This window comes from Paenibacillus sp. Root52, from assembly GCF_001426865.1.
In the GTDB taxonomy this organism is placed as follows: Bacteria; Bacillota; Bacilli; order Paenibacillales; family Paenibacillaceae; genus Paenibacillus.
The window spans coordinates 692056-749726 of sequence record NZ_LMFO01000001.1 but is presented as its reverse complement, the minus strand read 5'-3'; the positions used below and the strand labels follow the sequence as shown (position 1 = coordinate 749726).

51 protein-coding genes and 2 pseudogenes (1 of these 53 running past the window's edge) are annotated in these 57671 nt (G+C 43.1%); 36 read left to right on the top strand and 17 right to left on the bottom strand.

Annotated elements, in window-relative coordinates; genetic code table 11:
* From ASD24_RS03160 to ASD24_RS03120, 9 genes are all read left to right on the top strand, one after another.
* On the top strand, positions 1–1243 hold the 3' portion of the coding sequence (locus tag ASD24_RS03160) for a glycoside hydrolase family 52 protein (RefSeq protein WP_056691364.1). 980 nt of this gene lie to the left of the window's left edge; the window shows 1243 of its 2223 coding nt (coding positions 981–2223); its start codon lies off the left edge, out of view; its stop codon occupies positions 1241–1243.
* Positions 1240–3372 carry an alpha-glucuronidase family glycosyl hydrolase gene (locus ASD24_RS03155; protein WP_056691361.1) on the top strand — a complete coding sequence of 711 codons (2133 nt, stop codon included), beginning with the start codon at positions 1240–1242 and terminating at the stop codon, positions 3370–3372. Before ASD24_RS03160 ends, ASD24_RS03155 begins: the two co-directional genes overlap by 4 nt.
* 61 nt (positions 3373–3433) lie before the next feature.
* Positions 3434–4504 carry an NAD(P)-dependent alcohol dehydrogenase gene (locus ASD24_RS03150; protein ID WP_156395308.1) on the top strand — a complete coding sequence of 357 codons (1071 nt, stop codon included), beginning with the start codon at positions 3434–3436 and terminating at the stop codon, positions 4502–4504.
* Between the two features lie 309 nt (positions 4505–4813).
* Positions 4814–5080 carry an HPr family phosphocarrier protein gene (locus tag ASD24_RS03145; RefSeq protein ID WP_056692525.1) on the top strand — a complete coding sequence of 89 codons (267 nt, stop codon included), beginning with the start codon at positions 4814–4816 and terminating at the stop codon, positions 5078–5080.
* Between the two features lie 142 nt (positions 5081–5222).
* Complete coding sequence (locus ASD24_RS03140; RefSeq protein ID WP_056691355.1) at positions 5223–5474, top strand: type B 50S ribosomal protein L31; 252 nt, start codon at positions 5223–5225, stop codon at positions 5472–5474.
* 201 nt (positions 5475–5675) lie between these two features.
* Complete coding sequence (locus ASD24_RS03135) at positions 5676–5981, top strand: Dabb family protein (protein WP_056691352.1); 306 nt, start codon at positions 5676–5678, stop codon at positions 5979–5981.
* 61 nt (positions 5982–6042) lie between these two features.
* A complete protein-coding gene (locus ASD24_RS03130; protein WP_056691350.1) occupies positions 6043–6810 on the top strand; it encodes an SDR family NAD(P)-dependent oxidoreductase in 768 nt (255 codons plus the stop codon).
* Positions 6811–6998: 188 nt separating this feature from the next.
* On the top strand, positions 6999–8726 hold the full coding sequence (gene poxB / locus ASD24_RS03125; RefSeq protein WP_056691347.1) for a ubiquinone-dependent pyruvate dehydrogenase: 1728 nt from the start codon (positions 6999–7001) through the stop codon (positions 8724–8726).
* Positions 8727–9092: 366 nt separating this feature from the next.
* Positions 9093–9848, top strand: coding sequence for an SDR family NAD(P)-dependent oxidoreductase (locus ASD24_RS03120; RefSeq protein ID WP_056691344.1), 756 nt, complete (start codon positions 9093–9095; stop codon positions 9846–9848).
* Positions 9849–9997: 149 nt separating this feature from the next.
* On the opposite strand, the gene ASD24_RS03115 is transcribed toward ASD24_RS03120, so the two are convergent.
* The gene (locus tag ASD24_RS03115; protein ID WP_056691340.1) at positions 9998–10363 is read right to left on the bottom strand and encodes a ribosomal protein L7/L12; all 366 of its coding nucleotides are present in this window, start codon (positions 10361–10363) and stop codon (positions 9998–10000) included.
* 36 nt (positions 10364–10399) lie between these two features.
* Complete coding sequence (locus ASD24_RS03110) at positions 10400–11587, bottom strand: cytochrome P450 family protein (RefSeq protein ID WP_056691338.1); 1188 nt, start codon at positions 11585–11587, stop codon at positions 10400–10402.
* A 168-nt stretch (positions 11588–11755) separates the two neighbouring features.
* Between ASD24_RS03110 and ASD24_RS03105 the strand changes: the two genes are divergently transcribed.
* From ASD24_RS03105 to ASD24_RS03055, 11 genes are all read left to right on the top strand, one after another.
* On the top strand, positions 11756–12733 hold the full coding sequence (locus ASD24_RS03105; RefSeq protein ID WP_056691335.1) for an aldo/keto reductase: 978 nt from the start codon (positions 11756–11758) through the stop codon (positions 12731–12733).
* Between the two features lie 238 nt (positions 12734–12971).
* Positions 12972–14072, top strand: coding sequence for an ATP-binding protein (locus ASD24_RS03100; RefSeq protein ID WP_056691332.1), 1101 nt, complete (start codon positions 12972–12974; stop codon positions 14070–14072).
* Positions 14060–16468: a DUF5682 family protein gene (locus tag ASD24_RS03095; RefSeq protein WP_056691330.1), complete on the top strand. Its 2409-nt coding sequence runs from the start codon at positions 14060–14062 to the stop codon at positions 16466–16468. The genes ASD24_RS03100 and ASD24_RS03095 overlap by 13 nt, the downstream gene beginning before the upstream one ends.
* On the top strand, positions 16453–17658 hold the full coding sequence (locus ASD24_RS03090; protein WP_082560251.1) for a VWA domain-containing protein: 1206 nt from the start codon (positions 16453–16455) through the stop codon (positions 17656–17658). Before ASD24_RS03095 ends, ASD24_RS03090 begins: the two co-directional genes overlap by 16 nt.
* A gap of 82 nt (positions 17659–17740) precedes the next feature.
* Positions 17741–21292: a DUF4132 domain-containing protein gene (locus tag ASD24_RS03085; RefSeq protein WP_056691319.1), complete on the top strand. Its 3552-nt coding sequence runs from the start codon at positions 17741–17743 to the stop codon at positions 21290–21292.
* Between the two features lie 4 nt (positions 21293–21296).
* The gene (locus ASD24_RS03080; protein ID WP_056691316.1) at positions 21297–23072 is read left to right on the top strand and encodes a hypothetical protein; all 1776 of its coding nucleotides are present in this window, start codon (positions 21297–21299) and stop codon (positions 23070–23072) included.
* Positions 23059–23340 (top strand): hypothetical protein, encoded by a 282-nt coding sequence (locus ASD24_RS03075; protein WP_056691313.1) that lies wholly within the window; start codon positions 23059–23061, stop codon positions 23338–23340. The genes ASD24_RS03080 and ASD24_RS03075 overlap by 14 nt, the downstream gene beginning before the upstream one ends.
* A 240-nt stretch (positions 23341–23580) precedes the next feature.
* A complete protein-coding gene (locus ASD24_RS03070; RefSeq protein WP_056691311.1) occupies positions 23581–24123 on the top strand; it encodes a sigma-70 family RNA polymerase sigma factor in 543 nt (180 codons plus the stop codon).
* Positions 24124–24133: 10 nt separating this feature from the next.
* Positions 24134–25552 carry a DUF4179 domain-containing protein gene (locus tag ASD24_RS03065; RefSeq protein WP_162248915.1) on the top strand — a complete coding sequence of 473 codons (1419 nt, stop codon included), beginning with the start codon at positions 24134–24136 and terminating at the stop codon, positions 25550–25552.
* Between the two features lie 178 nt (positions 25553–25730).
* Entirely contained in the window at positions 25731–28235 is a 2505-nt protein-coding gene (locus tag ASD24_RS03060; RefSeq protein ID WP_056691305.1) for a WG repeat-containing protein, read from the top strand.
* A 132-nt stretch (positions 28236–28367) separates the two neighbouring features.
* Positions 28368–28907, top strand: coding sequence for a hypothetical protein (locus ASD24_RS03055; RefSeq protein ID WP_056691302.1), 540 nt, complete (start codon positions 28368–28370; stop codon positions 28905–28907).
* A 241-nt stretch (positions 28908–29148) separates the two neighbouring features.
* Here ASD24_RS03055 and ASD24_RS03050 read toward each other — a convergent pair whose 3' ends face one another.
* Together ASD24_RS03050 and ASD24_RS30885 are read right to left on the bottom strand one after the other, a co-directional pair.
* The gene (locus ASD24_RS03050) at positions 29149–29604 is read right to left on the bottom strand and encodes a CBO0543 family protein (protein ID WP_056691300.1); all 456 of its coding nucleotides are present in this window, start codon (positions 29602–29604) and stop codon (positions 29149–29151) included.
* Between the two features lie 60 nt (positions 29605–29664).
* Positions 29665–29874: a hypothetical protein gene (locus ASD24_RS30885; protein WP_082560284.1), complete on the bottom strand. Its 210-nt coding sequence runs from the start codon at positions 29872–29874 to the stop codon at positions 29665–29667.
* Positions 29875–30032: 158 nt separating this feature from the next.
* Between ASD24_RS30885 and ASD24_RS03045 the strand changes: the two genes are divergently transcribed.
* Both ASD24_RS03045 and map read left to right on the top strand, forming a co-directional pair.
* On the top strand, positions 30033–31445 hold the full coding sequence (locus ASD24_RS03045; protein WP_056691297.1) for a DKNYY domain-containing protein: 1413 nt from the start codon (positions 30033–30035) through the stop codon (positions 31443–31445).
* Between the two features lie 150 nt (positions 31446–31595).
* Positions 31596–32336 carry a type I methionyl aminopeptidase gene (gene map, locus ASD24_RS03040; RefSeq protein ID WP_056691294.1) on the top strand — a complete coding sequence of 247 codons (741 nt, stop codon included), beginning with the start codon at positions 31596–31598 and terminating at the stop codon, positions 32334–32336.
* A gap of 172 nt (positions 32337–32508) precedes the next feature.
* On the opposite strand, the gene ASD24_RS03035 is transcribed toward map, so the two are convergent.
* The gene (locus tag ASD24_RS03035; RefSeq protein WP_056691291.1) at positions 32509–33183 is read right to left on the bottom strand and encodes a DUF4097 family beta strand repeat-containing protein; all 675 of its coding nucleotides are present in this window, start codon (positions 33181–33183) and stop codon (positions 32509–32511) included.
* Positions 33184–33389: 206 nt separating this feature from the next.
* Between ASD24_RS03035 and ASD24_RS30670 the strand changes: the two genes are divergently transcribed.
* From ASD24_RS30670 to ASD24_RS03000, 7 genes and pseudogenes are all read left to right on the top strand, one after another.
* Positions 33390–33530 (top strand): hypothetical protein, encoded by a 141-nt coding sequence (locus tag ASD24_RS30670; RefSeq protein ID WP_056691288.1) that lies wholly within the window; start codon positions 33390–33392, stop codon positions 33528–33530.
* A 24-nt stretch (positions 33531–33554) separates the two neighbouring features.
* Positions 33555–34331, top strand: a complete 777-nt coding sequence (locus ASD24_RS03025; RefSeq protein WP_056691285.1) for a MerR family transcriptional regulator — start codon at positions 33555–33557, stop codon at positions 34329–34331.
* On the top strand, positions 34328–34987 hold the full coding sequence (locus ASD24_RS03020) for a GAP family protein (RefSeq protein WP_056691282.1): 660 nt from the start codon (positions 34328–34330) through the stop codon (positions 34985–34987). The genes ASD24_RS03025 and ASD24_RS03020 overlap by 4 nt, the downstream gene beginning before the upstream one ends.
* A 50-nt stretch (positions 34988–35037) precedes the next feature.
* Positions 35038–35676, top strand: a complete 639-nt coding sequence (locus tag ASD24_RS03015; RefSeq protein ID WP_260985380.1) for an NAD(P)-dependent oxidoreductase — start codon at positions 35038–35040, stop codon at positions 35674–35676.
* A gap of 24 nt (positions 35677–35700) precedes the next feature.
* On the top strand, positions 35701–35850 hold the full coding sequence (locus ASD24_RS30665) for a hypothetical protein (RefSeq protein WP_200956122.1): 150 nt from the start codon (positions 35701–35703) through the stop codon (positions 35848–35850).
* Between the two features lie 27 nt (positions 35851–35877).
* Entirely contained in the window at positions 35878–36138 is a 261-nt protein-coding gene (locus ASD24_RS30880; RefSeq protein WP_235540304.1) for an immunity 26/phosphotriesterase HocA family protein, read from the top strand.
* Positions 36139–36729: 591 nt separating this feature from the next.
* Positions 36730–37674: pseudogene (locus tag ASD24_RS03000) on the top strand (MFS transporter); the annotation flags it as partial.
* 495 nt (positions 37675–38169) lie between these two features.
* On the opposite strand, the gene ASD24_RS02995 reads toward ASD24_RS03000, so the two are convergent.
* Both ASD24_RS02995 and ASD24_RS02990 read right to left on the bottom strand, forming a co-directional pair.
* Complete coding sequence (locus tag ASD24_RS02995) at positions 38170–38886, bottom strand: class I SAM-dependent methyltransferase (RefSeq protein WP_056691271.1); 717 nt, start codon at positions 38884–38886, stop codon at positions 38170–38172.
* A gap of 99 nt (positions 38887–38985) precedes the next feature.
* Positions 38986–39387 (bottom strand): annotated as a pseudogene (locus tag ASD24_RS02990) (MerR family transcriptional regulator); the annotation flags it as partial.
* A 177-nt stretch (positions 39388–39564) separates the two neighbouring features.
* Between ASD24_RS02990 and ASD24_RS02985 the strand changes: the two are divergent.
* The 5 genes from ASD24_RS02985 (at position 39565) to ASD24_RS02965 (ending at position 43417) form a co-directional block, all read left to right on the top strand.
* The gene (locus tag ASD24_RS02985; RefSeq protein WP_056691264.1) at positions 39565–40443 is read left to right on the top strand and encodes an SDR family NAD(P)-dependent oxidoreductase; all 879 of its coding nucleotides are present in this window, start codon (positions 39565–39567) and stop codon (positions 40441–40443) included.
* Between the two features lie 315 nt (positions 40444–40758).
* Positions 40759–41595 carry an alpha/beta fold hydrolase gene (locus ASD24_RS02980; RefSeq protein ID WP_056691263.1) on the top strand — a complete coding sequence of 279 codons (837 nt, stop codon included), beginning with the start codon at positions 40759–40761 and terminating at the stop codon, positions 41593–41595.
* Positions 41596–41897: 302 nt separating this feature from the next.
* A complete protein-coding gene (locus ASD24_RS02975; RefSeq protein ID WP_056691261.1) occupies positions 41898–42359 on the top strand; it encodes a nuclear transport factor 2 family protein in 462 nt (153 codons plus the stop codon).
* Positions 42356–42916, top strand: a complete 561-nt coding sequence (locus ASD24_RS02970) for a TetR/AcrR family transcriptional regulator (RefSeq protein ID WP_056691258.1) — start codon at positions 42356–42358, stop codon at positions 42914–42916. The genes ASD24_RS02975 and ASD24_RS02970 overlap by 4 nt, the downstream gene beginning before the upstream one ends.
* A 21-nt stretch (positions 42917–42937) precedes the next feature.
* Positions 42938–43417 carry a DinB family protein gene (locus ASD24_RS02965; RefSeq protein ID WP_056691255.1) on the top strand — a complete coding sequence of 160 codons (480 nt, stop codon included), beginning with the start codon at positions 42938–42940 and terminating at the stop codon, positions 43415–43417.
* Positions 43418–43644: 227 nt separating this feature from the next.
* On the opposite strand, the gene ASD24_RS02960 is transcribed toward ASD24_RS02965, so the two are convergent.
* From ASD24_RS02960 to ASD24_RS02945, 4 genes are all read right to left on the bottom strand, one after another.
* On the bottom strand, positions 43645–44628 hold the full coding sequence (locus ASD24_RS02960; protein ID WP_056691252.1) for a glycoside hydrolase family 43 protein: 984 nt from the start codon (positions 44626–44628) through the stop codon (positions 43645–43647).
* A gap of 28 nt (positions 44629–44656) precedes the next feature.
* On the bottom strand, positions 44657–45466 hold the full coding sequence (locus tag ASD24_RS02955) for a carbohydrate ABC transporter permease (RefSeq protein WP_056692519.1): 810 nt from the start codon (positions 45464–45466) through the stop codon (positions 44657–44659).
* Positions 45467–45506: 40 nt separating this feature from the next.
* Positions 45507–46403 carry a carbohydrate ABC transporter permease gene (locus tag ASD24_RS02950; protein ID WP_056691248.1) on the bottom strand — a complete coding sequence of 299 codons (897 nt, stop codon included), beginning with the start codon at positions 46401–46403 and terminating at the stop codon, positions 45507–45509.
* Between the two features lie 84 nt (positions 46404–46487).
* A complete protein-coding gene (locus tag ASD24_RS02945) occupies positions 46488–47825 on the bottom strand; it encodes an ABC transporter substrate-binding protein (RefSeq protein ID WP_056691245.1) in 1338 nt (445 codons plus the stop codon).
* Between the two features lie 261 nt (positions 47826–48086).
* On the opposite strand from ASD24_RS02945, the gene ASD24_RS02940 reads away from it, so the two are divergent.
* Positions 48087–49151, top strand: coding sequence for a GntR family transcriptional regulator (locus tag ASD24_RS02940; RefSeq protein WP_056691241.1), 1065 nt, complete (start codon positions 48087–48089; stop codon positions 49149–49151).
* A 146-nt stretch (positions 49152–49297) separates the two neighbouring features.
* On the opposite strand, the gene ASD24_RS02935 is transcribed toward ASD24_RS02940, so the two are convergent.
* The 4 genes from ASD24_RS02935 to ASD24_RS02925 form a co-directional block, all read right to left on the bottom strand.
* Positions 49298–49774 (bottom strand): GNAT family N-acetyltransferase, encoded by a 477-nt coding sequence (locus ASD24_RS02935; RefSeq protein ID WP_056691238.1) that lies wholly within the window; start codon positions 49772–49774, stop codon positions 49298–49300.
* A 149-nt stretch (positions 49775–49923) separates the two neighbouring features.
* Positions 49924–50802: a PhzF family phenazine biosynthesis protein gene (locus ASD24_RS02930; RefSeq protein WP_056691234.1), complete on the bottom strand. Its 879-nt coding sequence runs from the start codon at positions 50800–50802 to the stop codon at positions 49924–49926.
* Positions 50803–51048: 246 nt separating this feature from the next.
* Positions 51049–51174 (bottom strand): sporulation protein YjcZ, encoded by a 126-nt coding sequence (locus tag ASD24_RS29815; RefSeq protein WP_082560250.1) that lies wholly within the window; start codon positions 51172–51174, stop codon positions 51049–51051.
* Positions 51175–51550: 376 nt separating this feature from the next.
* Positions 51551–54370: a beta-glucuronidase gene (locus tag ASD24_RS02925; protein WP_056691230.1), complete on the bottom strand. Its 2820-nt coding sequence runs from the start codon at positions 54368–54370 to the stop codon at positions 51551–51553.
* A 276-nt stretch (positions 54371–54646) separates the two neighbouring features.
* Between ASD24_RS02925 and ASD24_RS30875 the strand changes: the two genes are divergently transcribed.
* On the top strand, positions 54647–54856 hold the full coding sequence (locus tag ASD24_RS30875; protein ID WP_235540302.1) for a leucine-rich repeat domain-containing protein: 210 nt from the start codon (positions 54647–54649) through the stop codon (positions 54854–54856).
* Between the two features lie 162 nt (positions 54857–55018).
* On the opposite strand, the gene ASD24_RS02915 is transcribed toward ASD24_RS30875, so the two are convergent.
* Both ASD24_RS02915 and ASD24_RS02910 read right to left on the bottom strand, forming a co-directional pair.
* Positions 55019–56212, bottom strand: a complete 1194-nt coding sequence (locus ASD24_RS02915) for a winged helix-turn-helix domain-containing protein (RefSeq protein ID WP_056691226.1) — start codon at positions 56210–56212, stop codon at positions 55019–55021.
* 415 nt (positions 56213–56627) lie between these two features.
* Entirely contained in the window at positions 56628–57422 is a 795-nt protein-coding gene (locus tag ASD24_RS02910; protein ID WP_056691223.1) for an alpha/beta fold hydrolase, read from the bottom strand.
* Positions 57423–57671 lie beyond the last annotated feature (249 nt).

The window sequence follows — 57671 nt, the reverse complement described above, 5'->3', positions numbered from 1 at the left end:
CATGCTTGCTCATTCCATCCATAGTTATTATGCAAGCACACAGCTGCTTGACGCTGACGGTGAACCGTTCTGGATCGTTAACGAAGGGGAATATCGCATGATGAATACACTGGATCTGACGGCAGATCAGTTGTATTTCGAATTGGCTCTTAATCCGTGGACTGTGCGGAACGAGCTGGAATGGTTTGTGAAGCGTTATAGTTACACTGATCATGTTCGTTTTCCAGGTGAAGAGAAAGAATACCCAGGTGGCATTACGTTTACACATGATATTGGAGTAGCGAATGTATTTTCTAGACCCGGACATTCAGCCTACGAGCTTGTGGGCATTGACGACTGTTTCTCGCAGATGAGCCATGAGGAATTAGTGAACTGGCTCTGCTGTGCGACAGTATACATTGAGCAGACGCAGGATCACAGCTTTGTCCAAGACATGTTACCTGTTATTCAAGATTGCTTCCAAAGCATGCTTAACCGAGATCACCCAGAAGAACAGCAACGTAATGGTCTCATGGGGCTGGATAGCACTCGCACCAAAGGCGGAGCAGAGATTACAACTTATGATAGTCTGGACGTATCGCTAGGGCAGTCCCGCAACAATATCTATTTGGCAGGAAAATGCTGGGCCGTTTATGTCGCTCTGGAGAAGCTGTTTGCAACAGAGAAACTTGCGGATCTGTCCCTTCAGGCGGGACGCCAAGCTGATCTTTGCGCAGCCAGTGTGGCAGCACAGTTAACAGAGGCCGGTTACATTCCGGCGGTAATCGCGGAGAACAATGATTCTCGAATTATTCCAGCTATTGAAGGCTTAGTTTTCCCGTACTTCACAGGATGTGAAGGTGCGCTTGATGTTAATGGCCGCTTCAGCTCATATCTGCAAGCACTGAGAACGCATTTGAACACGGTTCTAGTACCAGGTACCTGTCTATTTGAGGATGGTGGATGGAAGCTTTCATCTACAAGCAATAACTCATGGCTTAGCAAAATCTATTTATCTCAATTCATTACACGAGAGCTTCTAGGAGTTGAGTGGGACGAATCCGGCAAACAAGCCGATGCAGCTCATGTGAACTGGTTATTGCATCCGGAAGAATCCTACTGGTGCTGGAGTGACCAGATCCTATCTGGCGTTGCAGTAGGAAGTAAATATTATCCGCGCGGAGTAACATCTATTTTGTGGCTTCTTGAAGGTAAGGGTCATCAATTAGGACGTATTTACGCAAGCAAGGAGGCTGTACAATGAGTCGATCTATCGTTCAGACGGACTTATCTGGTCCACAGTATGATGCATGGCTGTCTTACCGTTCAGGTTCATCTACAAGAGGGGGAGTAGCGAAACATGCTCCTTCCTGGATCCGGCACATTATTGTAAATGAAAAACATGAGGTCGTATCTACGGCTGTTGCTGAACTCATACAAGGATTAGAGAATCTATACGGTGTAAAACCAACTGTAAATCAAACTCAAGCAGCTCAAACGAACTCAGATGCAGCAGCAGGGATATGGCTGGGCACTTGGTCTGGTTCATCCAGTGTAGCTGGACAATTCAGTGAAAGTGAACGTACCTCCGTTCAGGGAGAAGGCTATGCCATTCGTTTTAATGAAGAGCTAGGTCAACTGGTTATTGGAGCTGAATCCGCACAAGGTATCCTTTATGGTACGTTTCATGTTCTGAGAGAGCTTACTCTAACCTCAGAAAGTTCGATTGATGCCGAACCTCTGGAGTCTAGATTACGTTACATTGCAGAACAACCACGTAATTCTCTACGGATGATTAATCAGTGGGATAATGTGGATGGCAGTATTGAGCGAGGTTATGCCGGCGATTCCATTTTCTATGAGAAGGGGGAATTCACTCGTGATCTTGGACGGATACGAGATTATGCACGACTTCTTGCCTCAACCGGGATCAACGCGATCTCCATCAATAATGTGAACGTACATCAACGTGAGTCATTGTTTCTGACTGAACATTTCTTAGGGGATGTGGCTCGCGTTGCAGCTGAATTCAGAGCGTATGGCATTCAACTTTTCCTAAGTGTCAATTATGCAAGTCCAATCGAGATCGGTGGGTTGAATACAGCAGATCCTCTTGATGAGCAAGTTCGTGAATGGTGGAATGTGCATACCGCTAAAGTGTATGCTGCCATACCTGACTTTGGGGGTTATTTAGTAAAAGCAGATTCTGAAAATCGACCTGGACCTTTCACCTACAATCGTGATCATGCGGATGGTGCCAATATGCTTGCAGAAGCCCTACGTCCATTCGATGGAGTTGTTATCTGGCGCTGCTTCGTCTATAACTGCAAGCAGGATTGGCGTGATCGTTCAACGGATCGCGCACGTGCAGCATATGATCATTTTACTCCGCTCGATGGCCGCTTTGCGGATAATGTCATTTTGCAAATCAAAAATGGTCCCATGGACTTCCAGGTTCGTGAAGCAGTATCTCCACTGTTTGGTGCCATGGAGCAGACGAATCAAGTGATTGAGTTTCAGATTACACAGGAATATACGGGTCAGCAGCGTCATCTGTGTTATCTGGTACCACAGTGGAAGGACGTCTTGGATTTTGATACGTATGCCAAAGGCGAAGGGTCCGAGATTAAAAATATTGTCGATGGATCGATGTTCAACAGATCTTATAGTGGCTTTGCAGCCGTTTCAAACATCGGTTCAGATGCATGCTGGACAGGACACCCACTTGCTCAGGCTAACTTATATGGATATGGAAGGCTAGCTTGGAATCCAGAGTTGTCAGCTGAAGAGATCGCTGAAGAATGGATTCGCCTAACGTTTGGACATGACGAAGAGGTGATTCATACCATCTCAGCCATGTTGCTGAGCTCACTGGACATTTATGAGAACTATACGGCACCTCTAGGGGTAGGCTGGATGGTTAACCCGAATCATCATTATGGTCCTAACGTGGATGGATATGAGTATTCCAAATGGGGAACTTACCACTTTGCCGATTGCGAAGGCATTGGTGTGGATCGAACGGTGCGTAGTGGCACGGGGTATACTTCCCAGTATCATCAGCAGAACACGGACAAGTATGAATCCCTTGAACAGTGTCCGGATGAATTGATATTATTTTTCCATCATGTACCTTATACGCATGTGCTTCACTCCGGCAAAACGGTCATTCAACACATTTATGATACTCACTTTGAAGGAGCAACGCAGGCGGAAGAGCTGGCTAATCAATGGAGAAGCCTTGAAGGCAAGATTGATGCAAGCATATACGACAAGGTTGCTTCATTGCAGGAGGAACAGGCTGAACATGCGAAAGAATGGCGAGACATGATTAATACTTACTTTTATCGTAAGAGTGGCATTGATGATGAACAGGGCAGAACGATTTATTAACGTTAGATAGAACCTATACCTTAGAGATCATTCGTGTATGGACAGAAGAAGGAGGCGCAGCATGAGACAACATTCCATTCCAGAGACAATGAAGGCAGCTGTTATGAAGGAACCAGGTCACATCCACATTGAACAGCAAGCAGTTCCCGTACCTAAGGCAGATGAAGTACTCATTCAAGTCATGGCTGTAGGTGTATGTGGGTCTGACGTACACTATTTCGAGCATGGTCGGATTGGCCGATTCGTTGTGGAAAAGCCGATCATACTAGGTCATGAATGTGCAGGAATCGTGGCAGCCGTGGGTTCTAGCGTGACTAGGCTTAAACAAGGAGACCGCGTAGCCGTCGAGCCTGGGGTGACTTGTGGCCGGTGTTCGGCTTGTAAGGAGGGGCGCTATAATTTGTGCCCGGATGTGGAATTCTTGGCGACGCCTCCTGTTGATGGAGCATTTGTTCAGTACATGACGATACGTGAAGATATGGCATTTCCGATCCCAGATCATCTTTCGTTTGAAGAAGCAGCCTTGAACGAACCATTCTCGGTGGGTATTCATGCCGCGCGTCGGAGCAAGCTTGCTCCGGGAACAACGTTAGCCATCATGGGGATGGGGCCTGTAGGTTTAATGGCTGTAGCCGCGGCGAAGTCGTTCGGAGTGGAACGAATTATTGTGACAGACTTAGAAGAAGTTCGACTTGAGGCTGCACGCCGACTCGGAGCTACGCATACGATCAATGTTCGAAATGAAGATGCACTTCCAATCATTCGTCAAGTCACGAATGGTCAAGGTGTTGATACCGCGTGGGAAACTGCGGGTAATCCCAAAGCACTACAGACAGCGCTATATTCACTACGGCGCGGAGGGAAGCTTGCCATTGTGGGTTTACCTGCACAAGACGAAATTGCGCTGAATGTTCCTTTTATTGCGGATAATGAAGTGGATATATACGGGATATTCCGCTATGCGAATACGTATAGTGCAGGAATTGAATTCTTAAGTTCTGGTCAGCATGACGTGATGACGCTGATTACGGATCGTTATAGCCTGGAGGACACGCAGCAGGCGATGGAGCGGGCTTTGCATAACAAAAGCGGAAGTCTTAAAGTGATGGTTTACCCTAATGGAATGCAGTAAAATAACCAATTCTTGATAGGTCATACGAACGAACAGCGATTCTTAGACATTCGCTGCTGTTTAAGCCCCACCCTGTGGGGCTTATTTTTTTATTTTGCAGTCATAATAAGCTATACAAGCCCATATAAAGTGGTATAATTCTTGGACGATTTTAATAATTACACGAGAGAATAGAGGACAGAAATCGCATGAAGATGCAACGCGTTCGATTGGAAGCTTTCGATACGAAAGCTACATCGGAATTTTTTCTGTCATTGGAGTAGCAAGTGTAATGTTGTTCGAGTTATAGAGCGAAAGGATATGAAGGTTGTGAGAACACATGAATTTACGATTCACACGGATTTTCACCGGGATGATCTGATGTCTGTATCTTCTCAAGCATCACGCTTTGCCTCCGATATTTCAATGTCGTTTCTGGATGCTGATTATGAACGTCGAGTTGATGTCAAAAGCTTGCTCGGGATGGCTCTTCTTCCCATAAAGCAAGGGAGCATTGTCAGATTGCAAACCAGAGGTTGGGATGAACTTGAGGCTCTAGAGTACATGTTAGATGTGCTGGAGAAAAGAAGGAAGTAGCTCTAGAAGAGGTGGAAATGACGCCGAATTGTAATTTTTTTTATGTTTGTTCAATTCCTGCTGGTGCTTCTTGCAAAAAAAGAGTATAATAAAATTTAGTTTGATTCTAGGAAGTACCCATTTTAAAGGAGTGTAAATAGATATGCCAAAAGCTGATATCCATCCAAAGACACAAATCGTAATTTTCTACGATGCAAGCGCTGATTACAAATTCCTGAGTTCTTCGACTAAATTCTCGAACGAAACAATGGAATGGGAAGATGGTAACACTTACCCAGTAATCCGTGTGGACACTAGCTCCGCATCCCACCCGTTCTTCACTGGTAAACAAAGAAACGTGGACATCGGTGGTCGTGTTGACAAGTTCAACCGTAAATACAACCTCAAAAACTAGTCTGTCCATAGATTGCATGAAAACCTTGAGAATTCGTTCTCAAGGTTTTTTTGTTTCTATTAAGAACAACATGTAGATGTTAGTCATATGTACGGTCAGACGAACTTTAGACATGATTCTGCATATTTAGGATTGCGCTTACATCACATTCAAGGGTACACTAAGAAACAGAGCAAGATCATATTGAAGGAGGACATTGACATGAGTAGCATTACACATATGGTAACTTTTACACTTTACGTGGGCAAGGATACGCCAGAGGCAGAGAGCTTTTTACAAGAAAGCCAAACGGCATTAGCTGCTATCCCAGGTGTGGAGCAGTTTCAAGTGTTTCGCCAAGTGAGCGAGAAAAATGAATTCGATTACAGCTTTTCCATGGTTTTTGCGAATCAAGCGGCATATGATGCTTACAACAACCATCCGGTTCATGTCCAATATGTAGCTGAACGCTGGGAAAAAGAAGTAAGTCGTTTCCAAGAAATTGATCTGATTCAACATACAACATAAATCAAAATCATAGTTGTTCAAACGGGATTTTCGAAATCGTTTTCCATAAAGGTAGGTGTTCATGTTGAAACAGTTGGATCTCACAGGAAAGACGGCGTTGGTTACTGGAGCAACGGGTCAATTAGGAAGGGTTATTGCGCGTACTCTTGCTGATTGCGGTGCTAATATTGCCTTGCATTACATAAATAATGAGGCCAAGGCTCAGGAGCTCCAACGTGAGATTGAGAGCATGGGTAAACAAGCAATTATTGTTCAAGGTGACATCACCAGACCAGAGACGGCTCCACGGTTGCAAGAACAGATTCAATCTAGCATAGGTGGAGTAGATATCGTTGTAGCGAATGCTGTCATTCAATATGCATGGACAACGGTACTAGAACAGGCACCTGAAGATTACCTCGGACAATTCGAGTCTTGTGTGATGCAGAGCGTTTACCTAGCTAAAGCCTTTATTCCTTATATGAAAGAGGTTAAAGGTGGGCGTTTTATAGGCATCAACACCGAATGCGCCATGCAAAATTTCGAGACACAGTCTGCCTATACTGCGGGTAAACGTGGAATGGATGGCTTGTATCGTGTACTGGCAAAAGAGGTCGGTGAATATCAGATCACTGTTAATCAGGTGGCTCCTGGCTGGACGATTAGTGAACGTGATCGTTCTAGTGAACCTGGACATGATGAAGGCTATACACGTACTGTGCCATTGAAGCGAAGAGGGGAAGACCAAGAAATTGCTAATGCGGTTGCTTTTCTTGCATCTGATCTATCCTCGTTTATTACGGGAGCTTACATACCGGTTAATGGCGGCAACGTGATGCCTGCGATCTAATTAAATAGAGTATTTCGACCTGAAATCCGTTTGTCCTATGACAGACGGATTTTTCTTATTGTATTCATGTAGACTATATCCATACATACATATAAATTTGATTCGATATTCAAAACATTGGGGTATAAGAATAGGTATATTCATAACGTGGAAGCCTAACTCAAAATAAGCAATTAAAGGAGATCATCATGAAGAAAACAATCGCAGACGTTCTTGTCGAAGGTCTATTAAATGCCGGCATCAAGCGGATCTATGGCATTGTCGGTGACTCTCTTAATGCTGTCTTGGATTCGATTCGTCGTTCGGGTAAAATCGAATGGATTCATGTTCGGCATGAAGAAGTTGCCGCCTTTGCAGCCGGTGCAGATGCTGAAGTAAGCGGTAGTATTGCTGTGTGTGCAGGTAGTAGCGGCCCGGGAAACACACATCTAATCAATGGTTTATACGATTGTCATCGAAACCGCGTACCCATATTGGCTATCGCTGCCCATATTCCGAGCGACGAGATCGGGAGTGAATACTTTCAGGCTACTCATCCAGAATATCTGTTTCAAGAGTGTAGTCACTATTGTGAAGTCATTACAACAGCTAAACAGATGCCTCGTTCATTAACGATGGCCATACAGACGGCAGTAGCTCGTTCAGGTGTTTCGGTTGTTGTGTTACCTGGGGATGTTGCGGCGCTAGAAGCGGCAGATCTTCCTGTCCCTGAACATATATACCATCCAACTAATCCTGTCGTGCATCCTTCTGAGCCTGAACTTATCAAGCTTGCGGAATACCTGAATCAAGACAAAAAAATCACATTGCTGTGTGGAGCCGGTTGTGCAGGTGCTCGTGAACCTCTAATGGAGCTATGTGAACGCCTCAAATCACCGATGGTCATTGCGCTACGAGGTAAGGAATATCTTGAATATAATAATCCGTACTCTGTAGGATTAACGGGTCTAATCGGGTATTCGTCTGGCTACCATGCGATGATGGATTGTGATGTGTTAGTGATGCTGGGGACGGATTTCCCTTATCGTCAATTTTACCCTGAGGATGCAACGGTATTACAGGTCGACATTCAGGCCTCACATCTTGGGCGGCGTACGAAGCTCGACTTCGGTGTCTGTGGTGATGTGAAATCAACAATCGAAGCCTTGATGCCATATTTAACAAAAGAACATTCTGATAAACACTTGAAGAAAAGTGTTGATCGTTATGTCAAAGTACGTAAAGAACTGGACGAGCTAGCCACTGGCAAACCGGGTAAAACGCCAATCCACCCCCAATACTTAACGAAAATCATTAGCGATGCTGCTGCTGAGAACGCAATATTCACCTGTGATGTAGGCACGCCTACGGTGTGGGCTGCTCGATATATTGAAATGAGCCGTAATCGCAGGCTGCTTGGTTCATTTAACCACGGCACAATGGCTAACGCGCTTCCTCAAGCGATTGGTGCTCAAGTTGCAAATCCAGGTAGACAGGTTATCTCACTATCTGGAGATGGTGGTATTGCAATGCTCATGGGCGATCTATTAACGCTGAAGCAGCATAACCTGCCAATTAATGTGGTTGTATTCAATAACGGTGCACTAAGTTTTGTTGAACTAGAGATGAAGGCTGCTGGTTTTCTAGAATCGGGGACAGAACTTGTGAATCCTAACTTTGCTATGGTCGCTCAGGCTATGGGGTTAGAGGGCATCCGAGTGGAAGACCCAGCGGAGCTGGAGGGAGCAGTCCAGCGTGCACTTCAGCATGATGGTCCTGTCCTGATCGACGTTGTCGTGAATCGTCAGGAGCTCTCGTTGCCACCGAAGATTAATATTAAACAGGCTGAAGGATTCACGTTGTGGATGATGAAAGCTGTACTCAATGGTCGAGGCGATGAGCTGATTGAACTAGCTAAGACTAATTTGATACGGTAAGTAAGATAAACGTTCGGAGTTGAGATAATAGCCCTAGCTGAGAGCTAAACAACTGAGTTTGCTAGAAACATATTTCTTGATCCATGGCTGGAGTAAATACAGGACAGATTTGCGTGTAAACAAAGGAGTTAGCCATGCCTCGTATGAGGAGGGCACTCCTTGTTCAATCACGTTGTACATGTCCATATTATCGTGCATCATATTATTTAAAATTGTTTTTATTTTCTAAGTCCTATAAAATAAATGTAGTCAGATAGGATTATGTGTCTTTTGACATACATATGTTGCATGATGTGTTACTAGCTGCTTCATATTCATTTATTGGATCCGACGACGAGAGAATACACACACATGGAGGAGATCAGAATGAGTCATACAGGAAAAGTAGCCATTATCACTGGAGCAGGAAGTGGATTGGGACAGGCAGCCGCATTGAAGCTCGCTGAGAAGGGCGCATCTATTGTGGTAGTTGATCTAGTTGAAGCAACAGGCCAAGAAACAGTTAAACAGATTGAGGCGTTAGGTGGCAAAGCTATTTTTGTTCAAGCCGATGTAAGTAAGGCAGTAGATGTGGAAAACTACGTGAAGAAGACGGTCGAGGAATTCGGACGAATTGATATGTTCTTCAACAATGCGGGTATTTCAGGACCTGGTGTCAAATTAATCGAACATACCATTGAGCAATTTGACCAAATTATCGATATTAACCTGAGAAGTGTATTTTATGGGTTGAAATACGTGATTACTGAAATGCTCAAAACAGGCGGAGGTGCAATTCTCAACACTGCCTCTACAGCAGGAATTGTAGGCGTTCAAGCCGTTGCTCCTTATGCAGCAACGAAGCATGGTGTTGTAGGATTAACGCGTACAGCTGCAATCGAATATGGCAAAGATAACATTCGTGTTAATGCGATTGCCCCGGGTACGATTGAAACCCCTATGGTTGTTCAGTTTGGTAAGGATAATCCGGAAGTGTTCAAAGCAACCGTTGATAGTATCCCATCCGGACGTTTAGGTAAACCGGAAGAAATTGCGAACCTGGTTTCGTTCCTGCTTGGTGACGAAGCCCCGTATATTAATGGTGCTGTATATCCAATTGATGGTGCCGTAACTGCTCAGTAATATCGAATAGTAATCTTACGCGCACTAGGCTTGGTAACATAAAAAAAGGATAACACAAAAAGGCATCTGTCTAATGACAGTGCCTCTTTGTTTATCCTGCTAGCAGATATGAAACTTACGTAACTGCTTAAGAGATAGGCGATTGAATATTAACGATCCAAGGATTCTACATAATCTTTGGCTTCTTTAAGAGATAATCCTCTAGCTTCGCGAAGTCGCTTGATGGCCTTAATTTTCTGATCCCTCTGAAGCAGGGAGAGCAGCTCCTGATCTAATTCAGAAGGTGCTCCGTCTATTGTCGAAGACGAAGCGGTAAAAGACGTTGACGAAGCGTACTGCTGGGATGAGGATGAGGTTAAAGGAACCGAAGCATTGGACGGCATACGGGCGCCATTCTCCAAACGCTCGACATCTCTTTTTAATTCATTCAGCTGTCGCTGTAAGCTTGCCATCCGGACTAGCGAAATTAACATAAATAGCAAAAATACGATAAATATCATTGTGTTCATTTCCATGATGTTGGGCCTCACTTTCAGTTAAAACCAATATGATTAGAGTTGTAACGGAATCTCCTTCACACCGCGAACAATCATCCCAGGTCTCCATTCAAGCTGATGCACGTCAGCTTGAAGTTGCATATTAGGGAATCGACGTAGGAGTGTCATCACAGCGATCTCCCCCTCTAGACGGGCTAGTGGAGCTCCCAGACAGAGATGAATTCCTTTTCCAAAAGCTAAATGTGGACTCTTCTCACGAGTGATGTCGAATACGTCTGCATCTGGAAATTGTTGCTCATCCCGATTAGCAGAGTCCAAAGCAACGATAACCAATTCGCCCTGGCTAATAAGCTGATCTCGAAATTGAATATCTTCCAGTGCCCAGCGAGATGTGCTAAATTCAACAGGTCCGTTGTAACGGAGCATCTCTTCAATGGCTTGATGAATTAACTCGGATTGTTCAATGAGAAGATCTCGCTGGCTCGGGTGTTCTAATAAAGCTAAGATACCATTGCCAATGAGATTAACCGTTGTCTCGTGACCAGCAATAATTAGCAGCGCGACAACGCCTAACAGCTCGTTCTCCGTTAACTTCTCGCCAGCTTCCTCCGCAACAACAAGCTGACTGATCAGGTCATTCCCTGGTTCTTTACGAACCTTGTCAAACCAAGCATTTAGATATTCAATAAACTCTTGGGCATGTTGTTCAAACATTTCGGCGTGCTCAGAACTCGTAGCATCAATGATCGTGTTAGACCACATACGGAATTTATCCTGATCTTCTAGTGGTACACCAAGAATTTCACTAATCACGATGATGGGTAGCGGAAAAGCATAATCATCAATCAGGTTCATTTGATCCTTGGACTCTAGTTGATCCAGTAGATTGTCTGCAATAGTTTGAATATGATCTCTCATTCCTGCAATCCATTTAGGGGTGAATGCTTTCTGCACAAGTCCACGTAAACGGCGATGATCCGGTGGATCGGAGAATAACATATTATTGACAAAAATGCTCTGATTCTCAGCTCCATATCGTTTGGCTACGTCCTTACTCAACCGTGAATCTTTCAGTATCTCAACAGCATCCTCATATCGCGTAATGATCCAGCCGAATTCACCACTTGGGAACATCACTTTATAAATCGGATCGTTCTTTCTAAGATTTTCATATACAGGATAAGGGTTCTGCGTAAATTCTCTGGTAAAAAACTCTGGCTGGGAAGATTCATTCATGTTCAATGGGTAAATCTCCTTTCATCTAAGAGCTTGAAATATGATATTCTTGTTTAAGGAATTACAGGGAACTTTTGTGGGTTCATACATAAAGTTTGATTCATGTATATATTCCATATCGAAATGCTGAAACCTGTCTTCAACTATAAAAATGTAACGGAGGCGAAGTGTAATATGTCTAATCCTCAATTACCACTGCATCATCATCATATCCCTGCAAGCCCCCTTGTCCTAGGCTGTATGCGATTCGGGGGCGAGTGGAATGGACTCCCGATTACTGATGATTTAGTCTACGAGGGGCACCAGGCTGTGGAAGCTGCTCTTGAGATTGGCATTAATTATTATGATCTGGCAGATATTTATACACGAGGCAAGGCGGAGCATGTGTTTGGACGTATATTAGCGGAATCAGCAGGCTTAAGGGAACAGATCATCATTCAATCTAAATGCGGCATACGTCTTGTTGGAGATGATGATGGCCCACAACGTTATGATTCATCAGGTTCACATATCCTCGCCAGTGTGGATGGTATCCTTCAACGTTTAGGTGTCGATTATTTGGATATCTTACTGTTACACCGCCCAGACCCGCTTGCACACCCGCAAGAGATTGCGGAAGCCTTGGCTAAGCTTCATCATTCCGGTAAAGTAAGACACTTCGGTGTTTCCAATATGGGCTCAGAGCAGATTCGTCTCCTGCAGTCCTATAGCAACGTGCCTTTTATCGTGAATCAGCTTGAGATGAGCTTAGATAAAATCGGATTTGTCGAGGCTGGCGTCACCGTGAATCGTCCTCAAGCACTCCATAATGTATTCCCTTACGGAACAATGGAGTTCTGCCAATCGGAGCATATACAGCTCCAAGCTTGGGGTGCACTTGCTCAAGGACGTTTTACAGGAAGAGTCGTTGATGGCCAACGACCAGAGATCGAAGCAACAGCTCAAATCGTTGAACGTATGGCGAAGGAACGTGGCGTTACATCTGAGTCTATTGTACTTTCCTGGTTAATGAAACACCCTGCGGGTATTCAGCCTATTATCGGCTCGATCCGACCAGAGCGTATCAGAGCCTGTAAGGATGCGGTCCAAACCGAACTAACTCGCTACGAGTGGTATGAGTTATATTCGGCTTCTTGTGGACGGCGAATGTAGAACGTAGAGTGAATGATAGAGAAGTTCGTGAGCACAGGTTATTGCCTGTGCTTTTTTTTTGCGGGCTTGACGTTCATATTTACACTCTTACCCATGTCCATGGACTTATATATAAAGCCTGATATGAAGGACGTTACAACCATTTTTACCGTTTTCTACGGTGGTTTAGCGTATGCTGTGATAAAATGCCTAGTATAAGAACATACGATCTGTTTATTGGAGAGGAGAAATCTTGACGATGGAGATGCTTAAACCACCCGCCGAGACATTATATGAAACTGAATTACGCGCACTACGAGAAGAAGATACAGGGAAACGTCCCCCACATTGGTTGTTATCTCCTGTGTACGTCAGAGATTTTATTATTGGTAGGGATAAGCCTGCTATATTGAATGGTGAGGAGGTTCCAATTACACGTAAATTTTACGGTAATGACGTACTAATCGAACGAGCAGTCGTCACACTTGCCGGCAACCGAGGATTGATGTTAGTGGGTGAGCCCGGTACAGCAAAGACCATGCTCAGCGAGTTGCTCTCCGCAGCGATCTCAGGCACCAGCTTGAATACGATTCAGGGCACAGCAGGCACTACAGAAGATATGATTAAGTATTCGTGGAATTATGCCATGCTGCTCGATAAAGGACCTTCAGAAGCTGCTCTTGTACCTTCCCCTCTATATAATGGGATGAAAAAAGGCATTATTACACGTTTTGAAGAGATTACCCGTTGTCCAGCAGAGGCACAAGATAGCTTGATCAGTATTCTTAGTGACAAGGTGATGAGTATCCCCGAGCTGGATGGTGGCGTTTTGTTTGCGCAACCAGGATTCAACGTTATTGCTACCGCCAACATACGGGACAAAGGTGTCAATGAGATGAGCGGTGCATTGAAGCGTCGTTTCAATTTTGAAACGATCAAACCAATCAGCAATGTCAAAATGGAAGCCAAAATTATTGAGTCACAGGCTCGGAGCCTATTATTACATAGTGGTATCGATATTGATATCAATACAGATGTGGTTGAACTGTTAGCCACAACCTTTATGGAGCTTCGTACAGGATTAACGCGAGAAGGATTCAAGCTCGATACACCACAAGCAACGATGAGTACGGCTGAAGCTGTATCGGTCTATGTTCAGAGTGCGATGACATCCTATTATTACGAAGACAAAGATATCGCATTAGATCGGCTTGTTCAGAACATGCTTGGAACGATTGCTAAAGAAAATGAGAAAGATCTTTCGATTCTCAAATCCTATTTCTCTAAGATTGTGAAGGAACGAGCCAGGGAAGAAGGAATCTGGAAGGATTATTATGAGGAGAAAAAATGGATCGGTTAGAAGAAGCTCGGCAGCGAGAGCTTGAACATGTCGAGACGTTATTTGATTCTCAGGTGTACAACCTGAACAATGACACGATCTATTTTCCTATACGCCATCATAGTCCAGCGTGTTCTTATCATTTGCTACGGTTAATAGAGGAGTACAAGCCAGATACCATTCTCATTGAAGGGCCGGAGAGCGGTAATCCTTATCTGGATGTATTAAGTGATGAAGCTACCATTCCACCCATCAGCCTGTATTACACCTATGAGACGGATCAAACGAGAGAAGCATGTTATTATCCCATGCTGCGATATTCACCCGAATATGTAGCTATTAAAGAAGCCTCACGGCTTGGCATACCAGCTCAATTCATTGATCTGGATTATCATCATTTCTCGAAGCCGAGAGAGCAAGAGCAACAACACGTATCCGTTCAAGATGAGACATTGCTCGCAGGGTCTGACTTTATTCAACGGTTGTGCCACAAAACGAATTGCCGCAGCTTCGATGAGTTGTGGGAAAAAGTATTTGAGATTGCAGGGCTTGAGAAGACCACGCAAGCATTTGTGCAGGAGGTATTTACCTATTGCACGTTATCTCGTATGTGTTATACAGATGAGCAACTGCAACGTACAGGGGATCTCGCAAGAGAGACTCACATGAGACAACGTATACAAGAAGCTAAGCAGGTATTTGACCGCGCACTGGTGATTACAGGAGGATTCCATACCTTTGGGCTTGTTATGCCAGATTCGAGTTCAACCAGCTCCGAAAACACTAATTTATCACATCCTTCTCAAGAGCCGGAGCTAGAACCCGTGCGGAAGCAAATGTATCCGATGGTGTACACATTCGCTGAAGCAGATCGATTAAATGGATATGCAAGCGGGATGCCTTATGTCAATTATTACGAACAGATCTGGAATCACATCCTACGTCATAACCAGTCACCCTATCATGCAACCGCTGTGGAGGTTCTATCTAAACTTACACGCAAGCTACGTGAGAATCATGAGTATGTTTCTACAAGCGATGCGATTGAAGCTTATAGCATGATTCAGGGACTCGCCTCACTGCGTGGCAAGAGAGAAGGCGGAGTTTACGAGTTAATGGATGGTGCGTTATCCGCCTTTGTAAAAGGTGAGCTTACACTAGCTACAGATAAACCACTACAAGAGCTTCAGCATGTATTGACCGGGGATGTTATCGGTACAGTCGCACCAAACCGCTACAGTATTCCAATTGTTGAAGACTTCAAGAAGCGCTGCGATGAGGCCAAGCTTCAGCTGCGAACAACAGGCCAACACAAGAAAGTCTTAGACCTGTATGCGAAGCCTGAACATCGCAAGCTCAGTCAACTATTTGAATGTACGACGTATCTTGTTCCGGACTTTGCCAAACGGCAATCAGGGCCGGATTGGGTTGCACAGCGTGATATGAATTTAGTCCGGGAGACGTGGGTGTATGCATATTCCTCCAGAGTTGAAGCACGCTTGATCGAAAACTCGCTATATGGTGGAACGATTCAGGAAGCAGCAACACGGAAGATGGAAGAAGCGATGAACAGCATCCCAGATCATCATAGCGGAGAGCTTGCCAAGGCGATGCTGCAAGCCATGCTGATGGGACTACAAGGCACCTCGAAACAATTGGTTGAGAGGGTTCGAAGTGCGCTGAGAACAGATGGTAACTTCCTATCCTTGTGTGCCAGTCTTCGAATACTACACCGCATTCATCAGCATCGCAGACTTCTTGGTCTATTTGAAGATCAGCAAATGCCCGATATGGTGCTCGAAGCATATAACAACGCCGTGGACAAGCTGCTGCATCTCTCTAGAACGAACGCTGATGAGCATGAAGCAATCATTCAAGGGTTGAAGCTGCTTGCCATGCTGGCAGAATCCTCTGAGGAACGTTATCTCGATGACACATTCAGAATACATTTGAATGAACTATTAACGGATCATCAGCTTCCTGCTCAATTGGAAGGCGTATGTATTGCCATTTCCTCAGGACTTGGTGATCGCCCAAGACAGGAGATCGCAGAACGAGCACGTGGATACATCCATGGGGCTCCGGAGCAGATGCGCCAGACTGCACTATATTTGCAAGGTGTATTTGCCGTAGCTCGTGATGCTTTCTTATATGAAGACGAACTGCTGTATGAACTAAATCTTCTTATTGAGCAGCTCCCATTGGATGAATTTATGAGTATGGTACCTGAACTGAGGTTTGCATTCACCTATTTCACACCGATGGAGACGGGTCTCATCGCTGACAGAGTCGCAAGTCTGCACCAGGTTCACTCCGAGGAATTAGGACGAGCACCAGTAGATGAACAGCTACTCCAAGCAGCTAGATCATGGGATGAAGCGATGCGAAAGGAGTTTGACGCATGGAAGCTGACCTGAATAACGAGGTTCCGACAAGTGATCATCTGGATAATGTTAGCGACGAATCTACGGAGGTACGTAACACAGCCGAGACCATTAATCGCTGGCGACTCATTCTCGGTGATTCAGCAGAGGACGGATTGTCTAACAACGCAGCATTTGATTCCGAGAATTTTCAATATCAAGAAGTTGATGAGATTCTAGGTTATTTATATAACCGTGAGTACGGCGAGGAACAGGGATATCGCAAAAAAGGTGGACAAGGCGCTTCGGATCTGACGGTTCCTAAATGGCTTCATAAAGTTCGAGAGCTCTTTCCTAAAACGACAGTGGAGATTTTGGAAAAGCAGGCGCTTGACCGTTATGGCTTAACAGAGCTATTGACCGACAAGAAGCTGTTAGAATCCCTTGAACCAAATATGAATTTGCTCAAGAACATTATGCAGTTCAAAGGTCGTATGAAGGGCGATGTACTCCGTAGTGCCAAAGAAATCGTGCGCACCGTGGTTGAGGAGCTTCGCAGTAAGTTAGAGTCTCAGACCCGAGCCAGTATTCTAGGAAAACGCAGTCGTTACACATCTAGCTCTGTACGCTCTTTGCGTAATCTGAACTTCAAACGAACCATCACCCGAAATTTGAAAAATTATGATAAAAATAAACGAAGATTTGTGATAGATCGTCTCTACTTTGACGGTTCGACGCAGAACCATAACAAGTGGGACATTATCATTGGTGTCGATGAGAGTGGAAGTATGATGGATTCCGTGATCTATAGCTCGGTTATGGCTAGTATTTTCTATCGTCTGAATGCACTTCGTACGAAATTATTTATATTTGATACCCAGGTGGTTGATCTGAGTAACCGACTGGAAGACCCCGTGGACGTTCTCATGAATGTACAGCTTGGTGGGGGAACGCATATCGCCAAAGCGTTAAGGTACGGTGAGACGTTAATCGATAACCCTGGCAAAACGATCTATATTCTCGTCAGCGACCTGGAAGAAGGATTCCACATTAATCATATGTATCAAGCGTGTAAAGATATTATTGATGCGGGTTGCAAATTACTCGTGCTCACCGCTCTCGATTTCAATGGAGATTCGGTCTACAACAAACATGCTGCGCAGACACTCACGAATATGGGTGCGCATGTTGCAGCCATCACCCCGAATGAACTTGCAGATTGGATTGGTGAGATCATCACGTAAGGCTGTCTGGATGTTTGAAGGATAACATAGGTACCACATCACGTTTGTTGATTGTAAACTCAACCTTAAGGAGGAATAAAATATGATTACAGTTGATCGCGGAATTGAAGGTTTAGTCGAAAAGTTTGCAGTGATGTGCTCTCAGGACTATTCACTCAAAACAGACCGTAGTGACGAAATTATAGAATATGTAATGGGTCGTACAGATAAGTTTCCTGAGATGATGGGGAAATCAAGCCATTATGTCTATTATACGATTGATATGTTAACCAAGCTTGGCAAAAAGGATGACGGAGATGTGTTTTTCCGTGCAGGAGCTATTGTGATGCATTTGGAATCTAGCTATGCTAAACGCAATTCGTGGCGAACAAGTGCGTTTGAAATATGTATTAGCGCCGCGTTCTCACCGTATGGCTTAGCTGGAAGAAGCTCAAACCCTGATCGCATGGCTCAGCTAGTGCAACGACTGAACAAAATCAAGGAATTCGCCGGTGAAGAGGAAATCCATGAAGAATTGAAGGGCAGATTGAAACGTGCGCAGTGGCTCTTCAATAACAAAGAGAATCAGGGTAACTATCAGGATATCCTTCAAGCACTCATGTTATTACAACTGTACTCCAAGCTAAGTGACACTCCATCTCATGCTGCCCAGGTTCAAGAGTATAAGCAATCTCTGCCGCCATTATTGCAATATGTGATGGAAGATGATTCGGAGAAGCTGCGGGATGAACTACATACACTATTCGAGCCTGCAATTGTGCGTAATATGCAAGGAAAGCATAACAGCTCTGCCAAAGTGCTGAAGGATGAGCCTATACAGCAAAAGCGCAGTCAGCTTATAGCTGAGTATTATCCGAATACTGAACTTTCTTCCAAAGAACAAGGCTCACATAGTGAGTTTCATCAAACGATGGTGCTGCTCAGCAGTGCTGTGCTGTACCTGATTAATATTCATGGAGGCAAACAGCGCTTCCTTGATGCGAAGACGGAGACAGGGGCTGTTTTGCTAGATACCATCCAACGTTTACATGAGGTGTACCCCCTCGAAGTTCGCCAGTATTTGCTCGGCTTGGACTCCAGGCCGAAGAATGCTAATGCTCTGCTTGAAGGACTGATCTCCTTGGAGGAGCCTTACCAGTTGATTGAATTGTTACGTGATGAACTCAATGCTTACATGATATCTTGGAACACACTGCACGCTGCTATTGCGAGTCAACCAGAGCAAGCGGCACGCGCATATGAGATTCTCAAGACTCCTTTTCTCAAGGCCGTTATTCAAAAAATAATGGAAGATAACGGATTAACATTACCTAATCCGGAAGCGACTATGGAGGAAGCTCTGTTCAACGCTCTTCGTCAGCCTTTGGATGGCGGAAGACAGGGACTTGCGATTGCACGGTATTTAAATGGCGAAACGTCACTAGAAGAATATTGGGAAGATCCGAACAGTCGCGGACTGTTTAATCATCTGAATCGGGATCGAAAACGAATTAACAATCTAATCAGCGTTAGCTTTCTGCCACTTGATTCGGAAGCGATGCGCCGGTTCGCCATCTTGACGACTCATCCGGATTGGACGCTGGATATTATCTCGGATATGTATAGCTCTTATGCTTTCAGTGGCGAGAAACTACTGCAACATTATGGACAAGACCCTGAGGTGAAGCGTGAGCAATTACTTACCAGTCTATTCTCGCTTAATGGAATGACGGACTACAGCTACAAATCGATGCCACAGGATGAATATCGTCGCATCATTCAGCAGAATCTGGATTATGCTATTGCACAATACAAGAAACTGCCTACAGACACTCGTATTTTGATACTGGAAATTGCTTTTGAACAACGTGAAGAGCTTCCAAAGCAAAAGCTGGCTGAGGCGATTCGCGCGGGACTACAGGATTCTTCTAAAAAAGCAACGAGCACCGCGTTAGCTGAATTCAACCGCATACCGGATCAGGAATTATATATGTTGATATATCGCTCTGAGAAAAAAGCAGCAATCAAAGAAATGGCTTTATCTGCAATCCGAACACTAGAGAATAGCAAGTCATTATACGAGGAGCTGTTAAGTAGCGAGAAATCAGCAGACTGGAAAAACCTTATTCAGATCCTGCAAGAAACTGCAGATCAGAGTCCAGAGTTTGCACATGCTGCGCTTGCTGATCAAGCAGATACCAAAAAGCTATCTAAACTCGGCTGGTTGTCTGTGAAGGATTTACCTGCTCTCATTCGTTCTGAGGATAATCAACCGCTAGATGATCGTATTAAACAGTATGCCTTGGTACAATCGGTTGAACATACATCTGCTCCGAATGAACGACTTAATGAACTTCGCGAATATATTAGCGAGGAATCGTTGGCACGTTTTGTGGATGAGTTACTTCATGTGTGGATTCAAGATGGCGCTCCTGCCAAGGAGAAATGGGTGATGTACCTTGCAGCACTCTTTGGTGATATTCAGATTGTGAATATATTGGCTTCTCAGATCAAGGAGTGGACAGAGAATAGCCGTGGTGCCATTGCAGCAGATGCTGTAAAAGTGCTTGCATACCTTAAAGAGCCTTCTGCTCTAATGGCGATCGACAAAATTAAACGTAGTGTGAAGAATCGTCAGGTTAAAGGTGCAGCAGAAGAAGCATTGCAGCTCGCAGCAGACAATCTGGGACTCACTTCGGAGCAGCTGGAAGATCGATTGGTTACAACTCTCGGATTCGATGAGAATGGTACGTTACAGCTAAGTTATGGTGAGCGCTCATTCCTCATCAAGGTGAGCAGTGATCTGCAAGTCGTCGTGCTGAATGAAGAAACAGGCAAATCCGTGAAGAGTCTGCCTGCTCCCGCGCAAAAAGACGATGCTGAGCTCGCCGCTAAATCCAAGGCACGTTTCACACAACTGAAGAAAGAACTCAAATCCATGGTTGCTATCCAGGCACAACGACTTGAAGAGTCATTGTCCAAGCAACGTTTATGGTCTGCAGAGGACTGGAAAGACCTATTCGTTCGCAATGTCATTATGCGTAAATTCGCTGTTGGTCTCATCTGGGGAACGTATGAAGATGGGGAACTGGTAAACACCTTCCGTTACATGGAAGATGGTACGTTTAATACCGTGGACGAGGATGAGTACGAGCTTGCTTCGACTGCACGCGTTGGGCTAGTACATCCACTTGAGCTTGAGCCATCCTCATTAGAAGCTTGGAAGACACAATTAGATGATTATGAGATCAAGCAACCGTTTGAACAGCTAGAACGTGAGGCACACGTCGTTGAGGATGATGACAAAAATAAAGTTGAATATGAGCACTTGCCAGGAGCCGAATTCTCGCCAACTGCTCTGCCAAAAGCATTGGAGAAATACGGATGGATCAAAGGCCCAGCACAGGACGGTGGCTGGTATCATGAATTTTACAAGGAATATGGAGACCTCGTTGCAGAACTACAGTTCAGTGGTACGAGCATCACGTATTATGATGGGTTAGAAGAGATTACACTTGAAGGGCTACACTTCTTCAAACCGGAGAATAACAGATCGTATTATTATGGTAATAACAAAGCTATTCCGCTCGGACAAGTATCTGGACGCATATTTAGTGAAACCATCTATGATATTTTGAGAGCAACGGGGCGTTGATCAGGTGAGTTCATTTGAACAGAAGTTTCGGATATTCTCCAATTTATGTACTGAAGATTATTTGATTCGATATGCGAATAAGGGATTATACAAGCGGTCTTTAAAAGAGTTAGACAACGGCGTAACGGTAGACTACACATGGAACGAGACATCCGTCAGTTGTGAGCTAAGTGAAGGCTCCACGTGTACGTTGCAAGATACGCTAGATCAGTGGCAATGTTCATGCCCATCTGAACAGATCTGCAAGCATGTGTTAATTTCAATCCTCTATTATCAGCGGGAGCATGCATCGACAGATATTAAAAATTCGGATGAGCAAGGTGAAGCAGATGGCGTAACCGGCGTAAATCAGGCCAATGAACTTGATGAAGTTCGTATAGATCAAGCCTCATCGTCTATAGTCACAGCGTCCCGATTCCGCTGGATGGTTGAATCCAATCTTACAACATTGATTAAATCACTGAATTCTTCAGTCATTGAAGAAGTGCTGTTCCGATTGAGATATCCTGAAGCCATAAAAGTGTTGGAAGACTCGCTTCTTACGGTACATCTTGTGAGTCAGGACATCGAAGTTTCATTCACCGAAGAGCCCAGTCTCGCTAAAGCTCTGTGCAAGGTGAAGCAGACAGCTGGAAATATCGCTAAGCTCGAAGCGTTGCTTCGTTACCGGATGCAACAAGGGATAGATGATACCGAATCTCTAAATACCAAGGCATTCGACCTGAAGTTCTCACTACAGACGGTTAGGGAATGTCGTGTTATCCTGGCTGAAATGCTCAAGACAGGCTTAGCACGCCTTCCTGGGTCCTATATGGCAGAGTTAGAAACGCTGGCGATTACAGCCCATAGTGGTAATTTACCTGATATCGAGCGTAGCTTACGTGGAATTCAGGGGGAGCTGCAGTTGTTCTTTAACCGACATGTACGCTTCTCTATGCACACTTTGCTAAGCCGAGTAAGCAAGCTGTATCTTGCACTTCACGTCCTTGAACAGGAAAAAGCGTCGGCAATTCAACAAAGCCAACTTATCGGTCGATTCCGTAGTAAATATTATACGGTGCCGGAGCTGCATTTGTATGGAATAGGAGCAGATGCATGGGAGACACGCTCAGGCTTCCGAGGCATCACGTATTATTTCTATGGGTTAGATGATCAGCAGATCTATACGTATAGCGATGTCAGAGCCACTTATTATGATGATCATGAATTCTCATATACGGAACATTATGGATCTTACATTCCATGGCTGCCCCAGGTGACGTTTCGTCAGTTTGCAGGAGAAGAAGTGCAATTTCGCGCTGTCAAAGTAAATGAAGAACACAGGCTATCTTCTGGCGAGGGAGCTAAGCTTACGATACTCCCTCGGACCGAAGTAGAGAATGTGAATGTAGAGCCGCTGGTACAGCAAGCTTCGACGATCCTGAGTCATGATTCACAGGAAGTTAGCTTGTTCTCTGCGCCTAAAGAGCGACTCGCGATATTTAAGGTCTCTCGTATATTGGAGCATCACTTCGAACCAAGCACGCAGGATCTTATGCTTACGATGTTGACAGAAGCAAGTGAAGAGCTCGTGCTGACATTACCTTATGCCTCGGATTGGGAAACGACGATTAAACGCTTGGAATCCGGCTATGGTGCGGCAGCCCTAGAGCATTTCTATGCTTTTGTCCGAGTGGAGCAGCAGCAGATTGTCCCTATCAGTTTTCTGAAAGGAAGCACTGTATTCAGTCTTAAGCTGGATCTGGGTTACGGAAGGATGAAGAGACTTGGAAGACTATAATTACCTCATGCAGAGATTCGAGAGTTGGTCGGAAGAGTTGTTATTACGAGGTTTATCTCAGTTTAGCACGAGAGATCTGGACGTACTGCAACCACTGGCGGAGGAATCATTGCAGTTGCAGATGATGTTTTTACACGAATTAGTTGACCATGTGATCCAGGAAGGTCGCCGAGTCGCTCTTGGAGAAGGCGATGAAGATGTATTGTTATTTCAGTTTTGTCGTCTGACCCAATATGTACAGCTAAGTAGTAAGCAAGACACCCCATAACATGGTAGTGAAGCTTATCTGAGCGATATAGAGTTTGGTTCATCCGAGCATGTAGCTATAATCTAATCAATGAATTTCATATGATTTAAAAATTTAGAAGATTTGCAGTTGGCTCTTACCTCTGCAAATCTTTTTTTCATCTGTGTAAGTAAAAGTCGTTTTCGCATCGAATATAGTAGGGTCAGTACATATGGATATGATGCCATCACAACAGGACGAGAGAGGAGGGAGTTTATAGTCGTGAACGAAGAACAGATTAGACATGCAATAGCAAGTGGTGATCCTGATGCGATGGAATGGGTGATGAACCATTACGCCGGTTTGTTATGGAAAGTCGCTCATTCTATTCTCTATCGGGCATCGACTGAGGAAATTGAAGAATGCGTAGCAGATACATTTTTTACGTTTTGGCAAAATCCAGATGCATTTCAATCCGGTCGAAGTAGTCTCAAAAATTATCTGGCCACGATCGCCAAACATAAAGCTATAGATCGCTATCGAAAGCTAAACCGTAGATCTGAGCTTACATATGAAGATGAGATTCATGCACAGCATGCAGAAGACTTGCTTGTTCAGCTCATTAGTAAGGAAAACGATATGGAACTTAAACAATTAATAGAGTCTTTTCCAGAGCCGGAACGAGAGATCATGAAGCGCCGCTTTTACGATGGACAACGACCCCATGAGATCTCGGAAGCATTGTCTCTGCACGTCAGGCAAATTCACAATAAGTTATATCGTTCCAGACAGCGATTGAAAGCATGGTGGATCAGTAGGAAGTAAAGGAGGCGACATGATGAAAGAATCCAACCAACCGTTGACGGAGCAGAATCTCACTAACATTAAGCAATTGTTCTATGAAAGAGTAGCGATGAATGAAGCTAAAATGGTTAAACCATCCGCTGTTTCTCAAGATTCCCCTATACCTCTAACACGAGCCAAACCTCGGAGAAAAAAGATCCGTAAAGCAATATTCATCCCTGTTACTGCTGTGCTCTCTTTATGTGTGGTGACGGGTGCTGCTGCTTCTGTGGGAATCATCGATCTATCTTCAGTTCTTCATTTTCTAAGTGGGGATCGGTTGAGTATTCTAGAGCCGGTGCATCAGGTCAGTGAAGATCAGGGCATCCGAATGGAAGTGATAGGTGCAGCTAGGGACGGAGACACAACGGAAATCTATGTTGCGCTCACTGACCTGACAGGGCATCGCATCGACGATACATTGGATATTTATGATTTCAGAGTTTCTGGAGGAAGGGCAAATAACGCACAGGTTGTACATTACGATGAATCGAAGCAAACGGCCATTGTGCGCTTTCTCATTCAAGGAAAAGTTAGCTCACAACGAATTACGGTTCGCATTAATACGATGATGTCAGGGGCAGCCCGTAATGATGAATATCGTGTGCACATGGATTGGGACAAATTGCTGCATGAGAAGAACAACCTTAGCTATGATGTCCTGGATAGGGAAACTGATTCTATCAGTGGACTCGGCGGTGAAGCTGGTAATGAGTTATGGGAGAGCGGCAAGATTCCTGTACTGCATCCAGATGTAACCCAGATTCCTATAACGGGAATGGAGTGGATGCATATTTCGAATATTGGTTTTATTGATGATAAGTTACACATTCAGATTAATCCAGACAATGAGATCGGGGAGTACAATTATGGTCACTTCTACTTTACGAATGAGCAAGGAAAAAAGCTTGATATACCTGAATATTCCATTAGCTATGGGCATTACATGAAGGATGGCGTGGGATACGGAGGAGACTATATTGAGTATGTGTATGATTTATCTGCTCAATCCTCAGCCGGTCAATTGGATCAGATAAAGCTTAAGGGGAGCTTCACTAACATCACCGAAGTCTTGAAGGGAAACTGGACAACTACGTTTGACCTCAAAATGGATGCTTCACGTAAAGTGGGAGCCACCCAGCTTACTGATCCAGATGGTTCACAAGTTCCGATCTCAATTCAGCTCTCCACCATTGGCGTTACTCTTATAGGAGACAAACTAGAAAAGGTTCCGTTAGATGATCTGCGTATGGAGATTTATCTAAAGGATGGTTCGCGACTTACTGCGGTCTCCGGTTTTATTAGCCTGGATCAGGATCTCATCAAGTGGATATCACCCTCAACGATTCCAGTGCACGATGTAAGTCATCTGCTTATCAAGGGACAGAAGGTAGCTCTGCAAGATGAATAAAGAATCTTAATGTAGAAGACTGAATAGAGAAGAATGCGTGGACATATCGCAAGATGTTCACACTTTGTATCCATTTTCTATGTAAACGTGGAAGTAAGTTATGGAAGTGAATTTCATGTCATATCCCTATAGATGACGCATACCATTAGGCGAATGCGGTCATAAGGGAGGAACCAAAATGTCTATAAGCGAGCCGCTACTTGTTCAGATTGTCCATCAACATATCCCGGCTGGTGCAACAGTCGTCACAATTGATAAACCGGTGAAGCATCCCGCCATTTATGCTGCTGATCTGACTGGAGATGGCATCCCCGAAATTGCTACAGTCTATCAGTTGAATGGTGAGTTGTACTTACTTATTCTGAAGTTCTACAACGGGCAATGGATCAAGATGTCGCTTACCAAAGGACTGGGATATCGGGTTACGTTGCTGACGGCTGCGCCAGTTACATCTACCTCTAGAAATAATCTTATTGTGGGCTGGCAGCTAGGTGCCATCTGGTCGAAACTTGCTGTATACGATTGGACGGATTCGGGTCTGAAGGATCTAACCCCGGACGATGTCGTATTTAGTCATGCAGAGATTATTGATATGCCTGGACAGCATGGACGAGATGGCAAAGTAGAAATCGCACTATGGATTCATGATACAGGCGAAGCCTACCGGGTAGATATCATTCGCTGGCAAAATGGCAAGTGGGTATCTGCGCCGGATGTCTATCCCTACTATTTCCCCAAAGTTGTGCAATATTATGAGAAGCTCACGCAGCATTATCCGGACTATATTTTCTACTGGAGTTACCTCGCAGACGCACAATATAAAGCAGGCATGTTCCCTGCTGCACTAGCTTCTGTTCAGAAGGCATTAAGCTTCTCAGACCCATATCCGTCCAAAGAAGCACTACTTGCGCTTGAGAAAAGCATTAAACAAGCTATGGAGAGTGGCAGCCATGCGCGGGAGGTCACGTGGTTATATCCCGTTTCCGTTAGAACCGTGCAAGGGACTCGGTGGGGGTATATGGATGAACAAGGGCATGTTCGACTGGAGCCCGTACTAGACGATGCGCGTGATTTCCAGTCAAACGGTCTTGCCGTTGTCGTGCAGAATGGGAAGGCCGGCGTCATTAATTTGAATGGACAATTTGTCGTTCAGCCGATATACGATAGCATTAATTCGTATGTGGAAGGTCGAGCCATCGTTATTGATTCCCAAGGATTCAAAATGATTAATGAGCAAGGTCATGTCTTGACCCGACGTGCTTATCCATTTATTGCAGATTTGTCTGAGGGAAGAGCTTTATTTTACGATACGGACAGCAGTTCAGGTGGTGGAACCAGCAAATATGGTTATCTAGATCATTCAGGTCAAGAGGTCATTAAGGCACAGTTCCAGTCAGCTTACGATTTTCAGCAAGGGAAAGCCGTAGTGCAGATTAAGGATAACGAGTATGCGTTAATTGATCTCAACGGAAATAGACTCGCGACCTATCCTTATCCGTATGTAGGCCCACTAGGAGACGGACTGCTTGCATTTCAGAAGGAGACAGCAGGTAAATATGGTTACATCGATGAACGCGGCAACATTATTATTCAGCCTCAGTTCAGCACAGCACTTCCATTTCATAATGGTCTTGCGATCGTTAACACCTCTGAGGACTACAAATCAAGTTATGGTGTGATTAATCCGCAAGGACAGTTCGTCATTCAGCCCACTTATAACGATATACGGGAGCTTGGAGAGCAGCAGTTTGCACTTGGTCAAGCGATTGATCCAGCACAGCCTTACATTGGTTCCTTGTATGCTATTGCAGATGAAGGTGGAAAGTTACTTTCTCCATTCACATATCGGGAAGTGGGACAGTTTAAACAAGGGTTACTTTCTGCGTCAGATGGCAAACGCACTTATTTACTCGATCGCAGCGGTCAGCCTGCTCCAGGATATCCTCAGGTGGAAGGCTCAGGAACATTAGAGGTCGTAGCACCGAATCTGATCAAAGCGTATGTCGATCAACGTCTATCTTATGTGAAGCGAAGCGGACAGGTGGTATGGAAACAAAATACGATCGTCCCGCTCCATCCACCGTATCGTGTGCGTGAGGAAAAGTATAAGCCTAACGTAGACTACTTGGTATATTATCCGCAAGTTGAAGGGATGGCAGATCAAGCCGCGCAGCTGGGGGTTAATGCCAAACTAAAAGCTTTATCGCAGGTTAAGCCTATTCCTACAGATCAGAAGTTAGATTATTCCTATACGGGTGACTTTGAGATCAGCTTCTATAAGCAGCAGTTGCTTCAATTACAGCTTACAGGGTACAACTATCCGTTTGGTGCAGCACATGGCATGCCTACGATGATTTATGCCATTATTAATCTAACGAATGGGCATATGTATGAGCTCAAAGACTTATTTAAGCCAAACAGTGATTATGTCAAAGTTCTAAGTCGAATTGTGGCTGATCAGATTAAGACTGATCCACAATATTCGTATGTGTTTCCGGATACGTATGAGGGGATTAGCCCAGATCAGCCGTTCTTTGTGACAGCAGATGCGCTGCATCTGTATTTTGCTCCATATGAGATTGCACCTTATGCCGCTGGATTCCCAACCTTCACCATTCCGTTTATCCAGATCAAGGATATCATCAATACAGAGGGCGAGTTCTGGAAAGCTTTTCATATGTAAATGCATCGACTTGTAGGATACACAAATGAGAATATGTAGAGTAGGAACAAACACCGATGTCCCATTCGCACAGGCAAGTCGTCCACCCAACGCGTAAACTGAAGTAAGTTCAGTGGAGCGAGGTGAAAATGCATGGCTAAACCAAATACAATACGCTTAAAGGCAGAGCGATATAAAGATCGTCCTGTATGTGTGACTCTCCATAATGGTGAAACGTATATCGGCTACATTAAGGATGTGAAACATGAAGGCGTGGTGATTGCCGGGGGAGGCAAGATATCGAACACGGAATCATCCGGTGGGAAGCCCCATTCCTCTAAACGCAGCAAGGGTAATCGCAGTCATGGTACGGGCGTTCGTTCTAACAACCGCCGCAAACGGGTTAACGGCACACGTAAAACGTCCAACTATACGCGTACTGCTTCGCACGCGCAGGTCTCATCCTTCATGCCAATGATGGGTTCACTATTAGGCGGGTTAGGAGGAGCGACTTCGGCTGGCGGTATGCTGGGCGGAGGTATGCGGCTGTTCGGTATGATTCAACGTTTCGTGCCTGTCGTGAAAATGGGCTACGGCATGATCAAGTCTATTCAGCCATTTATGGGTGCAGTGCAAGGTCTAATGGCGCCACAGCAGCCTAGTGCACCTGAAGCTGAGACGGAAGAAGAATAACTCAATATTTAAAAGCCCCAAGGAGGAAAACGTAGCCTGAGGGGCTCTCTTCTTTTTAGATATGAATCAACCGGTTCCATCGTCGTCTGCGTTTCCTAAACGATTAGATCTTTATACATTTATCTAAATATCTAGTTATGTCACGTTCGTCATTTCGGATGCCTGTAATAATCATAGCCTGGTTCGCATTAGGAGCAGGTTTGATAAGAGCGTCATTAAATAGTTCATCGCATTCGTATGGCTAAGTTCTTTCAGGATACAACAGATGTGCAAACATCCTACAATAGCCATATGCGAGTACAAACGGTAGAAAATATGAGCAGAACGTCCAGAAGATATTCCATCCATTAAAATAAACAACGTGTCCCATGGTCTTCGCGATCCATTCAATTAGAGTTAGAGTAGATGCTGCAACAAGGATCGACGGCCAAGGCTTTTTCTTATGCACAACAATAGCATATATCATCAGACAACCTGCCATCGGATAGATGCCTAAGTCCATCGGAAGTGCAGCATAGGATTGGTTCCTCGTGTTGGGTAGAATGTTCCAGAAAAAATTAAACCCCACGCTGTTAATGCATGCTGAAGTTGCGATCCCTAGCGGATAATAAATGAGCAATATTTTTAACTGTCGCCTTAATATCCATCCACCTATAATGACAGGAATAACAAATCCCACGATAATGTTCCCTAGCATGCGTATCCTCCCCTATAATCTATGAAACTTTTTAATGATTCCATCTGAAGTAATGATTGCTTAATGCCGTTTAAGTTCCTCTAATAGACGATCTACCTTATCCGTAATATGCTTTAATTTTTTGTCGTAGTGTTTATACGTGTAGTAACCAATGATGGCTTTAACTACAAAGAAGAGTACTGCGGCGATTACAATTAAAACATAGTTGTGTGCTAGCTGTTTGAGCCAATCATTGATCGCATTGATGGGGTTCGCCTCCCTTGAGAACATGGATGATTTGGTTAAGATGTCCAAAGTTAATTTAAGTCATACATTTCCAAGACATATCGCTTCGGTTCGTTTACTTACCTAACCTATACTGTTTGCCGTACAATGACTTACAGGTATAAAATGAGAGTATTAACCAGTTTCTTCATGGGAGGTTGAAAATGACGAGCTTGTTTGTAATTGAAGCGAACCGTGTCTTGTTGAACCAAGCAGAGGGGGAGCCTAAGCAGATTAAAGGCGGGATCACCGGTGACAGCTTCTCTGTTATACATAGCTTCTATCGCGGATGGATTCCATTTGGCTATCTACGAGATGTCCAGGGCGTGTGGTGGTTTGATGGCCGTAAGAACAAAGTGACTTTAGTAAGTCGGAGTGCGGATGAATTCCGGGTACTGGACGATGATTACGGGTTGGACACGATGCATGTTTATCTGGAGGACAAGCTAATCCCTGAATCGGATGCGGCTAGCTTCGAATTACTGCCAGGCTCGCCTTATTTCGCTAAGGACAAGCAACGACTGTATGTGAAGAACGGAGATCGGTTTCATACGTGGGATGATATTGATGTCGAGACCGCTGTGGCTCGGATGGATTACTGTACCGATAAGGATCATGTGCTGCATCTATATCAATCGTTATCCTACGCTAATGGTAGTAAAGATGAATTGCTTGGTTGGTTACAGGAAGCTCATCCTCATGTTCAAGGGTGGTGGCAACCTGACTATAACGAATCAGAACATGGAGCAGAGCAGATACAAGGCTATTGGTACAGGACAGATCGAGCGGTCTATTATTGTGAGGAAATTGGTGGTTCCGGGAGGAAGGGGACGCGGCTAGTATATAATCTGGTAAGAGGTGCTGATCCTGCATCGTTTGAAGTGTTCAATGATCAATATGCTCGAGATGCAGAAGGAGTCTATTGTACTTGGCGAAAAGCTACGAGAGCTGATTCGCAGACTTTCGAAGCGCTAGGTGGTTTGTTCGGGAGAGATGCGCAGAATATTTTCTATAATGGATATGCTGTTGTAGGAGCCGATCGTGACACATTTCAATGTTTGTTAACCTCAGGGTCATTGGGGCTTTCGAAAGACAACAATCACGTCTACCATGCACAGTTTGTGCGAACAAGCAGACCGTTTGGTCATCCTGATTATGTGCTCGAACAATTACCTGGCGCTGACGCGGAGAGCTTCACGATCTTGTCAGACAACGGAAGCTGGGCAGTTGATCAAGATCATGTATATCAGTGGGGAGCCTTAGCTAAGAAGCTTGATCGTGCTAGCTTTACTTTTTTGTTCGATCAAGGGGTAGAGAGCTGGGCTTACGACAAGCATGGGCTATACAATGCTAATGGCCGGCGTACAGTGAAGGGGATCGATGGTCAGACTTTTCAAGCGTTCAATCGTTATTGGGGAAAGGATGAGCACAACGTATTTTGCTTCGTCACAGGTGGCATACAGCGGGCGGCAGATGCAGCGACGTTCCGAGTGACGGACGAAACTGGGGGAGCAGAGGATGCTTATTTTACCTATGTAATCACAGACGAAGGAACCATTAAAAAGTCAAAAAAATAGCCTCTAATAACACATAACCTTTATAAAAAAGTTGCGAAGCAGTGCCCCTTTAGATATGATGGTTTAATGCGGTGTTTGGGTGACATTACCTGAGTTAAGCCAATAACATATAATGATGAAATGATGATAAAAGATAGTGAGGTCTGAATAATGATTGCAAAAACAGAAGAAGATTTTAATGGCTTGAAGGAAATTGGTAAGATCGTAGCGATGATTCGTGATGAATTAGTCCAAAAAACGGTTCCTGGCATTACAACGAAAGAGCTTGATGATCTTGCTGGTGAGCTATTTGAGAAAGAAGGCGCAGTTTCTGCTCCAAAAAGCGAATATGATTTCCCTGGATTTACGTGTATCAGCGTTAATGAAGAAGTAGCCCACGGCATTCCAGGAGAACGTGTAATTCAAGAAGGAGATCTCGTGAACATTGATGTATCTGGCTCGAAAAATGGTTATTTTGCAGATACAGGGATTTCTTTTGTCGTAGGTGAAGGTGATGAAGTACGGACTAAGGTCTGTGAAGTGGCTAAACTGGCATTCGAAGCTGGTCTTAAAAAAGCAAAACCGGGTTCCAAAAAAAGTGGAATCGGCAAAGCTGTATTCCAAACGGCAAGACAACATGACCTGACGGTGATCAAAAACCTTACAGGACACGGTATTGGACGTACAATTCATGAAGCTCCAGACCATATTTATAACTATAATGATACTTCTGATGATGAGCTGTTAAAAGAAGGCATGGTTATTGCATTTGAACCATTTGTCTCTACCTTGGAAGAAGAAGTATTCCAAAAGCAAGATGGTTGGACATTTGCAACAGAGAAAAGTCATGTGGCTCAGATGGAGCATACCATTATCCTCACAAAACAAGGTCCAATTATCATTACACTTTAATATCGTCAATAGCATATGTATGTTCGATGATGTATTGGTCGATTCCATTCAGGAATCGGCTTTTTGCTGTTTGTTGTTTGGCTGATATAAAGCGATTGTTAGCGTATAAATAAGCCCGAATGCTGTAGTGATGAACTCTGATCATTCGGGCTTACGCGTCATTCTTTTACTCCTAGTCAATACGGATATTGCCTGATGAGGTTGAAATGTCTACTATGAATGATCCCTTGCCTGTCTGCCCTGAAGTTTTTTTTCTCGTAGAGCTATGTTGATCTAACGTAAAAGCAACCGAACGCTTGCCACTGTTGGATTGAAGTAGCCAGTTCGCATCTGCATCTTTGTTTCTCACGTTCAAGTTCACATTCCCACTGGAGACTGAAATTTTAATATTGGTTTTGATATCGAGAAGATCCATGGATACATTCCCGCTTTTCCCTCTAATATCAAGTTCTATGACCTCGAGATCCGTTACATTAACTCGGCCAGATGAACCATCCACTACGACTTTGCCCTCATATCCGGAGGGAATATACACATTTAGTGTGGGCATTGCTCCGATATTTAATAAACGTCTTATATCGCTCTTCATAGATAGTTTAAGCTGATTCTTGGTTGTGTCGATATTGACTCCTGACCCGTTGTCGTTGGAAACAAAGGAAGTCTGCAATTCATCTGTATCACCAGAATGGAGGTGCACTGTGGTGCTGCCATGATTGATATAGATGGTTTCGATTCCTTTTAGTGAGCTATGTCTGTTTTCCTCTGTTTCATATGTACTACAGGCACTTATTAAGCTTATCAAACTTAGTATGAACAATAAGACAAGCCATGGCTTCTTCTGTTTCATGATTCCACCTCATTTCATAATTACTGCTGATTGTATTGCATTACGTAACGTCACTTGCAAGCCCTAAACTAAATCAATGGATAAACACATTTTAATCATTAAAAATATACAATACCCCTTGAAAGTGACGTAACGTCATCTAGTATAATTTGCAATATTCGTAGTCAGCTTATCATAATGACATCGCTATAAAGGGGAGAGAAAACATGAAAAAAGAAGATATGATCATATATGGATGTGTTATCGTAGGTGGGGGAATCGGTCTGATGATTGATAATCCACTACCTATGGTAGTTATAGGGTTGGGAGCAGGATATCTGATCAAATTTGCAACAACTAAAAAATAAAATGAGAAGAGGAAGGGAGAACAAATGATACATATTAAAGAATTGGCGGAACAGACGAACATTACGGTTAGAACACTAAGATATTACGAGCAAATTGAACTGCTGATCTCTTCATCGAAAACGGTGGGAGGACATCGATTATATACGGAAGAAGATCTCCAGAAACTACAGGAAATCCAGTTTTACAAAAGCTTGGGCTATAGCCTCTCGGATATCAAAATGATGTTGACCGATTCGGAGTGGAACTGGACTGCGGGGTTAGTTAAACAGCTAACGTATATTACAAACGAAAGATCAAGATTAAAGGAAATGGAGCAACTACTACGTACTGCTATAAGCGGCCTAGCCTTAGAGAAGGGTAATCAAGAACAAGTCATTCAGAATCTAATCAAGTTAACTATGCAGGATAAGCGCAATTACGAGCGATTTAAAGAACAGACGTTTAATGAAGCAGAACTGCATCTATGGGGGAAACTTCCAAAAATGAATGCTGATAATCCCGAGTCTATGGAATGGATTGGTCTGATTGGCATGATTACCAAATATCATAGAACCCAAGTATCGCCATCCTCTGATAGTGTGCAAAACGTAATTCGTAGAATGTTAGAGAAACAGAAAGACGAGTACCAAGGAGAAGATGCTTTCTTAGACAAACTATGGGAGATGCGCAAATCTCCAACAGAATCAGAACAGCTTGGATTATATCCTATAGATGTAGAAGTCCTCGAATACATGGAGCAGGCGTATAACATCTCCATGAAGTCTCAACAATCAAGTATTGATACAGGAGGGGATGCATGAGTACTGAACTATTATGGTTTATCGGCGGGTTATCGTTGCTAGATACCTTAAGTCCAGCGACGTTAGGCGTGACTGTGTATTTAATTCTGACGGAAAAGAAAAAATTAGGATCTAGATTAATGATCTATTTATTCACGATCGTTGGATGTTATTTTGGAGCAGGTGTTGCGATTAAATTAGGATTTGGCTTTCTCTTTGATATGTTCTCATCGTTTATACAGAACCGTGTTGTTAGTTGGATTATTTTTAGTATAGGGGGCATTTTGTTTGTCTGGAGCTTCTATGTTCCAAAGAAAAAGCAAACATCCGGTGTACTCATGAAGAAAGGCAGAACCAATTCATCCATGGTTATGCTTGGAGTGACGACAACTATTGTGGAAATAGGTACCGCTTTACCATATTTTACTGCAATCGCGCTAATGACGAATTCAGCGTTAGTTTGGTACGAGTGGATTCCAGTCTTACTGGCATACAATATCATTATGATCTTACTTCCAATCCTACTATATGCTTTATATATCTGGGTTGGATCTGGGATGCAAAAACCTTTAGAATACCTTCAGCAGTACTTTTCTCAAAATACTAGTTCCGTAACATCCTGGGTCATGTGTATTGTAGGATTGGTTTTAATCTTCTACAGTGTTGATTATTTATAAGTTGCCCCATAGAATCAATAATAGTTGTTTTGCATCAGCATCTAGTCAGAATTCAGGAGGTTTATGTTATGCGCATTGTAATTATAGGAGCTACTGGACGAGTAGGAAGCCATATCGTTGAACTAGCGCTCAAGGATAGACACCATGTCACTGCATTGGTTCGTAATCCAGATAATTTGCAAGTTGAGGATCGTAATCTTACTGTCGTTGTAGGTAATGCATTAAATCAAGAAAATCTAGCGCATGCTATAAAAGGAGCAGATGTTGTAATTAGTGCCTTAAATACAGATGGAACTACAACGTTGTCGGAGAGTATGCCATTGCTCATTGAGAGCATGTACAACGAAGGTATACAACGAATCATTACGATTGGAACCGCCGGCATTCTGCAAAGTAGTATCTCTCCAGAGCTTCTCCGTTATCAATCTAGCGAGTCTAAACGGAAGTCAACACGTGCAGCAGAAGAGCATCATCGAGTATATACATTGCTTCAACAATCTACGCTGGATTGGACGATCGTGTGTCCTACGTATTTGCCAGACGGAGAACGTATTGGCACGTATCGGGTAGAGCGCGATGTATTGCCTGAAGGGGGCGTTGAAATATCGGTTATGGATACAGCAGAATTCGCTTACAAGCAGATCAAAGATCAATCTTATATTAGGTCTCGGGTGGGTATTTCTTATTGATGCTTCAGAAAGGAAGAAAGAAAGATGGATAGTATAAAACGTAAGAGAACAAAACTTGGAGATGTATATGCCATTGATCTGCCTAACGGCAAAGTTGCTTTTGGCAGAAGGTTCAAGGATGGATGTATAGCTATTTATAGTTACATTGGGGGTTCCTATGAAGATACTCCTTAGGAAGAGAATTATCAATTTGTAGTAGGTGTGTATGATGATGTATTAAAGTCAGGACTGTGGCCTGTCGTTGACCACCGTCCATTTATGAACGAAGAAGAAGCCTGGCCACCGCCAATGTGTGTAATTGACCGATTGTCAGGTGGATATTCGTTGTACCATAAAGGTGAAATGCGACATTCGAGTCAGCAGGAGTGTGAAGGTTTAGAGATCGCTGCTGTGTGGGAAGCATATCACATTGTGGATAGAATAATGGGCAATGATAAGTGGCATAAAAATCCTTTAAGTTAAGATAGTTGCGTAGAAGGGAGGTTGCAAATTACTATATAAGAAAGTTGAATAAATACGTATAACATAAGGTGAAATAGAAGAAAGTATATGTATGGAATATAGAATGCCGTTAGCATATTTAACCATACAAAATGAGAAGAATCACGAGGCTGATATATACCGAAAGACACATTTATCCATATATTACGACCAAGATCAGATTCAACGGATGCCAAATCGATGTTGGGAAAAACGATTATGGATTGAAAAAGTAATAATATGGTTAAGATCGTTCGCAATAAAACTCATGAAAGTATTGACCGGTCTAAAAATGGATTTGTAATCTATAGCAAGTTAAAGTGATTTGGATGAGTGCGTAAAAAAAATGTAAAATTGAGATGAACTTATGAAATGACAATTATAATGTATGGGGAATTGAATTGATGATTATAAGGAATGAATGTATGAATTAATAATCAAGAAGGCACACAGTCACACAGTCTAAGAAATACAAAGATTATAATAATAAATACTTGCTCATTATACTGTTTCACAAAACTCGTATTTTGTACATATGTATAAATTCACGCGCATGTCTCTTTCATCTAAACAATTGGCGGGGTCATCATTCACTGGTGGGGCTGGCCTGCCATCTTTTTGGTTAATATTCCGTTCGTAGTGACAAGCTTTTTGTTAGCTTGGAGGCATATTCCTAAAGATATTCCGTTTACGACATCCGTTGCTCGCAACATGTCCTTTCGCAAATGGTCTGATTTGATTGATGCGCCAGGAGTTCTCCTATTCACCGTGGGGCTGGTTGCTCTGCTCGTTGGGTTATTGTCCACAAAATCGTCTGGTCAACTTTCATTAAACAACGTTATTGTCAGTCTGATTGGCTTCGTGGGTCTGGGAGCTTTCGTGCGACATGAGTTAAAAGCGAAGGCACCCTTTATTCCTATACGCACATTCATTAAATATCCTGCAATGACTTGGGTCAATGTCGAATTCTTGGTCGTTAACTTGCTGTTTTACTCTCTCTTTTTCGGGCTTCCGTCCTACTTGCAAATCGTTCGTCATGTCAGCGAGTTCCATACGGGGATGCTCATGCTAAGTTTAGGCTTGTGCTCGCTCGTTACTTCTCCAATGGCAGGACGATGGATCGATAAATCAGGTCCCAGGCCAGCATTGCTTGTGTCCGGAATGCTGATGACATTTGGATCTGTGTGGATCGTAACATTGGATCAGAATTCACCAGTTATCAGTGTGTGTCTGGTTTTAGCTGCATTCGGTGTTAGTAACGGATTGAACAGTGTCGCTATGCAAGCGGCCTTATTCAAAAGTTCACCAAAAGTAATGATAGGTGTAGCTTCTGGAATATTTAATACCTCAAGATACCTGGGAACCATTCTCTCTTCTATACTGATTAGCAGTTTAATGGGAGGTAACTTCAGCTTTGAAGGTTTTCGAGTACTTGGGATGATCCTCACATTAATTGCATTGTCATTGGTATTCATAAATTGGCGGCGCAAGGAGACAGGGCAGTTGCATGAGTCCTAGTTATCTGACATATGTAAATTAATCCTCACTGAAACGTGGGATAATTCTTTATTAGAGCTAGGAAGAACTGAATTAAGTATGAACATCTTCATATATATAGAAGAAGAAAATTTCATAATAAAAATACCATCTCGCAGGTTCCTTAACGAATTTAAAAGACGGTGTTTTTTTTAGAAGAATATTTGATTAAGCCCATTGTATAGGAGCTTCCGCATACCTTCATTCCCTTACATTGAATTCCCAGGCTGGGGAGAATTATCTGTAACTTTTATTTCGTAACGATTGAACTCAAAAAAATTTAACCTTTTATACCTTCTCTCCAGGGCAGTAGGGAATTTAGTGGTTGGTAACTTTAATTCATTCCACATAATAAAAATATAATAACGACGTTAAATAAAAGCAGCGATCTTAGACCAGCTGCTTTCTTGATTTTATTATTGTTTCCCGTTAGCTTAATCATTAGATAGAATTAATTTAAAAAATCAATCTGCTTTTCTATTTTACACAATGAAAAATAAAAGATCGACTCTTAGAATTAGCATGTTTAAATTCCCAATCGCCATATGTTTTAATTTCCGAAAACCCTGTTCGTTTCAGCGACTCATCTAATTCTCCTTGATTTCGGAATCTTATCTGCATTTTCTCATGAACGAGGACTTCATCTGTTTTTGCATTTTTCACAGTTTCATAAAACGTATAGATGTCTCCCTCAAACCCTTCATATTCTGTATAGATCTCAAGAGGGTCTCCACTTAACATATCTTTGGCTAAGTCAGGAGTCTTGTCCTTCTCCCACTCTTCCCACACTTTTACCAAAGGGTTTCTAATATCAAAAATAAAGTGACCGCCAACTTTTAGGGATCGGAATACGTCTGAGATTACTTTCTTCCAACTATCATCGGTAATAAATACCTGTGCAACATTGGCAGTCATAACAACCGCGTCATAGGTATTGATTTGTAAATTTGAGCTATCTCCTACAATCCAATTCACATTGCCTGAATTATCTTTAATTCTTGCCACTTCAATCGCTTCTTCATGGGGATCAATAGCTGTAATTGTATAACCGTACTGAATAAGATGAGTAGTCCATCTTCCTGTTCCGCATCCTAAATCAACTATAGACTCTATTTTTAATCTCTTTAACAATGCTAGGAAAAATTCGTCGTCTCTTCCCCAATGGTTAATCTGGTCATATACGATAGGAATCATAAATTTGTTTCCCACTTTCTATAGCATTTGTACTAGTTCACTTATTTGGTTAATTAGTTGCTTTCATGGGGCATAGTTTAGCTACTTTAATATGTTTTAGGAGATGTTGTCTTGCGCTTCAGTCGTCCAATCTCGTCGATATCTTCCCTTCTCTAACTTCATGTCAATAAGATCAACGACCTGTTGCAGAGAGATGATTTGCTCCATAATATTTTCCCGGTGCCTCTTGAAGAGTTCCACTAACTCAGGATATTCTGCGGGATCAGCATCGGAGGAGACTCCTAGAAATGGACGTATTTCATCCAATGACATTCCCGTTTTTTTCAGACAAGATAACAGCCTAATCGTATCAATATCCTCTTGACCGTAAACGCGATGCCCGTTGCCCTTCCGTTCAGCCCGAGGGAGTAGCGAAATCTTTTCATAGTATCGAATCGTATCTTCAGATATGCCCGTATGCGTGGCAAGTTGTTTTATTGTATAAGTCTGAGCTTCCTTCATTCTATCCCCTCCCGTGAGGATTGAGTTTATTTCGCATTATACATCTTGATGCTGGCTCCAAGTCAACTCTCTGATTCTTTGAGAAATTTTTAATTTCTCCGTCTTGACTTGGAGTCGACTCCAAGTTATATAGTATGCCTCGTTAGGCATTTGCTCTATATGAGGAGGAAACACACTATGAATAAAAGCCACACTGAAAATATTGCTGCAATATCGGGGGCAAGCGCAGGAATCGGACTAGCCTTAACCCGTAAATTTCTATTGGAAGACTGGCAAGTGGTTGCGATCATTCGCTCAGACTTCCCAGCGGACGACACACTAATCCAAGAAGCAGTCCATACGGGTAGGCTACGCATTTATAAAACGGAGGATCTATCTGACTACACCAGCTTAATGCGACTGATTGAAGAAATAAAAAGCAATGAGCAGCGGATTGATATTTTGTTCAATAACGCCGGAGGCTCTTTTCCCACACTGAGCTTTTCCAAACAAGGACGTGAAATTCATTACGAGCTAATGACAGTCGTTCCGTACATTATACTGATGGAATTGAAGGAACTTATAAAAAAGGGACACTTAAAAACGGTGATCAACACCTCATCAGAAGCGGTTAAATTTACAAGAAAATTCACTATTGAAACCCTTGAGCACCCTAAAGTCTTTCGCAAGCTCATCGGTCCCTATGCCACGTCTAAGTTAGCACTTTCACTGTGGACCCAAGCCATCGCACCAGAGCTTGCCCAGGAGAATATCAAGATCCGTAGCGTTGACCCGGGCAGTACCAATACACTAAGGAAAGAAACCAGATCTGGATTACCTTTATTGGTTCTTCCCTTAATGAAGTTATTTTTTTCTCCACCGGCTCACGGTGCCAGCAGGCTTTATGAAGCTGCTCTGGGGCAACACCAGAATGAAACCGGCGTGTTTTTGATAAAAGGTAAGATTACGGAATTAAAATTCAAAGAGCAAGCGAAGAATGTCCTGAAAAGGATCAATGAAATCTACGAACATGAATTCTGTTATCCTGAAGCCACACATATCTCAGATCAAAAGTAAGTTGTTTATCATTTTCATTTTATGATCTGTACCTACTTTTGGTAAGGTTCATTCCGATTGATCTTCACTGTGAAATAAAGCTTCTCCACCAACACCATCCACATGGACTTCAAGATATTCAGCTAAATCTATCTGGTATGTTGTTAACTAAAGGAGTACCCGCACTAAAACATGCACTCGCAAATATAAACCGATCGGTTTATACTAATACAAACGGTATACGAAGTGAGGCGATAAATGAACAATTACCCTTTATGTTTCTGAGCCAAATAACTTGTGTATAAAAAAATATAACAACTATTGGAGGTATTTATCATGGCCAAAGTAAATGTAGGTACAGAGAATGAACAACCAATTGAACTGTATTATGAAGATCATGGTGCGGGAAAACCAATTATTCTGATTCATGGCTGGCCTTTGAGTGGACGATCCTGGGAGAAGCAAGTTCCAGCCCTGATTGAAGCGGGTTACCGTGTGATCACATATGACCGCCGTGGATTCGGTCAGTCTTCTCAACCCTGGGATGGTTATGAATATGATACCTTTGCTTCGGATTTGCATAAATTGATTCTGCACCTTGATCTGCATGATGCGACATTAGTCGGATTCTCCATGGGTGGCGGCGAAGTTGCACGTTATGTGGGAACCTACGGAACAGAACGCGTTACTAAAGCTGTATTTGCGGGAGCGGTTCCTCCTTATCTCTATATAACCGAAGACAATCCTCAAGGAGGATTGGATGATGCAACGATTGCCGAATTCCAAAATGGGGTAAAAACCGATCGTCTAGCATTCCTGGATGGTTTTACAAGCAACTTTTTCGCTGCTGGAGACCGTACAGACCTTGTGAGCGAACCATTCCGTATCTATAACCGTGATATTGCAGCTCTGGCTTCACCTAAAGGCACATTGGATTGTATTGCTGCCTTTGCCCTTACTGATTTCCGTCAGGATCTGGAGAAATTCAACATTCCAACACTGGTTATCCATGGCGATTCCGATGCCATCGTGCCTTTGGAGGTGAGTGGACAACGTACTCATGAATCCATTCCTGGCAGCCGTCTCGTCGTTGTCGAAGGTGGACCACACGGATTTAATGCGACCCATTCTGAACAATTTAATGCAGCATTGATCGAATTTTTGCAGGGTTAAATTTAATTCGACTGATGATTTTAGCAAAAAGAACATATTGAGAGAAAAAGCAGTGCGCCTCCTATTGAGGAGATGTCCTGCTTTTTCATTATTTCATAGGATATGCATAGGAAGAATGAACACCCTCTTCAGCATTGATAGTACACAAAAAAAAGCCACTTTGCATAGGATTGATAGCTACTTGGTACATTATGAATCTGAACCGATATTCAAAATTGGTATTGAATTAGGGATGCAAACTTGCATTTATAAACCGATCGGTTTATACTGATACAAACAGTACAGAAAGCGAGGAAAATGTAATGAATATTCTAACTCCCCCATTCACTCTTGAGACAGCAATCCAAAAAACTCGTATGGCAGAAGACAGCTGGAATAGCCGAGACCCTCAGCGCGTCTCACTTGTGTACACTGAGGATTGTTATTGGAGAAATCGGAGCGAATTTATAACAGGCCGCCAAGAAATCGTTTCTTTACTAACTAGAAAATGGGCCAAAGAACTGGACTACCGGTTGATCAAGGAGCTTTGGTCATTTACGGATAACCGTATTGCGGTTAGGTTCGCATATGAATGGCGTGATGATAGTGGCAATTGGTTCAGATCGTACGGGAACGAGAATTGGGAATTCGCTGATGACGGCTTAATGCAACGTAGATTTGCTTCGATTAATGACATGCCGATTAAGGAAGAGGAACGAAAGTTCCATTGGCCTCTCGGTACACGTCCCGCTGACCATCCAAGCCTAAGTGAGTTAGGCCTATGACTCGCACTGTTTTTGAAAAATCTGATGTCATCCCTCTCGTTGCCGAGGTATTTCGTGAATTAGGTTATGAAGGTGCATCTTTGAGTAAAATTACAGCCCGTACGCGTCTATCTAAAGGAAGCTTATATTATTTCTTTCCGGGCGGAAAAGATGAGATGGCTGCCGAAATTCTTGCTCATATTGATCAATGGTTTATCAAGAACATTTATGAACCGCTCGAAAAGAATGAACCCAAGGCAGCCATTGATCATATGTGGCAAGAAGTCGATACTTATTTTAAATCGGGTCAGCGTATATGCCTTATTGGCGCATTCGCTTTGGACGAAACAAGAGATCGATTCGCTGCTGTAATTCGGCAATATTTTGTAAGATGGATTGAAGCCTTCAGCGCGGCACTAGTTCGAGCAGGCATCTCCAAAGAGACAGCCGACCAAATTTCAGAGGAAACGATTGCTGGTATTCAGGGGGGATTAATCCTGAGTAGAGCACTTCATGATGAATACTTTTTTGCACGTACGCTGGCAAATCTGTCAAAACGAGTCTCAACTTATGTTTAGACTTTAAGGGAGGTCAATATCATGAGCAATTTTGTCGCAGATCAATTGGGATTTGTTCGCCGTCAGGCAGTTGATTATGTGAGGAATATAAATGACTCTGCCTCGGAAATAATTCCAACAGGTTTGAAAAACAATATAAAATGGAATCTAGGCCACATGTATGTTATACATGAGAAGTTCGCTTTCCAACTTACTGGGAAAGAAACCAAATATCCTGCTAATTTTAGCAAGTTGTTTGATCCAGGAACTAAACCGTCTGACTGGAATATAGAGCCTCCCACCTTGTCTCAAATAATCGACTTGTTAACGGAACAAATGGAAAGGGTTGAATCGGTACTTTCAAGCAAATTGAAGGAAGAAATCAATCCTCACTACAAGTCTTCTACTGGACTTATCTTTACAAATGTAGAACAATTATTGGGTTTTCTGATTTACCATGAAGCAATGCACTTTGCAACGATTAAAAATATGAAGAGCATAATTGAAAGTCAGAATTCGTGAAGACTTCGTCCCTTCACAAAAACGAACAAACCGACCTTAAATCCTACTAAAATTGGATTAAAGATCGGTTTCTTTTTTATAACTTCGCTTTTCTAATCGGAGATGGGAACATGTAATTCCCCAACTTGGCACTCAGTACAAGTTATTGTCCTGAGTAATCAGCGCGTGCCCCTACTATATCATGTGATCCTCCCGGATAACTGGAGTGGCAAGTTTGGGACACTCGTTCACTGTACAGAACGTGCAAGTGCTGCAACAGAGCCGCGGAAATCGGGTTTGCCGTCTGCCGTCCACAAAAGTTCGGTCACAAATGTATGACGATTCGGATCGTACAGCGGATCTCCTATAATGTTCTTGTACGTTCTTGCGTGGAACACAAATAGCGCCTCTTCGCCGTCCTCTGACACCGTGAAGGAATTATGACCGGGTCCATACATTGAGATGCTCTCATCTGTCGAGAGAACCGCTGCTTGCGACTTGCGCCATGAGGTGGCATCGAGTAAATCAGCATCCGCATCGGCTTCTAGTAAGCCCATAGAATAATTATAATCAGTAGCGCTAGCCGAATAAGAGAGGAATACGCGATTACCCTTGCGAAGAAATGCCGCGCCTTCGTTCACTTTATAACCAATAATCTCCCAGTCATATTCCGGCAGCGAAATCATCGTTTGCGACCCAGTCAGCGTCCACGGATTGCTCATTTTAGATATATACAGATTAGAGTTACCTTCAATATTCGGATCCTTTTGTGCCCATACGTAATAACGGCTGCCATTATGCTCAAAGGTAGTGGCATCGAGGGCGAAGCTTTCCCATGCGGTACGAACCTGCCCTCTTTCCGTCCAAATGCCTTCGAGCGGATTGGCATTTTCATTCTCTAGCACGTACATCCGATGGTCGAACAAGCCTTCATTCGTTTCCGTCGTGTGTGCGGCAGCGAAATACACGTACCATTTGTCATCAATAAAATGCAGTTCGGGTGCCCAAATGTTGGCACTAAGGATACCCGTCTCGCGCTTTTTCCAAATCACTACAGGCGTTGATGTAACAAGCCCCTCAAGGTTCTGGGCTCTACGGATTTCAATCCGATCATACTCCGGAACGGATGCTACGAAGTAATAATAACCGTCCGAATGACGGTAAATAAAAGGATCAGCTCTTTGCTCAATTAAGGGTTGAATTTCGTGTGACGCTCGTTGTTGGATTTCCATCTTATCACCTGCTTCATCATAATATATGCTACCCTTTAACAGCACCTGCAGTCATACCGTCTATGAAATATTTCTGGAAAGCAATAAATAGGATAAAAATTGGAATGATGGAGAAGAAGGAGCCCACGATCAATAGGTCATAGTTATTGCCATAAGGAGTTAACAGCGTTTTCAAACCGATTGGAAGTGTATACTTACTCTGATCTCCGAGTACCATGAATGGCCACAATAGATTATTCCAGCTATTCATACCATTCAGAATGGCCATTGCTGCAAAGGATGGTTTCATAATCGGCATAATTAGCCTGAAATAAATCGCATACTCGTTTGCGCCATCAACCCGCCCAGATTGAATAATCTCTTTGGGTATGCTTCGTAGATATTGCCTGAAGAAGAATATGGTCGCTGCATTGGCTATACCGGGCAGAATGATTGCCGAATAGCTATTCACCATTCCCAAATCATTAATTAGGCTGTACAAAGGAACCAGTAGTATTTCGAAAGGTACCATCATAATGAGCAAAACACATATAAAGAGGAAATTCTTACCTTTAAAATCATATGCCGCAAAACCATATGCAACAAATGCGCTTACAAAAAGCGTTAAAACCACTTGAACGATTGTTAAAATCATACTGTTCCAAAACCACACAAAATAATCATGTTGTCCAGTAAACAGATAGATGAAATTATCAAAACTCATGATTTCAAAATCCAAACTTAGGTTAAGACCATATCTAACTAATGATTCACCGGGTTTAAAGGAAGATAGGGCCACTGCATAGAATGGGATCATAATTATAACGAATAGTATAATGAATAAACAGATAATTACCATTCTAGAGATGAAATCACTCCTCGTCTGACTTTTGCCCACTTTAATCCTCCTCCTTTTTGAACATTCCACTAAATTTCAACTGTGTTAGATTGATAACCATAGCAATGACTAACAGAACGATACCAACTGCAGCTGCATAGCCCAGCTTATTCTGCTCAATCCCTTGTCTATACAGGTATCCAACAATGGTTAAGCCAATATTTTTGGGTGAATTGTTACCGTTGAACATCATCAGACTCTCGGTAAACATGGCTAAACCTGCATAAACACTAATTGTCGTAACATATACCGTGGTCGGCTTCAATAATGGCATTGTGATCGTTCTAAACTTCTGCCAAGCAGATGCCCCGTCAATTGAAGCAGCCTCATAATATTCGTTGTCAATGCTTTTCAAACCGGATAGATAGTAAAGCATATTCACGCCTGTCCATCTCCAACATGCGAGGATTAACAGTGCTGCCATACTCCAATTTCCGTCTTTCAAAAATTTAATAGGCTCTATACCAAATAGACCTAGGAAACTGTTCATTAATGAACCTTCCATTTCACCGAATGTAAGGCGGAAAATGGTACCCGCGACTGCGACAGATGTTAATGCAGGGAGAAAGAACGAAGATTTAAAAAACTCTCTACCCATCATTAACTTACTGTTGATCATCACGGCGAATAACATTGGAAGAGGAATTAACAGCACTAAGGTACCTAACATGTACACCACGCTATTTTTAATAGCCGTCAAAAACACTTTATCCGTAAGTAATTTCGAATAATTCGCTTCACCAATCCATTTAGGATCCTGTCCCAACATCCGATCTTGAAAGCTCATGACGAATGAATTTACAAGTGGAAAAAACCAGAATATCAAAAATATAAGTATAAATGGCAATACGAAAACATAAGGTGCCACTTTTTGAGAGTATACAAATTTCTTTATCATATTCTCAATCTCCCTTGACTATGGTTAAACCTGCCGACCACGATAACTGCCGACAGGTTTAATCAAATCATTTACTTATTATATTTATTTCAATTCTTGTTCAATTGCTGCTTGTGCTTCATCCAGCGCTTCCTTCACGTCTTGACCATCTTCAAAGATAGCATTCAAAGTAACCGTATTGAGGATATTGCCGATCGTCGGTGAAGCTTTAACGGACTTAATCGCTCTAATTTCGTCTTTGATTTCATTCAAAGTATCAAATGCATTTGTTTTAAAGTATTGCACGTATTCATTATCAGGGTTTTTCGTTACTGCATCATCTTTCCATACTTCCATATTGATTGGGTCAAATCCAAGTGTATTCCAGATTTCAGTAGTCGCTTCTTTCGAAAGCTTAGCAAAGGCAACAAATTCTTTGGCCAATTGAACGTCTTTACCGCTCTTAGTAACAACTGTGCCCGTACCGCCTAAGCCAACGGAACGAGGATTACCTTCTTCAAATACCGGCAATGGAGCTATTGCGTACTTACCATTAAGGTCTTTCATTTCGTTTACAAAGCGGGACATATACCACTCAGGCATCAAGGCACTTGCGTAGTTGCCATTGTTGTATTCGCCTTTTGCTTCTTCTGTATCGGGTTGTCCGCCAGGGATCGTATGAATAACATTGTTCTTCTGCAGATCAACTAACATTTCATACGCTTTAATCATTTCAGGCGAGTTCACTTTTGGATTACCATTTTCATCTGTAAAATCAGCGTTTTGCTGAGCTAGTAGCAGCGATGCTTGCCACGTAGCTGATGTATCAGCAGTACCTAAATACTTGCCAGTCTTTTCATAAACCTTGATCCCTGCTTGTTTGTAATCTTCCCACGTTTTGATTGTCTTGTAGTCAACACCTGCTTGTTCGAGAATTTCAGTATTGTAGAAAGCAAGCGTCGCACCTACGTGATAATCGAATCCATAAACCTGATCGGCTTTGGAATAAATCTCGACACGTGAAGGAACAACAACGTCTTTATATGGCGCAAATACATCATTCAAAGATTCCAGGGGAACGTTGTCACCCTCCAAGAATTTAGGGAATTGACCAAGCTCGATATCCGCGATATCAGGAGCACCTTTTCCGCTTGTAACTGCCAATAAGAGCTTGTTGTGCATATCATCGTAAGGCATAACCGTTACATTCAACTTAATCTGTTTGTCTGGGTTCGTTTCGTTCCATAAACCCAGCATTTTATCCAAATGCTTGCCGTGCAAATCTACGAATGTCCAAAATGATAATTCTGTTGCATTCTCACCGGCATTAGCGCCTAATTGCTGTGTTTCCGTATTTGAATCGGAAGCATTACCACATGCAGTAAAAAAAAGTGACATAATAAGAAGTGTAACGATGGAGATTAAAGCACTGCGTTTTTTCATTTGTTCGTCATCCTCTCTTTTTGGTTATGCATTTGAAAAGTCGGCTGACTAGTTAGTTCTGTTAATTTAAGCGGTTTCAATCCATCTCAGCACCACCATCCTTAACATAATTCTAACCCTTCAAAGAAAAGACCCCTTCGCAACAATTTTTCAGTTTCTATATTGTAAGCGCTTTACATGCCGTATTATAATATATATGAAATAAGCTTTATATAACCAATTGATTATAAAATCATAAAGTTTATGGGGAGATGCTACTCTTTGAAAAAGCTGGCGCTCTACAAACAAATTCGAGAAAATATTATGCAAAAAATTAAATCAGGGCAGCTTCGCCCAACGGATCGCATCCCTTCTGAGCAAGAACTAATGGACGAATTCAGAGTAAGTAAAATAACCGTCAAGAACGCCCTAACCCTACTAGCTGACGAAGGATTAATTATACGCATACAAGGCAAAGGCTCATTCGTCTCTTCTAGTCTTGTTGTTTCTAACATCAATTTCTCTCCACCCCAAACCAGCGCGTCCTCCATGCCGCTCATCGGCTTCATCATTCCTACGATGAGAACCCGTGTCATTCAGAAGCTCGTTGACTACACAGAACATTTCCTACAAGAAGCCGGTCTCAGCATGGTACTAAGCATCACGCGCGAGTCCTCCTCTATCGAATCAAACGTCATTCATACACTAACGGAGCTCGGTGTGAAGGGGTTGATCGTTTTTCCGACAGAAGATGAGAAGTACAACGAATCATTACTGCGTCTGTCGCTCGATAAATTCCCATGTGTGTTCATCGACCGCTATCTGCGCAACATTGAGACGTACACCATTACATCCGACAATTACGGCGGTGCGTATAAAGCTGTATCCCATTTGTTATCCAAGAGTCATCAGCAGATTGCGCTCATCTCACCTGAAAATGCCAATACAGCCGTTGAGGATCGAACGCTTGGCTTCGAGCAGGCGTACACAGATCAAGGCATTTCAATTGACAAAAGCTTGTGGTGTCACATCCCTCTTAACATTCTACGAAGTGAGCAAGCATTGGACTATGTAAGCGACTTCTTGCAGAGCCACAGTGGAATCTCGGCAGCCTTCTCCTTGACCGAAGAAACAGCACGCCTTACATCGGCCGCGATCAGTCGTCTAAACGTTCACTCAAATATCGATTTGTTATCTTTTGATAATCCACATCTTTCAGGCGTACCTTATGTACAGCAAGATGAACAGGAAATGGCACGAACAGCCGTAAAGCTGTTACGTGAACAGATGGAAGATATTTATTCTCCTAAGAACGTCATTATTCCCGTGCAACTCATCTTCCCTTAACACGATAACCGTTGCAGCCAGGCGATTTATAAACTTGGCATATTCATTGGTTTTTCTTATGTAAATTAATAGCTTGATTAAACAGAGCGAGCGCCTTTGATTGGAGTATGTCTCCCCATAATCAAAGGCGCTCATATTTCAAATATTCAATCCAATTCCTTTATATACCACGCATCCATCGCAGAATGTTCAGAACCTGATAATGGCTTAGCCAAAAGATTAAAGCTAAATTTCTCGTACAAAATACATGCTGTTTTTAATTCTTGCTTTGTTTCTAAGTAACACTTTGCATAGTGCTTAGAAGCGAACGACAAAGCAGTTTCCATTAATTTCTTCCCCATACCATACCCTTGTGTTTTCTCACTTAAGTATAGTTTTTGTAATTCGCAGACATTATCTGGTTCGTTAAATGGGGCTATACCGATACCACCAACAACTTCTCCCTCTATTTCCACCACCCAGTATTGGGCATGTTTTAAATTGTTGTAATAGTCGTGAAGGTCACTAAGTTGAGGGTCAAAATAGGCTGTGCCAGGAATTGCTAACCCAAGTTTTTTTAGTGAATCCTGTATTATTTCCTTAATTTTTGCGTTGTCCTCTTTTTGTATTTCTCGAATAATCATACAGAAACCCCTTATACTAGTTCTTAAATTTGATATCATTTTGACTTAAAAATTTTATTAAATCGAGCCCGGAAAAGCGGGTAAAAGTCTATCCACTACGATATCCAGCCATGAAGAAAACCCCATTGAATTACTAGTTTTGATTCTGCTTATATCATGATATGTCTTCGTTCAATCCCAGCCACTGCACCGCCAACCCGAACTTGTTTGATGTCACCGCTCTCGCTCAGGTTCAATCCTACCTTGATTTCAGAAGGACAATCCATCGAATACCCTTGCCTGAACATGACATGTTCCACTTCTTTCATAGATAGCTCGCCATGTTGGTACAAATAGCAGAGTAGTGCACCGTTGGATGTTCCTGTCGCACTTTCCTCGGGAATATCGTACAGCGGAGCAAAGTTTCGACATTCCGCAGTAGCATTGTCTGGAGTATCCATCGTGAACAGATGATATCCTACTACATCGTATTTTTCGCAAATGGCAGTTATGGCGTCAAATTTTGGCTGAATTTCATTCAAGAGGTCTCTACTGCGGATCGGGATCAAAATATCACGTAGACCCGTCGATACAACCTCGATAGGCAACTTGGTTTCTAGGGCTTCAGGAGTTATTCCCAAGGATGGGGCGATTTCCTCACAGGATATCTTTTCAGAAAATTGTGGTAAAGCCTGTGATAAATAAACAAAACCCTCCGAGCTAATATCCACATCCAAAATCCCTGCCTTGGTTTCAATCGTATAAGAGCTTGCTGCTTTAGCCAAACCCAACGAATGCATCAGTCCAAATGCACCAATCGTGGCGTGCCCGCACAGATCAACTTCGCTTGCGGGAGTGAAATAGCGAATTTTGTAATTGGCTAATGTGGATTTCTCTATAAAGGCCGTCTCCGAATAGCCTACCTCCTTCGCTATGAGCCGCATATCAGATGCTTCTAGCGAGAGGTCATTCTCCAAGACAACTCCTGCGGGATTACCACCATGCTCCCCTTTTGCAAACGCGTTTAACGTATACACTTCCACTTTCATGTTGCTCATCCCTTCCTTATCCTCAAAATCCATATGTAGTTCCGCACGTGTCAACCTTGCTCATATGACACAATCGTCATTGTGTAAGCTCATAGTTTAACAAGAATGTACGCCTTTTGGAATCTTTTATTCAAATGAAAATCATCTTCTTCAATTAAAGACGCAGTGAGTTGTCCACATAGGAAATGCCCCGCTGATAACTCAGCAGAGCTTGAATCACCTATTTATTTTCATACAAGATACGAACTAATACCAGAACGATTTTGTGATGATAACAAGCAGAATAAAGAGTACAAGAATTGCCGCAGTAGAGGTACACATCCCGTGACCAATTCCACCGACATTGTTACAATCGTATCCAACTTTACTCATTCGATTGGCCTCCTTTGAATTTCAAGGTACGTCATAACATATGCCAAATCAGCACAAATGAGCGGGCATATCCCCATTCTGTTACGCCCAAACCATACTGTTTATCCAGACAAAACAATTTATGTTCATGTCGGCTGCTTTCAGTCCTGCCCTGTCACCACTGAATTACTTTACGTAGTAATTTAATTGCTTTATCCATTATCGTAATAGTCCAATCATTAACCTTTTTAGTCATTTCAGTTCTTTTCCTTAGCTCGAGCCACAAACTTGTACGGGTAAAATAAAGAAGCCGCTAAAAATAGCGACTTGAATGGGTGTATGTTCATATGCCTCGACATCAGGAATAAAAAACTTGCTACCTCTTCTTCCCTTTAACTTAGTTATACAACTTGCGAAGTTCCTCGACTTCGAGGCGGGCAGCTGGCTGGTACGCTGGGCTCTCTACGTAACGCTGGAAGCTGTATAATAATTGTCTTCCCTCCGGCGTTGCCATTAGACTCTCCAGATTGAGCGCTCCCATCAACACTCTCCCATTCCGCACCTGGCACTCCATTAATAGTCCGAGCTTATGATTACGTTCAAAATTATCAATGGTCTGCACAATGGGTTGTAAGTCTTGATTCACATCATCCAGAATGATGGATGAAGACTCGGAAACGATGCTCCACCATGGATAAGTCGAATACTCCTCTGTGACAAAATGTTCGAAGGCTGGATGGTTCTGTTGAATCAACAAGCCCATTGTGCCCACGGGAACTTCTCTTTTCATATTTTCCGATATCGATCGGAACATCGGATAAGACCAGAAATCAGTGCTGTAGAAACCTTGAATCGCGTGTTGAATCTGTTTGGGATTCGGGAAAAGTAGAATATCTTCTCCTTGCTCTAGCAGCTCCAGCGCCTGTTCCGAGAGTTGAGTAAATAGATTCAAATTGCTCAGATCCACTTCCTGTTGACTCGGGTAGATCCACAAGTCGTAAGACTTACGGATATCCGTGCCCGGAATAGACAATTTCATCTCCACTTTGGTCATATTGGAGACTTCAGGGATAGGAATACGAAGTTCCGTGATACTCACAACATTTTCTCCATAGACTGCGGGCAGATTAACTTCACCTTTTACAAGAATGATGTCTTCGATCTGATCGCTTTGAAGTACCCATTTCAATTGAAGTCCATCCAATGCTTGCCTCCGGAAGTAACTTAGTTCAATACGTGCTTCGAACAATTCTCCGGCTTGATAATTATATTTAGGGAATCTCGCCAGCAGCACAGCATCGGAACAGAACGTTCTCCACTCCTCAGGTGTAATCATGCCCTTGGAATCCATGAACGCGTCCAGCACACCTACCAGCGCTGTTCCCTGACCACTGAAATCCTGGAGATCCAGCAGTTGGAACCCGGCTAGTTGCTGCGAACGAAAAGCGGCTTCCAGTTCCTCCTTGTAACATTGAACCGCGAGTTTACCCGAGGCTCTGAAATAGGCTGCCGCCAAATGTCCCAGTCCTTTGGCTTCCAGACGTTCTCGAAACACTTCGAAGTTCCTCGCTTTGAGAGAACCCGTGTACTTGTTAATCTCCTCGAAATTAGGAAATGTGGCGTACTGTCCAATTTCATGCGAGATGACCGGTACATGTGAGACAAGTTGGTCGCTTCCGGCTTCGGCCTGTACCGTTTTGGAGCCTGTCCCATATTGAATCTGAATCTCTGTTCCCCCCGTTTGCGAAGAGGGGTCAGCATCGCTTCCTTGCTCAGGTGTAATGTTCGAATCATAATCTTTCAACGTGTTGGGCAAATCGGTCTGCACATGACCTAGCGGAGCATCACACATTGCATACGATCCTCTGAACAGACGCTCTTTGGAGAAACGTACTCCACAGAAAAACTCACTTTCCTCCAGAATGTCCGGCACAAACTGAAAGTTATTGGAACCTTCGGTGTATAAATGACGATGATCATATGCCTTGTATTCCTTCAGGATCGAATTCAATTTGTCCTTGCTTCCCCATAGTTCATTCCCCATGGACATCATGACAAATGAAGGATGATTACCAAAAGTCTTCAGCATCGCAAATCCCTCGCTAATCAGGTAATCCTGCTCTGCTTGATTGTGCCCTTCCGAGAATTCATCCGTAATCGTTCCCCAGAAAGGAAGTTCAGGCTCCATGTAGATACCAAGCAGATCCGCTGCAATAAAAGCAGCCTCTGGAGGACAACAGGTATGGAAACGATAGTGATTGATGCCATAAGATTTGGAGATAGCAAGAATGCGTGTCCATTCATCGACATCTGTTGGCGCGTAACCTGTTAGTGGGAAGATCAGCCCATCATGTTTGCCTCGAAGAAACGTTTTGTGACCATTAATGGTGAATTTGTCTCCAGCCGCCCGGAATTCCCGTAGTCCCGTCCATACTTGGTTAGAATCTAGTATGTTACCGTTCTGATCCTGCAAGTGAATATGAAGTTTGTACAGATTAGGTTCATCATCACTCCATAACATGGCATCTTCGCCAATCATGTACGTCAGCTGGATCTCCTGCGAATCCGGGGTGAATATCTGTTCCTCCGTTGTAAACACTGGATCTGCACTGACTGCAACAGCGGATACCACAATTTTCAAGCCTTGCAGTTCACCGACAAGCAACGCCTTGATCTCAAAAGATCGAGTGGCCAGAACAGGGTAGACTTGGACATTATCCAGAAAAACACGCTCAAAAAATTGAAGTTCTAATTCCCCTGTAATTCCGTTCCAATTTGTCTGTGTGTCCTCGGACGTAAGGTGACCCCCTTTGGTTGGATAGTCGGTATTGTCCACTCGAATCGTAACTGTATGAGTTCCAGCGGTTAGCCCGGCCTGAATCTCGTAACGGTGAGGTGTGTTGAGACTGTTCTGTGTCCCTAATTCTACCCCATCGATCCAGACTGTCGTAACTCTCGTACGTTCCAGGTGTAAAAAGCAACGTTTGTCAGCCAAGTGCTCTGGGATTTCGATCTCTCGTGAAAACCAGGCATATCCCTCAAATAAATACTCATCAGTTAGCGCACCTAGTAACACATTTTCGTTTTTCTTGCCCTTGGCCGCATGAGATGTCGTATTTGGCAATGTTATAACGTCTGAAAAATTCAGACCACGTTCTATCTTATGTTCATCGAGTTGCAGTTTCCAGGTACCCTCCAGATTTAGTGCAGCTATCATGATTTGTCCCCTTTTTGATTTATATAGTCGATAGAAAAGTAATCGTTTACAATTCACAGAAACCGTTTTCGAAAAGTCATAACTATAGTATAAACTTGATTGATGCTCCCCGCTAGATTATATCGATATATCTCCACTTTCGGGATTACGTAATATGGAAAGTCTATTGATTAGCGGTAACCAAATAAGAAGCCTAGAACCTTTGAAAATCTACGTAATTTGATAAATTTGCTAGCCAGCGATAATCAGGTATCGGACTTAAGACCACTTCAGAAGGTGAAACTTGAATGGCTCATTCTGCAGAACAATCGGATACAAGATTTGACACCTTTAAAGAACCATCCAACTTTACAACATCTATATTTGCAAGATATTCTCATTCAGGATATTACTGTGCTTGGGACAATTCCTCATTTAACCGAAGTTGATCAAATGAAAATAGCTGAGTTTCGAGAAATTTTCCTGCTCTTGAAACAGCACCAATGAGGTCGTTATCTATTAACGACCTTTTTCGTACATGACGATATAATCGAACGCATCCCCATTCATCATTTCCTCTCCTTCAGTACCTCCTCAATTAGGGCAGGATGGTCACAAGTCATCGTCGTTAGATGTTTTTTCAATCCCCCTAATTAAATATAAGGCATATCAGTTCATAGACTCTGTGGAAATCGTCTCACATTCGTTGAAGACTGCAAACCTTTGGATACAACGGTTTAAGGCTGTTCGCAATTGCTTTGTTTGTTTCACACCGTGTTCGTACCAGATGTTTTTAATAACGAGGGTTCCAGTTTTGCGCTCCACAAAGGTCTCTACTCGTCCAATGAAGCTCTCTCCATATAATATAGGCAGCACATAATAGCCGAATTTTCGTTTGATTGCAGGCGTATAAATCTCCCAGGTATAGTCAAAGCCAAACAATTCGTTGATCAGTTTTCTATCCCAGATCAGATTATCCAGCGGGGCAATAAGCTCGCAACGCAATCTCGACTCCTGATTGTGCAGAACGGCTTCAATAAGCAATAAATCCTCCGTGAGACAGTACAGCGTATCTTTCATGTGTTCCACGGCAACAGCAATAATACGACCTTCGTGTATTAGCTGGCGAAATACCTCGGCGCGCTGTGCTGCTTTCAACCCCCATATATTCAGCCATGCATCTGACGCCCGATTCCATAAGAGACCAACAGAGCCGATTCGACGCAATACACGCCATTTATGATGCTGAAGCTCATCCTCAAGTGGCTCTGGTGCATTCAGCAGATTGGGCTGTATGTACTTCTTGGCTATGTCGTAATATTTACGCGTTCCTTTTTTATGATGGATAACTAACTCACCCGTCGAATACATCTGTTCTAGCACCGACCTAGATGAATTGTTTCCGCCGCTCCAATGGATGGCCGATTGCCAAGAGAACTCTCCATCTAATTTTAAATCATCTGAACTTATTGCTCCGTGATTTTCTATATGAGCCCAAACTTGTGCTGTCAACGCTTGCATTTCGGGATAGCGCTCGCCATGTTGTCGGGCGGCTTTCCTGTATCGCTCGAAATACGGCCAGTCTTCGACAGAGATCATGGCCAGGTTTTTGTCGGGATAATCGACTAGGCTTCTATCCTTATACAGCAACTCTGCAAGCATTCCCTTGGTAAATCCCTTGATTCGCGACTGTAGCACCAATTCGGCGTTCTTTCCGCAAACATCAATGGGGTCGTACTGAATACAGCTGACCTGCCTAACAAAGTCCAATACGCCCTGCTTCCCACTAAATTTATATTCGCCCAAAAGTCCATGCTTCAACAATAGAAATTGCCTTGCCTGACGGTTTGTTAATTGGATCATGCTTGCACCTACCTAGAGTTTAGTATTGTGGGAGCCACTATCAAGGAAGACATCTATTGATTATTGCATTTCTTCATTTATCATTCACGTTTCTTTTATCATACAAAATACTTCCTCAAAAGAAAAGAATAAAACAAACATATGTTCCTAGGTATAATGGGTTTTATATAACGCCTATAGATAAAAAAACAGCTAATCACATAGATTAGCTGCTTTCTCTGTCGAAGGATATTAAACTTGTTTCATTTAAGTTTAAAATGGTGCTGGGCATATTTGGATACGATCGGAACAGCATTGAACAGATACCTCACAGTCAACACGATTAAGATAACAGTGAGCACCCATAGAGTAGGACTCAATATCATCGTTATAATTAGCAATAGATGCTGCACAGAGAAAAATAATTCGTGTTCTTTTAGGCTAATACAAACTCAATAACTTCCCGATTGAATTTTTCTCTTTCCTCGTAGAAAGGGGCATGTCCGCTGTTTTCAAAACGAACAAGTTTTGACGTCGATACGATTTCGTGAGCTTGTTCGGCGGCGGGGAATGGACATACTTGATCGTGAACCCCATGCAGCATCAGTGTCGGGACACGGATGGCTTCAAGATCGGAGCGAAGATCCTCGCTTCCGATTGCTTTTACCGTTTCGATCGTCGCATGAACATTCGCTTCCATCCCCATGTGCCATAACCAGTTTTCTATCCCTTGGGAAGGCGCCGTGTGGAAAAAACCTTTAAACATATTCGTCAGCGTTTGCGGCCGATCAGCTTGAAGTCCGACGATCAATCCGTTTACCGCTTCTTCGGGAAGTTTGCTCAACGTCGCGGCTCCGAAAAGCATCAATTTGGACACTTTATGTCCCCGATGTCTGCCCATATACCGAGTTACAACGCCGCCGCCCATAGAGAAACCGGCTAGTGTAACGTCGTTGAGGTTAAGCTGATCGATCACGGCCTTAATATCGTCTGCCATCCGATCATAAGTGTACCCGTTCAGCGGGTGGTCGGAACGTCCGTATCCTCGCAGATCGATTCCGATAAAACGGATACCATGTTGAGGCAGTACCGATTGCTGGTACTCGTAGATCCGATGATTGACAGGCATACCGTGTACAAATACAACCGGTTTGCCTTCGCCTACATCTTCCACATAAAGCGTGACATTTTCTTCGACCTCAACATAATGACCATTAGCTGTATGCAACATAATAATTTCCTCCTTGTAGTTAAGCGTTCCACTCTATATCATCACGGTAGACTTCATAAGCGCGGTCGTATTTCATGATTCGGGCTACCTCCGTCATGAAAGCTTCGTCATAACCCACTTTTCGAAGCAATTCCTGTACACACACTTGTCTGCAAAACTTTTGTTCTGAAGAGAGCGGATACAGCGATACAAGCGATCGTTGTGCATTTCTTGACGTGTTCCGCATCCCCCGGGAATTAGAAAGACATA

What these genes read in the sequence shown, in the direction of transcription:
- ASD24_RS03115 (WP_056691340.1), bottom strand. Translation starts at nt 10,363, where the DNA reads ATGGAAATGAACACAATGATATTTATCGTATTTTTGCTATTTATGTTA.
- ASD24_RS03055 (WP_056691302.1), top strand. Translation starts at nt 28,368, where the DNA reads ATGGCTAAACCAAATACAATACGCTTAAAGGCAGAGCGATATAAAGAT.
- poxB (WP_056691347.1), top strand. Translation starts at nt 6,999, where the DNA reads ATGAAGAAAACAATCGCAGACGTTCTTGTCGAAGGTCTATTAAATGCC.
- ASD24_RS02960 (WP_056691252.1), bottom strand. Translation starts at nt 44,628, where the DNA reads ATGGAAATCCAACAACGAGCGTCACACGAAATTCAACCCTTAATTGAG.
- ASD24_RS03060 (WP_056691305.1), top strand. Translation starts at nt 25,731, where the DNA reads ATGTCTATAAGCGAGCCGCTACTTGTTCAGATTGTCCATCAACATATC.
- ASD24_RS02950 (WP_056691248.1), bottom strand. Translation starts at nt 46,403, where the DNA reads ATGATAAAGAAATTTGTATACTCTCAAAAAGTGGCACCTTATGTTTTC.
- ASD24_RS30670 (WP_056691288.1), top strand. Translation starts at nt 33,390, where the DNA reads ATGAAAAAAGAAGATATGATCATATATGGATGTGTTATCGTAGGTGGG.
- ASD24_RS03155 (WP_056691361.1), top strand. Translation starts at nt 1,240, where the DNA reads ATGAGTCGATCTATCGTTCAGACGGACTTATCTGGTCCACAGTATGAT.
- ASD24_RS03095 (WP_056691330.1), top strand. Translation starts at nt 14,060, where the DNA reads ATGGATCGGTTAGAAGAAGCTCGGCAGCGAGAGCTTGAACATGTCGAG.
- ASD24_RS03020 (WP_056691282.1), top strand. Translation starts at nt 34,328, where the DNA reads ATGAGTACTGAACTATTATGGTTTATCGGCGGGTTATCGTTGCTAGAT.
- map (WP_056691294.1), top strand. Translation starts at nt 31,596, where the DNA reads ATGATTGCAAAAACAGAAGAAGATTTTAATGGCTTGAAGGAAATTGGT.
- ASD24_RS02965 (WP_056691255.1), top strand. Translation starts at nt 42,938, where the DNA reads ATGAGCAATTTTGTCGCAGATCAATTGGGATTTGTTCGCCGTCAGGCA.
- ASD24_RS03035 (WP_056691291.1), bottom strand. Translation starts at nt 33,183, where the DNA reads ATGAAACAGAAGAAGCCATGGCTTGTCTTATTGTTCATACTAAGTTTG.
- ASD24_RS02995 (WP_056691271.1), bottom strand. Translation starts at nt 38,886, where the DNA reads ATGATTCCTATCGTATATGACCAGATTAACCATTGGGGAAGAGACGAC.
- ASD24_RS03025 (WP_056691285.1), top strand. Translation starts at nt 33,555, where the DNA reads ATGATACATATTAAAGAATTGGCGGAACAGACGAACATTACGGTTAGA.
- ASD24_RS03130 (WP_056691350.1), top strand. Translation starts at nt 6,043, where the DNA reads ATGTTGAAACAGTTGGATCTCACAGGAAAGACGGCGTTGGTTACTGGA.
- ASD24_RS03120 (WP_056691344.1), top strand. Translation starts at nt 9,093, where the DNA reads ATGAGTCATACAGGAAAAGTAGCCATTATCACTGGAGCAGGAAGTGGA.
- ASD24_RS03105 (WP_056691335.1), top strand. Translation starts at nt 11,756, where the DNA reads ATGTCTAATCCTCAATTACCACTGCATCATCATCATATCCCTGCAAGC.
- ASD24_RS30665 (WP_200956122.1), top strand. Translation starts at nt 35,701, where the DNA reads ATGGATAGTATAAAACGTAAGAGAACAAAACTTGGAGATGTATATGCC.
- ASD24_RS03100 (WP_056691332.1), top strand. Translation starts at nt 12,972, where the DNA reads ATGGAGATGCTTAAACCACCCGCCGAGACATTATATGAAACTGAATTA.
- ASD24_RS02910 (WP_056691223.1), bottom strand. Translation starts at nt 57,422, where the DNA reads ATGTTGCATACAGCTAATGGTCATTATGTTGAGGTCGAAGAAAATGTC.
- ASD24_RS02945 (WP_056691245.1), bottom strand. Translation starts at nt 47,825, where the DNA reads ATGAAAAAACGCAGTGCTTTAATCTCCATCGTTACACTTCTTATTATG.
- ASD24_RS03065 (WP_162248915.1), top strand. Translation starts at nt 24,134, where the DNA reads ATGATGAAAGAATCCAACCAACCGTTGACGGAGCAGAATCTCACTAAC.
- ASD24_RS02930 (WP_056691234.1), bottom strand. Translation starts at nt 50,802, where the DNA reads ATGAAAGTGGAAGTGTATACGTTAAACGCGTTTGCAAAAGGGGAGCAT.
- ASD24_RS30885 (WP_082560284.1), bottom strand. Translation starts at nt 29,874, where the DNA reads ATGTTCTCAAGGGAGGCGAACCCCATCAATGCGATCAATGATTGGCTC.
- ASD24_RS02980 (WP_056691263.1), top strand. Translation starts at nt 40,759, where the DNA reads ATGGCCAAAGTAAATGTAGGTACAGAGAATGAACAACCAATTGAACTG.
- ASD24_RS03140 (WP_056691355.1), top strand. Translation starts at nt 5,223, where the DNA reads ATGCCAAAAGCTGATATCCATCCAAAGACACAAATCGTAATTTTCTAC.
- ASD24_RS02915 (WP_056691226.1), bottom strand. Translation starts at nt 56,212, where the DNA reads ATGATCCAATTAACAAACCGTCAGGCAAGGCAATTTCTATTGTTGAAG.
- ASD24_RS02955 (WP_056692519.1), bottom strand. Translation starts at nt 45,466, where the DNA reads ATGGTAATTATCTGTTTATTCATTATACTATTCGTTATAATTATGATC.
- ASD24_RS02975 (WP_056691261.1), top strand. Translation starts at nt 41,898, where the DNA reads ATGAATATTCTAACTCCCCCATTCACTCTTGAGACAGCAATCCAAAAA.
- ASD24_RS29815 (WP_082560250.1), bottom strand. Translation starts at nt 51,174, where the DNA reads ATGAGTAAAGTTGGATACGATTGTAACAATGTCGGTGGAATTGGTCAC.
- ASD24_RS03090 (WP_082560251.1), top strand. Translation starts at nt 16,453, where the DNA reads ATGGAAGCTGACCTGAATAACGAGGTTCCGACAAGTGATCATCTGGAT.
- ASD24_RS02970 (WP_056691258.1), top strand. Translation starts at nt 42,356, where the DNA reads ATGACTCGCACTGTTTTTGAAAAATCTGATGTCATCCCTCTCGTTGCC.
- ASD24_RS03050 (WP_056691300.1), bottom strand. Translation starts at nt 29,604, where the DNA reads ATGCTAGGGAACATTATCGTGGGATTTGTTATTCCTGTCATTATAGGT.
- ASD24_RS03150 (WP_156395308.1), top strand. Translation starts at nt 3,434, where the DNA reads ATGAGACAACATTCCATTCCAGAGACAATGAAGGCAGCTGTTATGAAG.
- ASD24_RS02985 (WP_056691264.1), top strand. Translation starts at nt 39,565, where the DNA reads ATGAATAAAAGCCACACTGAAAATATTGCTGCAATATCGGGGGCAAGC.
- ASD24_RS03135 (WP_056691352.1), top strand. Translation starts at nt 5,676, where the DNA reads ATGAGTAGCATTACACATATGGTAACTTTTACACTTTACGTGGGCAAG.
- ASD24_RS03045 (WP_056691297.1), top strand. Translation starts at nt 30,033, where the DNA reads ATGACGAGCTTGTTTGTAATTGAAGCGAACCGTGTCTTGTTGAACCAA.
- ASD24_RS02925 (WP_056691230.1), bottom strand. Translation starts at nt 54,370, where the DNA reads ATGATAGCTGCACTAAATCTGGAGGGTACCTGGAAACTGCAACTCGAT.
- ASD24_RS02935 (WP_056691238.1), bottom strand. Translation starts at nt 49,774, where the DNA reads ATGATTATTCGAGAAATACAAAAAGAGGACAACGCAAAAATTAAGGAA.
- ASD24_RS03085 (WP_056691319.1), top strand. Translation starts at nt 17,741, where the DNA reads ATGATTACAGTTGATCGCGGAATTGAAGGTTTAGTCGAAAAGTTTGCA.